This window comes from Latilactobacillus sp., from assembly GCF_033176295.1.
Lineage (GTDB): Bacteria > Bacillota > Bacilli > Lactobacillales > Lactobacillaceae > Latilactobacillus > Latilactobacillus sakei.
Map to the genome: position 1 here is coordinate 1 of NZ_JAMQEX010000007.1, position 56,643 is coordinate 56,643.

63 protein-coding genes (1 of these 63 only partly in view) are annotated in these 56,643 nt (G+C 41.7%); 17 read left to right on the forward strand and 46 right to left on the reverse strand.

The features are described 5' to 3' along the window. Positions 1–24: 24 nt before the first annotated feature. Positions 25–576: a hypothetical protein gene (locus tag NDN60_RS04720; protein ID WP_147658294.1), complete on the reverse strand. Its 552-nt coding sequence runs from the start codon at positions 574–576 to the stop codon at positions 25–27. 208 nt (positions 577–784) lie between these two features. On the opposite strand from NDN60_RS04720, the gene NDN60_RS04725 reads away from it, so the two are divergent. Beyond that, complete coding sequence (locus tag NDN60_RS04725) at positions 785–1,024, forward strand: cytochrome b5 domain-containing protein (RefSeq protein ID WP_011375006.1); 240 nt, start codon at positions 785–787, stop codon at positions 1,022–1,024. Between the two features lie 65 nt (positions 1,025–1,089). Here NDN60_RS04725 and NDN60_RS04730 read toward each other — a convergent pair whose 3' ends face one another. Then, positions 1,090–2,103, reverse strand: a complete 1,014-nt coding sequence (locus NDN60_RS04730) for a YeiH family protein (protein ID WP_025016377.1) — start codon at positions 2,101–2,103, stop codon at positions 1,090–1,092. Between the two features lie 106 nt (positions 2,104–2,209). On the opposite strand from NDN60_RS04730, the gene NDN60_RS04735 reads away from it, so the two are divergent. Beyond that, positions 2,210–3,040 carry a LysR family transcriptional regulator gene (locus NDN60_RS04735; protein ID WP_231952368.1) on the forward strand — a complete coding sequence of 277 codons (831 nt, stop codon included), beginning with the start codon at positions 2,210–2,212 and terminating at the stop codon, positions 3,038–3,040. A 12-nt stretch (positions 3,041–3,052) separates the two neighbouring features. Further along, positions 3,053–4,369, forward strand: coding sequence for an MATE family efflux transporter (locus tag NDN60_RS04740; RefSeq protein ID WP_099947700.1), 1,317 nt, complete (start codon positions 3,053–3,055; stop codon positions 4,367–4,369). 53 nt (positions 4,370–4,422) lie between these two features. On the opposite strand, the gene NDN60_RS04745 is transcribed toward NDN60_RS04740, so the two are convergent. Together NDN60_RS04745 and NDN60_RS04750 are read right to left on the reverse strand one after the other, a co-directional pair. Then, positions 4,423–5,265 (reverse strand): alpha/beta hydrolase, encoded by an 843-nt coding sequence (locus NDN60_RS04745; RefSeq protein WP_076981506.1) that lies wholly within the window; start codon positions 5,263–5,265, stop codon positions 4,423–4,425. Between the two features lie 15 nt (positions 5,266–5,280). Beyond that, positions 5,281–6,180, reverse strand: a complete 900-nt coding sequence (locus NDN60_RS04750; RefSeq protein ID WP_099947701.1) for an RluA family pseudouridine synthase — start codon at positions 6,178–6,180, stop codon at positions 5,281–5,283. 148 nt (positions 6,181–6,328) lie between these two features. Here NDN60_RS04750 and NDN60_RS04755 point away from each other — a divergent pair, with 148 nt between their 5' ends. Continuing rightward, positions 6,329–6,886, forward strand: a complete 558-nt coding sequence (locus NDN60_RS04755; RefSeq protein WP_011375012.1) for an NADPH-dependent FMN reductase — start codon at positions 6,329–6,331, stop codon at positions 6,884–6,886. Positions 6,887–7,079: 193 nt separating this feature from the next. Then, positions 7,080–7,382, forward strand: coding sequence for a hypothetical protein (locus tag NDN60_RS04760; protein ID WP_099947404.1), 303 nt, complete (start codon positions 7,080–7,082; stop codon positions 7,380–7,382). 62 nt (positions 7,383–7,444) lie between these two features. Here the strand turns inward: NDN60_RS04760 and NDN60_RS04765 are convergent, their stop codons facing one another. The 8 genes from NDN60_RS04765 to miaA form a co-directional block, all read right to left on the reverse strand. Next, entirely contained in the window at positions 7,445–7,621 is a 177-nt protein-coding gene (locus NDN60_RS04765) for a hypothetical protein (RefSeq protein ID WP_011375014.1), read from the reverse strand. Then, the gene (locus NDN60_RS04770) at positions 7,621–8,319 is read right to left on the reverse strand and encodes an NAD(P)H-dependent oxidoreductase (protein ID WP_099947702.1); all 699 of its coding nucleotides are present in this window, start codon (positions 8,317–8,319) and stop codon (positions 7,621–7,623) included. Before NDN60_RS04770 ends, NDN60_RS04765 begins: the two co-directional genes overlap by 1 nt. Before the next feature lie 59 nt (positions 8,320–8,378). After that, on the reverse strand, positions 8,379–9,722 hold the full coding sequence (gene glnA, locus NDN60_RS04775; protein WP_016265390.1) for a type I glutamate--ammonia ligase: 1,344 nt from the start codon (positions 9,720–9,722) through the stop codon (positions 8,379–8,381). A gap of 15 nt (positions 9,723–9,737) precedes the next feature. After that, a complete protein-coding gene (locus NDN60_RS04780; RefSeq protein ID WP_011375017.1) occupies positions 9,738–10,109 on the reverse strand; it encodes a MerR family transcriptional regulator in 372 nt (123 codons plus the stop codon). A 123-nt stretch (positions 10,110–10,232) separates the two neighbouring features. Continuing rightward, positions 10,233–10,778 (reverse strand): DNA-3-methyladenine glycosylase I, encoded by a 546-nt coding sequence (locus tag NDN60_RS04785; RefSeq protein WP_056947164.1) that lies wholly within the window; start codon positions 10,776–10,778, stop codon positions 10,233–10,235. After that, entirely contained in the window at positions 10,772–11,635 is an 864-nt protein-coding gene (locus tag NDN60_RS04790) for a helix-turn-helix domain-containing protein (protein ID WP_056947167.1), read from the reverse strand. Before NDN60_RS04790 ends, NDN60_RS04785 begins: the two co-directional genes overlap by 7 nt. A 168-nt stretch (positions 11,636–11,803) precedes the next feature. After that, on the reverse strand, positions 11,804–13,060 hold the full coding sequence (locus NDN60_RS04795; protein WP_016265392.1) for a methionine gamma-lyase family protein: 1,257 nt from the start codon (positions 13,058–13,060) through the stop codon (positions 11,804–11,806). 19 nt (positions 13,061–13,079) lie between these two features. Beyond that, entirely contained in the window at positions 13,080–14,012 is a 933-nt protein-coding gene (gene miaA / locus NDN60_RS04800; protein WP_016265393.1) for a tRNA (adenosine(37)-N6)-dimethylallyltransferase MiaA, read from the reverse strand. A gap of 98 nt (positions 14,013–14,110) precedes the next feature. Between miaA and NDN60_RS04805 the strand changes: the two genes are divergently transcribed. After that, on the forward strand, positions 14,111–14,290 hold the full coding sequence (locus tag NDN60_RS04805; protein ID WP_016265394.1) for a DUF3042 family protein: 180 nt from the start codon (positions 14,111–14,113) through the stop codon (positions 14,288–14,290). A gap of 244 nt (positions 14,291–14,534) precedes the next feature. Here NDN60_RS04805 and NDN60_RS04810 read toward each other — a convergent pair whose 3' ends face one another. The 7 genes from NDN60_RS04810 to NDN60_RS04840 form a co-directional block, all read right to left on the reverse strand. After that, the gene (locus NDN60_RS04810) at positions 14,535–14,948 is read right to left on the reverse strand and encodes a rhodanese-like domain-containing protein (protein ID WP_011375023.1); all 414 of its coding nucleotides are present in this window, start codon (positions 14,946–14,948) and stop codon (positions 14,535–14,537) included. Between the two features lie 24 nt (positions 14,949–14,972). After that, on the reverse strand, positions 14,973–15,944 hold the full coding sequence (locus NDN60_RS04815; RefSeq protein ID WP_016265395.1) for an ROK family glucokinase: 972 nt from the start codon (positions 15,942–15,944) through the stop codon (positions 14,973–14,975). Next, positions 15,941–16,174: a YqgQ family protein gene (locus tag NDN60_RS04820; protein WP_011375025.1), complete on the reverse strand. Its 234-nt coding sequence runs from the start codon at positions 16,172–16,174 to the stop codon at positions 15,941–15,943. The genes NDN60_RS04815 and NDN60_RS04820 overlap by 4 nt, the downstream gene beginning before the upstream one ends. 32 nt (positions 16,175–16,206) lie before the next feature. Next, positions 16,207–16,872, reverse strand: coding sequence for a rhomboid family intramembrane serine protease (locus NDN60_RS04825; RefSeq protein ID WP_016265396.1), 666 nt, complete (start codon positions 16,870–16,872; stop codon positions 16,207–16,209). 12 nt (positions 16,873–16,884) lie between these two features. After that, the gene (locus tag NDN60_RS04830) at positions 16,885–17,427 is read right to left on the reverse strand and encodes a 5-formyltetrahydrofolate cyclo-ligase (RefSeq protein ID WP_025016005.1); all 543 of its coding nucleotides are present in this window, start codon (positions 17,425–17,427) and stop codon (positions 16,885–16,887) included. Between the two features lie 58 nt (positions 17,428–17,485). Continuing rightward, positions 17,486–17,635: a 50S ribosomal protein L33 gene (gene rpmG, locus NDN60_RS04835; RefSeq protein ID WP_011375028.1), complete on the reverse strand. Its 150-nt coding sequence runs from the start codon at positions 17,633–17,635 to the stop codon at positions 17,486–17,488. A 108-nt stretch (positions 17,636–17,743) separates the two neighbouring features. Continuing rightward, complete coding sequence (locus NDN60_RS04840) at positions 17,744–19,843, reverse strand: peptidoglycan D,D-transpeptidase FtsI family protein (protein WP_025016006.1); 2,100 nt, start codon at positions 19,841–19,843, stop codon at positions 17,744–17,746. 284 nt (positions 19,844–20,127) lie between these two features. On the opposite strand from NDN60_RS04840, the gene NDN60_RS04845 reads away from it, so the two are divergent. After that, complete coding sequence (locus NDN60_RS04845; protein ID WP_099947703.1) at positions 20,128–22,743, forward strand: YfhO family protein; 2,616 nt, start codon at positions 20,128–20,130, stop codon at positions 22,741–22,743. A 189-nt stretch (positions 22,744–22,932) separates the two neighbouring features. Here NDN60_RS04845 and NDN60_RS04850 read toward each other — a convergent pair whose 3' ends face one another. Beyond that, positions 22,933–25,047 (reverse strand): cation:proton antiporter, encoded by a 2,115-nt coding sequence (locus NDN60_RS04850; protein ID WP_025016007.1) that lies wholly within the window; start codon positions 25,045–25,047, stop codon positions 22,933–22,935. A gap of 59 nt (positions 25,048–25,106) precedes the next feature. Then, positions 25,107–26,018, reverse strand: a complete 912-nt coding sequence (murB, locus tag NDN60_RS04855; protein WP_056947176.1) for a UDP-N-acetylmuramate dehydrogenase — start codon at positions 26,016–26,018, stop codon at positions 25,107–25,109. 128 nt (positions 26,019–26,146) lie between these two features. On the opposite strand from murB, the gene NDN60_RS04860 reads away from it, so the two are divergent. Both NDN60_RS04860 and NDN60_RS04865 read left to right on the forward strand, forming a co-directional pair. Continuing rightward, a complete protein-coding gene (locus tag NDN60_RS04860; protein ID WP_056947178.1) occupies positions 26,147–26,911 on the forward strand; it encodes an exodeoxyribonuclease III in 765 nt (254 codons plus the stop codon). A 35-nt stretch (positions 26,912–26,946) separates the two neighbouring features. Beyond that, positions 26,947–27,483 carry a 3'-5' exonuclease gene (locus NDN60_RS04865; protein ID WP_099947411.1) on the forward strand — a complete coding sequence of 179 codons (537 nt, stop codon included), beginning with the start codon at positions 26,947–26,949 and terminating at the stop codon, positions 27,481–27,483. Between the two features lie 211 nt (positions 27,484–27,694). Here the strand turns inward: NDN60_RS04865 and NDN60_RS04870 are convergent, their stop codons facing one another. From NDN60_RS04870 to NDN60_RS04890, 5 genes are all read right to left on the reverse strand, one after another. Continuing rightward, complete coding sequence (locus tag NDN60_RS04870; protein ID WP_056947184.1) at positions 27,695–28,603, reverse strand: DMT family transporter; 909 nt, start codon at positions 28,601–28,603, stop codon at positions 27,695–27,697. 11 nt (positions 28,604–28,614) lie between these two features. Continuing rightward, a complete protein-coding gene (locus tag NDN60_RS04875; protein WP_056947187.1) occupies positions 28,615–29,142 on the reverse strand; it encodes a GNAT family N-acetyltransferase in 528 nt (175 codons plus the stop codon). Next, the gene (gene tsaE, locus NDN60_RS04880; RefSeq protein ID WP_056947190.1) at positions 29,132–29,596 is read right to left on the reverse strand and encodes a tRNA (adenosine(37)-N6)-threonylcarbamoyltransferase complex ATPase subunit type 1 TsaE; all 465 of its coding nucleotides are present in this window, start codon (positions 29,594–29,596) and stop codon (positions 29,132–29,134) included. Before tsaE ends, NDN60_RS04875 begins: the two co-directional genes overlap by 11 nt. Positions 29,597–29,753: 157 nt before the next feature. Further along, positions 29,754–30,740: a phosphate acetyltransferase gene (pta, locus tag NDN60_RS04885; protein WP_099947704.1), complete on the reverse strand. Its 987-nt coding sequence runs from the start codon at positions 30,738–30,740 to the stop codon at positions 29,754–29,756. Between the two features lie 90 nt (positions 30,741–30,830). Further along, a complete protein-coding gene (locus NDN60_RS04890; RefSeq protein ID WP_016265406.1) occupies positions 30,831–31,520 on the reverse strand; it encodes a uracil-DNA glycosylase in 690 nt (229 codons plus the stop codon). Between the two features lie 115 nt (positions 31,521–31,635). Here NDN60_RS04890 and NDN60_RS04895 point away from each other — a divergent pair, with 115 nt between their 5' ends. From NDN60_RS04895 to NDN60_RS04905, 3 genes are all read left to right on the forward strand, one after another. Next, the gene (locus NDN60_RS04895) at positions 31,636–32,523 is read left to right on the forward strand and encodes a Cof-type HAD-IIB family hydrolase (protein ID WP_056947195.1); all 888 of its coding nucleotides are present in this window, start codon (positions 31,636–31,638) and stop codon (positions 32,521–32,523) included. 6 nt (positions 32,524–32,529) lie between these two features. Continuing rightward, positions 32,530–33,048 (forward strand): LURP-one-related/scramblase family protein, encoded by a 519-nt coding sequence (locus NDN60_RS04900; protein ID WP_056947198.1) that lies wholly within the window; start codon positions 32,530–32,532, stop codon positions 33,046–33,048. A 128-nt stretch (positions 33,049–33,176) separates the two neighbouring features. After that, positions 33,177–33,908, forward strand: a complete 732-nt coding sequence (locus NDN60_RS04905; protein WP_099947705.1) for a DUF554 domain-containing protein — start codon at positions 33,177–33,179, stop codon at positions 33,906–33,908. A gap of 424 nt (positions 33,909–34,332) precedes the next feature. Here NDN60_RS04905 and NDN60_RS04910 read toward each other — a convergent pair whose 3' ends face one another. From NDN60_RS04910 to NDN60_RS04925, 4 genes are all read right to left on the reverse strand, one after another. Further along, positions 34,333–34,824, reverse strand: coding sequence for a hypothetical protein (locus NDN60_RS04910; protein ID WP_142501002.1), 492 nt, complete (start codon positions 34,822–34,824; stop codon positions 34,333–34,335). A gap of 152 nt (positions 34,825–34,976) precedes the next feature. Continuing rightward, entirely contained in the window at positions 34,977–35,540 is a 564-nt protein-coding gene (locus NDN60_RS04915; RefSeq protein ID WP_096584608.1) for a GNAT family N-acetyltransferase, read from the reverse strand. A 62-nt stretch (positions 35,541–35,602) separates the two neighbouring features. Then, positions 35,603–36,274, reverse strand: coding sequence for a hydrolase (locus NDN60_RS04920; RefSeq protein ID WP_011375045.1), 672 nt, complete (start codon positions 36,272–36,274; stop codon positions 35,603–35,605). Between the two features lie 3 nt (positions 36,275–36,277). After that, on the reverse strand, positions 36,278–37,705 hold the full coding sequence (locus tag NDN60_RS04925; protein ID WP_056947212.1) for an aminotransferase-like domain-containing protein: 1,428 nt from the start codon (positions 37,703–37,705) through the stop codon (positions 36,278–36,280). Positions 37,706–37,817: 112 nt separating this feature from the next. Here NDN60_RS04925 and thiD point away from each other — a divergent pair, with 112 nt between their 5' ends. The 3 genes from thiD to NDN60_RS04940 are packed head-to-tail and all read left to right on the forward strand — an operon-like array spanning position 37,818 to position 39,665. After that, positions 37,818–38,612 (forward strand): bifunctional hydroxymethylpyrimidine kinase/phosphomethylpyrimidine kinase, encoded by a 795-nt coding sequence (gene thiD / locus NDN60_RS04930; protein WP_056947215.1) that lies wholly within the window; start codon positions 37,818–37,820, stop codon positions 38,610–38,612. Beyond that, complete coding sequence (locus tag NDN60_RS04935; RefSeq protein ID WP_056947219.1) at positions 38,602–39,102, forward strand: ECF transporter S component; 501 nt, start codon at positions 38,602–38,604, stop codon at positions 39,100–39,102. Before thiD ends, NDN60_RS04935 begins: the two co-directional genes overlap by 11 nt. A gap of 11 nt (positions 39,103–39,113) precedes the next feature. Further along, the gene (locus tag NDN60_RS04940) at positions 39,114–39,665 is read left to right on the forward strand and encodes a TIGR01440 family protein (protein WP_011375049.1); all 552 of its coding nucleotides are present in this window, start codon (positions 39,114–39,116) and stop codon (positions 39,663–39,665) included. A 476-nt stretch (positions 39,666–40,141) separates the two neighbouring features. Here the strand turns inward: NDN60_RS04940 and glmS are convergent, their stop codons facing one another. Further along, the gene (glmS, locus tag NDN60_RS04945; protein ID WP_035145947.1) at positions 40,142–41,956 is read right to left on the reverse strand and encodes a glutamine--fructose-6-phosphate transaminase (isomerizing); all 1,815 of its coding nucleotides are present in this window, start codon (positions 41,954–41,956) and stop codon (positions 40,142–40,144) included. A 196-nt stretch (positions 41,957–42,152) separates the two neighbouring features. Here glmS and NDN60_RS04950 point away from each other — a divergent pair, with 196 nt between their 5' ends. After that, positions 42,153–42,488 (forward strand): hypothetical protein, encoded by a 336-nt coding sequence (locus NDN60_RS04950; RefSeq protein ID WP_035145944.1) that lies wholly within the window; start codon positions 42,153–42,155, stop codon positions 42,486–42,488. A gap of 332 nt (positions 42,489–42,820) precedes the next feature. Here the strand turns inward: NDN60_RS04950 and glmM are convergent, their stop codons facing one another. The 7 genes from glmM to NDN60_RS04985 all read right to left on the reverse strand — a co-directional run bounded on the left by glmM (position 42,821) and on the right by NDN60_RS04985 (position 50,068). Then, positions 42,821–44,173, reverse strand: a complete 1,353-nt coding sequence (gene glmM / locus NDN60_RS04955) for a phosphoglucosamine mutase (protein WP_016265419.1) — start codon at positions 44,171–44,173, stop codon at positions 42,821–42,823. Between the two features lie 34 nt (positions 44,174–44,207). Continuing rightward, positions 44,208–45,356: a CdaR family protein gene (locus NDN60_RS04960; protein ID WP_231953038.1), complete on the reverse strand. Its 1,149-nt coding sequence runs from the start codon at positions 45,354–45,356 to the stop codon at positions 44,208–44,210. Then, positions 45,356–46,195: a diadenylate cyclase CdaA gene (gene cdaA / locus NDN60_RS04965; RefSeq protein ID WP_016265421.1), complete on the reverse strand. Its 840-nt coding sequence runs from the start codon at positions 46,193–46,195 to the stop codon at positions 45,356–45,358. Before cdaA ends, NDN60_RS04960 begins: the two co-directional genes overlap by 1 nt. Before the next feature lie 72 nt (positions 46,196–46,267). Next, positions 46,268–47,335, reverse strand: coding sequence for an ABC transporter substrate-binding protein (locus NDN60_RS04970; RefSeq protein WP_056947222.1), 1,068 nt, complete (start codon positions 47,333–47,335; stop codon positions 46,268–46,270). Further along, positions 47,332–48,156 (reverse strand): ABC transporter permease, encoded by an 825-nt coding sequence (locus tag NDN60_RS04975; RefSeq protein WP_011375056.1) that lies wholly within the window; start codon positions 48,154–48,156, stop codon positions 47,332–47,334. The genes NDN60_RS04970 and NDN60_RS04975 overlap by 4 nt, the downstream gene beginning before the upstream one ends. Beyond that, entirely contained in the window at positions 48,153–48,968 is an 816-nt protein-coding gene (locus NDN60_RS04980) for an ABC transporter permease (protein ID WP_016265423.1), read from the reverse strand. The genes NDN60_RS04975 and NDN60_RS04980 overlap by 4 nt, the downstream gene beginning before the upstream one ends. An 8-nt stretch (positions 48,969–48,976) precedes the next feature. Beyond that, the gene (locus NDN60_RS04985) at positions 48,977–50,068 is read right to left on the reverse strand and encodes an ABC transporter ATP-binding protein (protein ID WP_011375058.1); all 1,092 of its coding nucleotides are present in this window, start codon (positions 50,066–50,068) and stop codon (positions 48,977–48,979) included. 155 nt (positions 50,069–50,223) lie between these two features. Between NDN60_RS04985 and NDN60_RS04990 the strand changes: the two genes are divergently transcribed. After that, on the forward strand, positions 50,224–51,219 hold the full coding sequence (locus NDN60_RS04990; protein ID WP_056947225.1) for a YhdH/YhfP family quinone oxidoreductase: 996 nt from the start codon (positions 50,224–50,226) through the stop codon (positions 51,217–51,219). Between the two features lie 54 nt (positions 51,220–51,273). On the opposite strand, the gene NDN60_RS04995 is transcribed toward NDN60_RS04990, so the two are convergent. The 8 genes from NDN60_RS04995 to greA form a co-directional block, all read right to left on the reverse strand. Then, entirely contained in the window at positions 51,274–51,492 is a 219-nt protein-coding gene (locus tag NDN60_RS04995; RefSeq protein ID WP_056947228.1) for a CsbD family protein, read from the reverse strand. Positions 51,493–51,566: 74 nt separating this feature from the next. After that, positions 51,567–52,232: an ABC transporter ATP-binding protein gene (locus tag NDN60_RS05000; protein WP_056947232.1), complete on the reverse strand. Its 666-nt coding sequence runs from the start codon at positions 52,230–52,232 to the stop codon at positions 51,567–51,569. A gap of 1 nt (position 52,233) precedes the next feature. After that, complete coding sequence (locus tag NDN60_RS05005; protein WP_056947235.1) at positions 52,234–53,292, reverse strand: ABC transporter permease; 1,059 nt, start codon at positions 53,290–53,292, stop codon at positions 52,234–52,236. 134 nt (positions 53,293–53,426) lie between these two features. Continuing rightward, complete coding sequence (locus NDN60_RS05010; RefSeq protein WP_056947238.1) at positions 53,427–53,720, reverse strand: HesB/YadR/YfhF family protein; 294 nt, start codon at positions 53,718–53,720, stop codon at positions 53,427–53,429. A gap of 25 nt (positions 53,721–53,745) precedes the next feature. Beyond that, a complete protein-coding gene (locus NDN60_RS05015) occupies positions 53,746–54,378 on the reverse strand; it encodes a response regulator (protein WP_016265428.1) in 633 nt (210 codons plus the stop codon). Between the two features lies 1 nt (position 54,379). Next, positions 54,380–55,444, reverse strand: a complete 1,065-nt coding sequence (locus NDN60_RS05020; protein ID WP_056947241.1) for a sensor histidine kinase — start codon at positions 55,442–55,444, stop codon at positions 54,380–54,382. After that, entirely contained in the window at positions 55,441–56,199 is a 759-nt protein-coding gene (liaF, locus tag NDN60_RS05025) for a cell wall-active antibiotics response protein LiaF (RefSeq protein ID WP_016265430.1), read from the reverse strand. Before liaF ends, NDN60_RS05020 begins: the two co-directional genes overlap by 4 nt. 430 nt (positions 56,200–56,629) lie before the next feature. Next, positions 56,630–56,643 carry the end of a transcription elongation factor GreA gene (greA, locus tag NDN60_RS05030; RefSeq protein ID WP_011375067.1) on the reverse strand. 460 nt of this gene lie beyond the right edge of the window, so the window shows 14 of its 474 coding nt (coding positions 461–474); the start codon falls outside the window, past its right edge; it ends in the stop codon at positions 56,630–56,632.

Sequence of the window (56,643 nt, forward strand, 5' to 3'; positions counted from 1 at the left end):
CTTGAACTAATTAATCAACGACCATTAAAAATACATCATCAACAGACTGCCATTGAAAGATTCCGGGCTTGTTCGGATTAAACTTGTAATTTGCCACTTAATTAGAATATTAATCGGTTTATCCTCTGCTGCTGTCAGAGCCTTGCCTCCTTGTTGTTTACGATAATCATAACTAATTGGTGGCTGTTGATGGGATAAATCATATTCAGTCGCGTAAGTGACTTCCACAACTTGCTGAATGTTAATCACAATTTTAGCTGTCTGCTTATCAATTGTGTAGGTCCCTTGCTCTACAAACTTGGCATAATAACCATCTGTTGCAGTAATATCTTGTCTGAACGTCCCATCTGCTTTAAACGCCATTAAATACTCGTAGCTTGGGTCCGTCTTCGTACCAGCCCCTTGATAACTACCCGCAAAGTTCTGTCCAATAATCTTAATCCGACCATTTTTAGTAGTAGGTGACACGACATGTTGCTCTATTTTTTTTGCATGCTTAGTGTTGTCCTGACACCCTACTAGTCCCACCGTTAGTAGTAAGAAAGCACCCATTAGTACCTTGTTTTTAACTCTCACCTTTATTCCCCCAATAAAGTATTTTTACATTTTACTAATCATGTGATTAGTTTAACGCATTAATTTTCTTAATATTAACATGGTCCGCCTAACGATGAAAACTATTTCTTAGTGGACTGTCAGATTTAACTATGCCGCGCACAACTTAATTGTTGCCAAATCTTCGCGAAAACGTTATAGTTATGCTAATATTTAGGGGGTTTTTATAATGACTGATAAAATTTTTACAAAAGAAACACTCGCACAATATAACGGTCAAGATGGCCAACCAAGTTACGTTGCTGTTGAAGGTATCGTCTATGACCTATCCGCAATGGGACCTTGGGAAGGTGGCAAACATTTTAAAGGCTTGAGAGCTGGACAAGACTTAACAGAAGCCTTCGCAAACTCACACCACACACCTAAACGACTTCAAAATCTCCCTCAAATGGGCCGCTATGAAGGTTAACAATGACTTTCATCAAAAAAACACCATCAATTCTGGGCAATTGCGTCCACATTGATGGTGTTTTTTTAGAATAAGATCGTAATTAATAAAATAGCAGCAGCAACTTGGAAAACGACTAACCCGCCGGCATAAAATAACAATTGTTTGCCTTGATTAAATAGTGTTTTTAAGTTTAACCGTAAGCCGATTGCGGCTAAGGCGGTCATTTCACACCACGTACTCAAGAAATGGCAGATTGTTCCGAATTGACCTGGGAAAAGATGTAGGCTGTTGATCACACAAAAGATTAAAAAGCCTAAAACGTACCAAGGTACTAAGCTACTCTTTTTAGCTAATAGTTGTTGGCTTAACTTCGTATCGGTTGCTTGGCTTTGTTTCTTCTGATGTAAATAACCAAAACCCGTCACTACAAAGACTAAACAGATAATTCGCAAGATTTTAAATAAGGTTGCTGTGACGACAGTGCCTTGATTAATCATGGTGGCACTGGCGACCACTTGACCCACAGATTGCACCGTACCACCAATTAAAATCCCTCGAGCAAGATTATCATGGCCCCATAACAGTGTCCCTAAAACTGGCAGTGCCAACATCAAGATTGTCCCCATGAGATTGACCATTGTGATGGCAATCCCAGTATCTTCATTATCCGCATCAATCACGGGCGCAATCGCCCCGATTGCTGAAGAACCGCAGACCGCATTCCCACCGGCCATCAATAAGTACGTGCCTTCGCTAAAGCGCAAGCGCCGGCCCAACCAGATGGCAAAGCCAATTGTTAAGCTCATCTGCAAGACCGTTAGAACAACCCCTTGCCAGCCAATTTTTTGAATACTTTGGAATGTGATTGTCGCGCCTAATAACATCACCGAATATTCCAAGAGTCTTTTTTCAGAAAATTTTGTGCCCGCGGCTAAGCCCGGTTGTTTTAACCAGGTATTGCCTAAAATAATGCCAACAAATAACGCGATGGTTGCACCACCTAACATTGGTAACCATAATTGTGCAATATAGTAGCTTCCAATCGCGATGACCAATGATACAATAAAGCCAGGTAATTTCTTAATCAATGATTGCATTTTACTCGCTCCCTCTCAAATCAATAAGTTAACTATACCGAAACTCTTTCAATTAATAAAATAAATCTTTATAATAGTTGTTATTAATAATTTTAATGGAAGTGGTATGATGTTTAAAACGCTCGAAATTTTCAAGACGGTTTATGAAACTAAAAATTTTACGACTGCGGCCCAACTCCTTTTCCTGTCGCAACCAACCGTTTCAGTGCAAATCAAACAACTTGAAGAGTCGCTCGATGTTGTTTTATTCGAACGCAATGGTCGCCAGCAAATCGTGCCCACCAAACAGGCGGATTTATTCTACGAGCAATGCCAGCAATTACTGGATTTATGGCACCAAGATCTCCATCAACTACAACATCAAGAAAGGCAGGCTAAAATCCCCTGCCGGATTGCTGCTTCACACACCACGGCGGCCTACTTCTTACCGGCATTACTTAGTCGCCACCGTGATGCTTTAGATGCTTTAGAGATTGAAATCTGCACGTTAAATTCCTCGCAGATTATCGAACAGTTATCGCAACACAAATTGGACTTTGGCTTTATCGAAAAACCATTAACGGAAAAAGATATCGTTCGCACGCCGCTACAAACGGATCAATTAGTTTTAGCCGGTCAACCAACCGAACCGTGGCTCTTACGTGAAAATGGTTCCGGCGTCTATCATTACACGATGAATTATTTGAAGGAAAATAATTTAACGCTCGATAACGTGATGACGGTTAAAAGTAATGCCATTATCGTCCAATTATTACGACAAGGATTAGGTCAATCATTGATTTCAAGTGCCGCATTACTTGATTATCCAGAGATTCCCTACCGACCGCTTTCCAAACAGTACCAACGCCAATTTTACCTGGTTAATCGCAAGGGTTTACCCCAACCAATCCAGGATTTCGTCGCGACATTACTGGCGACCCCACTACCAATTGAATAGGAGTGTTCCACTTTGACAAACTCACCACAGATTAAAAAAGAACTGACTGGTTACATCATTCGTGATGTTTTCAGTTCACTCGGCCTTTCCATCTATATTCTGGCCGATACCTACTTCATCGCTTATGCGGTCGGCCCAATTGGCTTGGCCGCGCTCAATATCGATTTACCCCTTTTCAACCTTTTTAATGGCTTAGGATTGATGCTCGGTATTGGTGGCGCAACAATTTTCTCAATTAACAAGGTTAACCATCCCGAAAAGAGTCAGGCGATTTTCACTGAAGTCCTCTCCTTCGGCATTTTATTGGGACTAATCATCATGAGTCTCGGTTTGATTTTTATCCATCCACTCCTCCATCTACTCGGTGCCAATCATGAAACGCTCGGGCCTAGCTTGGCTTACCTACGCGTTATTTTAATTGGGAGCCCACTCTTTATTCTCAATAACTTAGTCCTCAGTTTCGTACGAAATGATAGCAATCCACATCTAACCATGATTGCGACCCTTTCTCAAAGTTTATTCGTGATTATTTTTGACTACTTATTGATGTTCCCACTACACATGGGCATGATGGGGGCGGCTCTTGCAACGATTTGTTCACCGCTCGTCAGCCTTTTGATTTTAACGCGACACCGTCATCACCCAGACCGTTTACTCACCCTCAAAAAACTGACATTAAACTTCAAACCAACGTTTAAAGCTGTTCAACTGGGCTTTCCTTCTTTCTTAACCGAAATGAGTACCGGCGTTAGCATTTTCGTCTTCAACATCGTTATTTTGCATTTAGCCGATAACTACACCGTCGCAGCTTACGGCATTATTGCTAATATCTTACTTGTCGGTTTATCGTTATTTAACGGTGTTGCCGTTGGGGTCCAACCAATCGTCAGCCGTGAATTTGGTAAACGAAACTGGCATAACGTTAAAACTAGTTTAAGAATCGGTTTGTTATCAGCACTCGGGATCGCAACTGGTCTGTATCTAGTCCTGCTTGGATTTAAAGAACCGATCATCGCCATTTTCAACCATGATCACAATCAATTACTCGTTCATTACGCGGCCGCCGGTATTCCGTTGATTTTCATCAGCTTTTTCTTCTCAAGTATGAATATCGTCAACAACCTATTTATGACGGCCATTGCCCAACCACGACTATCATTTTTCGTCGCGATTATGCGCGGGTATGTCCTCTTGATTGGGAGCGTCTTATTATTATCAGCCTTGTTTGGCCTAACGGGTGTCTGGCTCAGTGTGCCGCTCACCGAATTAGTGGTCTTAATCGGCGGCTTCTTCATCACACACAGCTTATTGAACACGCTTGGTGAATAATCTAAAAAGGGTAAGGACAAAAGTTATTTTTGTCCCTACCCTTTTTCAATATTCTATTTTAATTTTGCACTCAGTGGTTTCTGCGGATCGACCGGTTGTTGCACAATTAGTTCCTCAATCAAATAAACAATCGTTTCATTTTCCGGTAAACTTGTGTGTTTGGCATCATTACCACTCACAAACATCGACATGTAATGGGCAATTTGATTTTGGAAGACTTCCCGACCTGCCGCAACGCTAGAAGCTGGGACAATGCCATCATCCCCACCAGTCGTTGTGCCACCAACGGAATAGACAACCATTTTTTTAGAAAGGTGTTCTTTTTGAGATTTTAAATCCGTTAACATTGGGCTTTCATCTTTGATGCTGGCATTTAACCCATTATAGGGTGTGCCAATCGTTAATAAACGGCTTAATTGCGCCTCTTTAGGATAGCGTTCTGCATACCGCGTTAATACTAACCCGCCGTTAGAATAGCCGACACCGTTAAATTTCTTAAAATGGTATTGCTTAGTTAGCTGTTGCATTGCCTTTTCAAACCATTCAGTTTGCTTAAAGACATTCTCGTCTCCGTCATTATTGTTTTCAAAACTGACCACAATTAAAGGGACTTTATCGCGCCAAACAATCTGGCCCTTCGTTTTGACTTGACCATCCGCCATCACTTCCACTTTAAGAATACTATGTTGGCGATAATGTTGGTTAACTGTTTTAAAAAGTTGATCGAACCGATCATTAGTGCCACCACTGCCGGGTACAAAAACAATCGGTTGGCGATCCGCTTTTTGCGGGCTAACCAGGCCTTGAACCGCAACTCTAGTGGTACCCAGTGTCCCAATTACCCCACCAAGGACTAAACAAAAAACACAAATCAATACTATTCTTAATTTTCGCATCCTGAAACTTCTTTCTTACAGCTTGTCATTAATTTTAGTTGGTAAAATCATTTGAATATCCGCTGGAATCGGCGCTGTAAACTGTCTTTTCTGTTGACTGAACGGATCATTAAAGGTTAATTGGTACGCATGTAATGCTTGGCGGTCAATCCCCCAATCAAGTGGGCCTTCATAAAGCTGATCGCCGACTAACGGATGATCTAAATCACTCAAGTGAACACGAATTTGATGTGTTCGGCCGGTGTGAATCTGAACTTTTAAAACGGTTAAACGTTCATCTTGCGCTAAGCGCCAATAATCGGTCCAAGCACTTTGTCCGTCAGTAATGACCCGTCGACGTGGTTCATCCCCAACACGGCCAATCGGTGCTTTAATCGTCCCCAATTCAGGGAGCCCAGTCCCCGCAACAACCGCTAGATAAAACTTTTGTAGTTGATGTTGTTCAATCTGCGGTTGAAGTAAACTTTGGGCCACTTGGTGTTTAGCCGCTAACACAATCCCACTTGTATCAAAATCAAGGCGCGTAATAATATGGGGTACTAAATCGGTCGCCCCATTTTGTTGCCAGTAACCTTTAATCCGGTTCAACAACGTATCTGTCGTATTAGTTGGTCCAGGGATTGTTGCCAGGCCAGCCGGTTTGTTCACGACTAACCAGTAGTCATCCTCATAGAGCACTTCAATCGGTACTCCACTGACCGCGACCGTTTCGTCGGCTGGTTCTGCAGGTAATGTCAGACTGACCTGATCGCCATTTTGAACTTGGTCAGCGGGACTGCTTAACCGATTATTTAAGCGAACCGGTAGACCCTGCGCCTTAATTTTGGCATATAGGCGCTGACTAATCCCATTTTTTAGAAGGAACTGTTTCATTGTTTGTGATTGTTGTGTGGCGACTTGCCATTTAATTTCCATCACTTGTTAACCTGCTTTCGAAAACTCTTACGTTTATTATACTTGTAATACCCATTTAAATTCAATCCGCTAACCCTTTTAGTTGCCAAAATGTGGCGGAATTCGCTATGCTAGAAGTGTAGTCAATTCAATATTGGAGGTTACATCTATGACAAAAAATGTAGCAGTTTTAATTGGTAGTTTACGTAAGGATTCATTTAGTAAGGCAATTGCCAAACAATTGATGCCGTTATTCCCAGAAGACATGCACTTAGAGGTAATTGAAATTGGTGATCTCCCACTTTACAATCAAGACTATGATGATCTTGATCAAGTACCCGAAGCCTACACGACTTTCAGAAATAAAATGCAACAAATGGACGCCGTATTATTCGTCACACCTGAATATAACCGCTCCGTACCAGCCGTCTTAAAAAATGCTTTAGACGTTGGTTCACGGCCTTATGGTGCGAGTGTCTGGGATAACAAGCCTGCTGAAATCGTCAGCGTTTCACCAGGTGCCATTAGCGGTTTTGGCGCTAACCATCATTTACGCCAATCACTCGTTTTCCTAAACATGCCAACAGTTCAACAACCCGAAGCTTACATCGGTAATGTAATGAATCTATTAGACGACAATGGCCAAGTTGCTAATCCAGATACAATCGCCTTCTTCCAAGTGATTGTTGATGCATTTGTTACATTGATTAACCGTTATATTGACTAAAATCATAATTAATTCAACCGTCGATCAGTTTTCGACGGTTTTTTTGTTCGTTTAAAATAAATTTAGTTTTAATTCAAACGATTCGTATGCTATACTAACTAATGAATTTATGTCATTTTAGATACATTTTATTCATTTTTGTATCTATTAAGATATAAAAACTAATATACTTATTTTGGGGGAAATTTTTATCATGGCAAAGAAACAATATTCATTAACATTAATCGGCCTGGGCCTAGCGGTATTAGGTTTCGTTTTTTCGTTTCTAGCAGATTCTGAATTGGGACTCATCATACCATCACTACTTGAAATTGCAGGATTCGTTTTATCAATTATTGGAACGGTTAAGAAGGATCACAAAAAATTAGCGATTACCGGCATTGTAGTAACTAGTTTATTACTTTTGATTTTCATACTAGAATCTGTTGCTAATAACGAAATTGAAAAGGACCAATATCAACAAGAACATCCCATTTCATCTTTAATGCAACAATAAATAGCCAATCAAAAAGCCCTTCTAAAATCAGATTTCGATTTTAGAGGGGCTTTTTCTAATCATTACCACTTAGTCGCATTCCAGATACGGCCGTCCAGTTCACCCTGACGTTGTTCAATCCGAGTTGCTAATGCTTGATTGAGTTCTGCGAGCGCTTCATAGAAAGCTTGATCCTCATACGTGGTTGCTTGTTGTTTGAGCATTTGAATTTGTTGGTTTAACCATTCTTCATTTGTCATTAACCTTCGCCTTCTTCCTGGCGAATCAGTTGCACTTGCCAACCTAAATCAGTTAACAATTCACCTTGTTCTGTCAACTGATCAGCCAATAACGCAAGCTGCTGCTGCTGCTCTGAATCAGTCGCAGCCGATTGGCGTTGTCGCAACTGCTGTTCAAACCACGCCACCTTTTGTTCAAAGTTAAAAGTGGTTTGCGTTAAATACCGCTGATAATCAACTAATAATAATTGGCGGGCTGTTTCAGTTAAATAACTAAATTGATGAATCGCAAATGGTGGTAAGTAGGTCATTCCTAATTTTCGTGCAACCAATTCATATGGCCGTAGAATTTCAGAAAGCGTTGCTTGCTCGCTGCCACCAGCTTGAAAATGTTTACCAGCAATCCCTGTCGAGACAACAACCCCCAACGATTTCCCTTGTAGAGGCATCCGCCCGCTAAATGCAAATTCACCAGTTAAAACAGTATCTAACCACGTTTTGAGACTAGCCGGTGCAGCATACCAATAGAGCGGAAATTGGAAAATGATCCGCTCATGGTCACGTAATAAAGCTTGCTCTGCGGCGACATCCAGCTGTTGAATGGTTGCTAAATCGTGCAAAGTCACTTCATCTTGAAACGGCATCGCACTCGCCTTCAGAAAATTCTGAACAAGCGAATTAGCCATCTCAGGATGACTGACAATCACTAATGTTTTCATACACTGCCAACTTTCTATTTCTAAAAGTTCATTGTACAAAAATTAGCTTCAAATTGCGACTAATAGAGTTCCAAATATTGCTCACGTTCCCATTCAGAAACTTGTTGACGATAAGCTGCCCATTCTAATGACTTAGAATCCATGAAACTTTGATAGAGATAAGTACCCATTGAATCCTTAATAATATCATCTTTAGCTAGTTCTTTAAGTGCATTGTGCAAGGTTGATGGTAAATCAGTAATATGATTTTCCTTCCGTTCTGTTTCATCCATGCTGTAAATGTTACGATCAACACCGGCTTCTGGTGAAAGGCCTTGTTCTAACCCTGATAAACCAGCTGCTAAGATTGAACTGATTGCAAGATATGGGTTTGCACTGGGGTCAACACTCCGCAATTCAAGACGCGTTGATAAACCACGTGATTGTGGTACTCGGATTAATGGTGAACGGTTATGGCCTGACCAAGCCACATAAACGGGTGCTTCAAAGCCAGGTACCAAGCGTTTGTATGAATTAACAGTTGGATTGTTGATGGCCGTAATCGCACGAGCATGGCGTAATAAGCCTGCTAAGAAGTGATAGGCTGTTTCTGATAATTGTTCTTTGCCATTTTCATCGAAGAAGGCGTTTGTCCCATCTTGGTTGAATAATGACATGTTGATGTGCATCCCTGAGCCATTGACACCGTGTAATGGTTTTGGCATAAAGGTTGCGTGAAGCCCATGTTTACGGGCAATTGTTTTAACGACTAATTTGAAGGTTTGAATATTATCGGCTGCATCGACTGCATCGGCATACTTGAAATCAATTTCATGTTGGCCAGGTGCAACTTCATGATGACTGGCTTCAACTTCAAAGCCCATCTTTTCAAGTTCCAAAACGATATCCCGACGACAGTTTTCGCCCAAATCAACAGGGGCAAAATCGAAATAGCCACCTTGATCGTTTAATTTTAAGGTTGGTTTGCCAATTTCATCTAATTTAAAGAGGAAGAATTCTGGTTCAGGCCCGATGTTAAAATCTTTGAAGCCTTTATCTTGCATTTCGCGAACCATTTTTTTCAAGTTATTGCGAGGATCACCTAAGAATGGTTCCCCATCAGCAGTGTAAACGGAACAGATTAAACGGGCTACTTTGCCATGTTCAGCTTCCCATGGGAAAATCAACCAAGTACTTAAATCAGGACGCAAATACATATCACTTTCTTCAATTCGAACAAAACCGTCGATTGAAGAACCATCAAACATCATTTTGTTACTTAAAACTTTGTCTAATTGACTGATTGGGACTTCCACATTCTTGATAATCCCATTAATATCCGTAAACATTAATCTTAAGAACTTAACGTTTTCTTGATCCACTAATTGCTTGATTGCTTCTGCTGTCAACATTTTTCGTGCCATTAATCTAGTCGCCCCTTAATATAATTTAGATGATTGTGAAATAGATGGTCGTTGTCCTACTAATCCGCCGACCGAAAGCATTTCTTCCGCTAACAATTGACGGGCCTTGGTATCGGTCAGATGCCGCTGTTGCATTTTTTGTGCTTGCTTGCGGTAGATCTGGCGAATTTGAACCATCGTGGCGCCTTCTGCTAAGTAATCCTTAATCTCTAATAAGCGATCAACATCATTCAGCGAAAATAACCGTTGGTGCCCCGGCGTACGTTCAGGCAAAACAAGTTCTTGACTCTCATAGTAACGGATTTGACGCGCCGTTTGACCGGTTAACTTCATCACCGTTCCAATCGGTAAAACCGCTAAATTTCGTCTTAATTGCTTTTCAGCCATCTATTTCACCTCACTTGCGTTTTATCTTACCAGTCGACTTCTTACCGGTCAACATTTCATGTTAGGTTTTCTGACATGAATGCCATAAAAAAAGGTAAACCGTTTTGGTTTACCTTTTAAAAGCTATTTTTCATCAATCAACTGGATTAAACCGCCCGCAAGCATAAATAAATGCGTAACGACGGGTCCCACAAATTTAAAGCCCCGTTTCTTTAAGTCTTTGGCAAGTCGGGCACTAATTGGCGCTGATTTATCGGAGACCCCAGCCATTTGTGAATCAAGTAATTGAGGTTGATTGTCAACAAACGCCCACAAGTACGCTGAGAAACTACTGAACTCATCCTGCACTTTTTGAATCGCCCGCGCATTCTGGATGGTGGCGCGAATCTTTCTTGTATTGTGAATCATATCCGGTGCTTCTTGAAGTCGTTCAACATCAAATTCATCAAATTGTGCAACCCGATCAATCACCATTCCCGCCATTTGTTGCCGTAAAATTGGAATTTTACTAGCGGCTACTTTCCAACTTAAACCCACCTGGAAAACACCAACCGTTAAGAGTTCAAACCAAATTTGATCATCATCAGTTGGCGTCCCAAAATAGCAATGATAAGCTTGAACGCCATCTGTCGCTATTTTAAAATCATTTTTCGTTGTCTCATCTACCATCGATAAACCGCCTGTCCTGCACTTTCTGTTGGAAAGCCCACTTTCTTCGCTAATTCGCTGTAATGCGTTTCTAAATAATCGTAACACGCTGTCGTGTCATGGGCCATGAAAAACGGTAGTACCCCCATCGAATCATCAAATTGAATGTGTTCCTCTTGCGCATAGGCCTTCAAGACTTTTGCCAACTGATAAAAGTCTTGATTGGTTACATAATATGGCACTAAGGATTGTTTTGTATCAATAGTGACAATGGCGCGATAAGCGTGACCGATACCTGGTAGTCCCCCAACCCCCGCTGTTGGTCCAGCAGTTTGGAAGACTGCATAATGAACAGCACGAATTGCCGTTGTTGCCAATTGCTTAACCATCTTCGTGGCCATCACTTTTAAATAATCCGTCTGTTTCAAACTGATTTGATGTGGTGCTAACGTTATTAAATAAGGCGTCCGTGTTTGCCGCCAATGTGTCGGCATCGTTTGCCCGTCCCTGATAACAGCGACATCTGTCAACGTTTCACTAAACTGTTGCCTTAAGTCAACATAGTACCGCTCTGGTTTTTGGATAAGCTGTCCCAAAGCGGATAACGGCACTGTTTCTTCCGTTTCAGATAAATGCCAATGCTGTCGTAATCGCGTTAACAGCGAACCTGATTTGGTAACTGTTTCAACGTCTAACAGCTCGTTCAAGCTCACGTTATAAAGTTGTGCAAGTCCGACTAATAAGTTCAAATCCGGTACACTTTTGTCGGTTTCCCACTTAGAAATAACTTGGCGTGAAACATTAAGTTTATCCGCAAGCGTCTGTTGTGAATACCCCGCACCTAATCGAAATTGTTTTAAGCGCTGACCAATTAACATCTAACCACCTCCAAGACCTACCGTAGCGAAAACCGCCTTTTTTCACCAGCAACAATCTGAAGCAATGGTTAAATCAGACCGCTACGATTCGTTGCACCCTTATCATACCACGCTTTACATACAAAAAAAGCGGTGAATCAAACGTCAATTTGATTCACCGCTACCTGTTTATTTTTCAAAGAATGTTGTTTGCACTGCCCGACTAATGGCGAGTTTAACGTGCGCATAAGTTAAACCACCTTGTAAATAAAGCGTGTAAGGTGCCCGCAATGGTCCGTCAGCTGAAAATTCGATGCTGGCGCCTTGAATAAAGGTGCCGGCAGCCATCACGATTTGATCTTCGTATCCGGCAAAGTCACTTGGAATTGGCGTGACGAAAGAATCGATTGGTGATTGTGCTTGTACACAACCCGCAAACTTAACCATGTCATCAGGGTTACCAAAGTTAACTGTTTGAATTAAATCGGTTCTAGGGGCATCCCATTTTGGCGAAACGTTCAAGCCCATTTGTTCCAAAAGCGCTGCTTCAAAAACAGCCCCTTTGATGGCATTTCCTGTAACACTTGGCGCTAAGAAAAAGCCTTCGAACATTAATTGTAAGTTACCTTGTGTGGCCCCTTCACTGGCACCAACACCTGGCACCGTTAAGCGATAACCAATCATTTCAATCAAGCGTTCTGGCCCAACAATGTAACCACCTGTTTGGGCAATCCCACCACCAGCATTTTTAATCAATGAACCGGCCATGACATCCGCGCCGACTTCCGTTGGTTCGATTGTTTCTGAGAATTCGCCGTAAGCATTATCAACGAAGACAATCAATTCGGGATTAATCCCCTTGATAAAACGCACCATCTCTTCAATTTTAGCAACCGTAAAACTATCGCGATCGGCATAACCACGTGAACGTTGAATCGCAACGACTTTCGTTTTAGCCGTGATCTTCGTCTTAGCTGTTTCAAAATCGACCAAGCCATCTGCCAATAATGGCACGTAATCAAAGCCAATTTGATATTCCTTCATCGAACCAATACCGTTACCGGCCATCCCGACAACTTCTTGGAGCGTATCGTAAGGTTCTCCGGTCAGATAGAGCAAATCATCTCCAGGGCGTAACATGCCCAATAAAGCTGTTCCAATCGCATGTGTGCCAGAAACCAGTTGTGGCCGAACAAGGGCGTCTTCGGTCTTAAAAAAGCGACTATAGACCGCTTCTAACTTATCACGTCCTTGGTCATCGTTCCCATAACCCGTTGTTCCATTTAAATGTGATTCTGAAATATTTTCTTCTTGAAAGGCTTGCAGAACCTTTGCTTGATTATTAATGATTTGTTCATCTAAGGCTTGAAGCCGTGGCGCAATTTGAGCGTTAACAGCTTCAATTTTGGCCCGTAATTCTGGTGCTAACGAATCTTGCCAATTCATATTATTCACTCCGTTTCCACTATTTCTGTAACCAGGTTTGGATATCTGCTTGGATGCGTGCTAAGTCTGCTTCTTGATGCTCGACTAGATTATACCAGTTAACAGGAATTTGGTTTCTAAACCACGTTAATTGCCGTTTTGCATAATGGCGCGAGTTTTGCTTCACTTGCTCGATTGCTGCTTCTAGTGAACACTCACCATCAAAGTACGGGAAGAATTCCTTATAACCAATGCCGCGAACTGCTTGCGGACTTGTTGCACGGCGTTCATAAGCCCATCTTGCTTCTTCAATTAATCCGGCGTCCACCATTTGGTCAACACGCTGGTTAATCCGCTCGTACAAGACAGGACGCTCGCAATTCAAGCCAATAATAAAGGTATCATAGCGCAACTCCTTAGGCTTTTGTTGCGAGAATAAAACACCCGTTGTTTCATAAACTTCTAACGCCCGAATAACGCGACGCGTATTGGCCGCTGGAATTTTTGCCGCAGCATCTGGATCAATCTTAGCCAGCGCCTGCCATAAATCAGTTTCTGAATGCTGTTCTAAGTATGCTTGCCATTTATTGCGAATACTGAAATCCTGTTCAGCATCCGTTGCACTTCCCAGCGTCATATCATACAACAAAGCTTGCAAATAAAGACCTGTCCCACCAACAATCAACGGTAGATGTTGACGGTCAGTAATTTTTGTAATCAACTGTTGGCCTTGTTGTTGAAAGTCAAAAGCCGTGAAACGTTCATCAATATCAGCGACATCGATTAAATGATGCGGCGCAATGGCTTGTTCTGCCGGCGTTACTTTGGCCGTACCGATATCAAGATGACGGTAAACTTGCATCGCGTCTCCAGAAATAATTTCGCCCTTCAACTGTTGTGCCACTTGTAGGCTAAGTGCCGTCTTACCAACACCCGTAGGCCCTACAATGACAATTATCTTTTCTTTTTTCATTATTTCACCACACTAATTAACGTATTTTACTAGCTATTCGCGCCTAAATACGCGATAATGAACATATAGTTTGAATGAATGATTGAGGAGGTTTTACGATGAAACATAAATTTTTTAAAGGTTTCGTAATCGGGACTGTTTCTACTGTTGGTGCGATTGCCGGTTCACTCTTTGCATTTAAGAAAACCGTGTTAGATCCTATCGAAGAAGAAGAAAATAAAATCGAAGAAAATCGTCGTCGCGCTAACCGTAAGAGCCATTCAGCTCACCAAGGCTAAGCGATTAAAGATGATCACAAGACGCTGCCCTACTTTTGTAGATGGCGTCTTTTTTTGTGCTGAAACGTGCTTTTCAAAGCTGCCTCCTGTGCTTTGCTACGTACCGCAAACAATCGACTAGCGTCGTTTATTCACGATACTAGGCAAATGCTCAGAGTCAAATCGCTTTGAAAAGCACTCTTTTTCATATAAAAACCCAAAAGTCTGCTGTTTTTCACTGGCGACTTTTGGGTCTTTTTTTAATCTACTTTTTACGTTTTGTTTTTCCTGTCCAGTTGTTAAAACCTTTTTGGAGCCATTTAACGTTCGTAAAACCTGCTTTGCGAAGTTTTAATGCTGCACGAACGCTTAATGTAATGCCTGTATCATAGAGGTAGACCGGCAAATCCATTCGTAATTCACCCATGTTTTGTTTCAACATTGGGTAAGGAATGCTCCGAGCACCTAAGATATGGCCAGCATCGAAATCCTTGCGTTCACGCAAATCAACGATTTGGGCTTTACGCATGTTTTCTTCAAATGCCTTTTCAGTCAGTTCGCCGCCTAGACGCTTACGTTGGATTTTATAGTAAACCCACACGCCAATTATCCATAACAAAATAGCGATCAAGATAATATTAACAACAAACATTGGATTAATTGTCCCGATTACAAACATCTACAAAACTTCCTTTTTAACAGATTATTGTTGGTCAAATTGTAAAGCTAATGAAGCAGCACCGATAACACCGGCAACGTTACCTAAGTTAGCTAAACGAACCTTCGTTGTTTGCTTAACATTTGGGAATGTAAATTCTTCAAAGTAAGCTTCAACTTGTTTACGTAAGAATTCACCAGCAGCTGAAACACCACCACCGATAACGATGTAGGCTGGGTTCAACATGTTACCAACGTTAGCTAAAGCTAAACCAAGGTAGTATGACACGCGGTCAACCACTTTGACAGCCAAAGGATCTGATTCCTTAGCCAAGTCGAAAACAAGTTTTGAACTGATTTGTTCGCCATCATCTAACATTGTCTTCAATTTTGAATTACCAGCATATTCTTCAGCCATGTCACGCGCAACACGCACAACACCTGTTGCTGAAGCATAAGTTTCTAAACAACCTTTTTTACCACAAGTACATTCGTAACCGCGTGGTTCAACAGTCACGTGACCTAATTCACCGGCAGAACCAGCAACACCGTGTAGTAAATGACCATCAGCAACGATCCCGCCACCGACACCAGTACCAAGTGTCACGAAAGCAACGTCAGGTTGGTTTTCACCAGCACCCTTCCAACGTTCGCCTAAAGCGGCTACATTGGCATCATTATCAACTGCTAGTTTCATATGTGTGCCAGCTTCAATATCGCGACGTAAGTATTGCGTTACTTTCCAGTTTAAGTTGAAGGCACCAATAACAGTACCTTCTTCACTGTTAACACTACCAGGTGTTCCCATACCGATTCCGATGAAATCTTCTGGTGTCATGTTGTATAAATCTAAATGATGATTAATCGATTCAACGATATCGGGCACAATGTGGCTACCTTCATCTAAAATATCTGTATCGATACTCCAACGTTGTTGAATGTCGCCATCCACTGTCATAATTGCAAATTTAGCCGTTGTACCACCTAAGTCAACGCCGATTAACTTCTTGTCTGTCATTTAAACTTTTCCTCCAATAATTCATGATTGAATGTTTGTTTTTCTTCCAACCGATGTTCATGTACTAGCACCATCTTAGCGTCGCGATACACTTTACCATCGATTAAACCAGCATCGTAGACATGACGTAACTCGATACTCGTTAGCTCAATATCCCAAAGTCGCTTACCAACATGGACATAAACACCAAATTGTTTTAAAAGTTGTTGTACATCATAAAGTGTTCTCATCAACTTCACCTATCATATTATACCTAAATTTATTAACGATTCATACCCAAGTAGACAAATAAAATGAGGGTAATGACGTAAATTAACCCACTAACCACACGGTTTAGCGGGTTAATTTTCCCGATACGTGGTGCGCCAAGTGCCATACTACTTAAAAAGCCACCTAAAATACCGCCAACCATCCCGTACATCGCATTGCGATTAACGACAAATTGTAATCCGGCTGTTAAAAATAGGAATAACCAATACTGGCGCGCAATCTGACCAAAAACTGGATTATCTTTGAACGCATCACCAAGCATTAAAAAACCACCAAAAATCCCAAGAACGGCTAAGCCCGCTGTAATCGTTTGCGAACCTGTTCCTAAGAAAAGGCCTTGTGTGATTAAACTTGCTAAACTACTGAGTATATAGATTGCTAATAAGCGCCAATGACCAATTAATGATTCTAATTGGCTCCCGACAAAATATAAAATAACACAATCCATTAAGAGACTTAAAAAACTAATATGGTTAATTGAAGCCATTAAAAATGGGACAACCCCACCTGCCAGCAAGCCTTGCACCGACGTAATTCCCTGCGCCCAAATCATTGGTGCAACAAACATTAACCCAAAATAAAGGACGTTCATGATAATCAAAGCATAAGCGACAAATGGTATTTCTCGCCAATCTTTGGTAGTATGATTTACTTTCATCTCTTCTCCTTCTTAAGCCGTAATAATGTGCTTTAGTTTAACATCAAATTGATCAACTGACCAATCAGGCACCTTCACTTGTTGTGGCTTTAAAGCGAGTGCAACATTGTTCATCTGATGCGCTGCCAGATAGCGATCATAATACCCACCACCAAAACCAACACGCCAACCGTCTAGACTAAAGACAACCCCTGGCACAATCATTAAGTCCGGCACAATTGGCTCACCAGTTATCTGCGGCTCTAAGACGTCAAAATGACTTCTCTCAAGGACCGTTGTTGGTGTCAACTCATAAAAGGCCATCTGACGCTTAGGCAAGGTTCTGGGCACTACAATCCGTTTACCAGCCGCTTGTGCAGCCTCAATAATCGGTTGCGTTGCGACTTCAATCGGTTGATTAAGCGTCATTCCAATCACGGTTGCGGATTGAAAAGCCGCACTGTCAATTAATTTTTGTAACAAGATTGCTTCTTGTTGTTGCTTGTTAGCGGGTTGTTGGGCTAAACGCTGTAACGCTGCCAAACCCTGTTGTCGGACTTGTTGCTTAGTTTGCACGAAGACCCCTCCTAACAAAAAAAGCCCGGGCAAGCGCCCCGGCTTTTTTTATGCGTCACTATTTAGTTTCGCGGTGTAAAGTTACTTTGCGTTCGCGTGGGCAATATTTCTTTAATTCCAAGCGATCTGGATTGTTACGTTTATTTTTGTTTGATAAGTAACTACGTTCGTGACATTCTGTACATTCCATTGTAATGTGAACACGCATTGATATAGCCTCCAAGCTGTAAGTAAATTTCTAAAAAACTGTTTAATTCTTAGACTCTTAGTATCATACCATTTTTTCTAGTATCTGAAAAGGTTAATTCGCAATATTTCATTTTGAAATATTATTTAATTTGTAGTAATCGGTAATCATTTCACGCGCCAACAAGGTATTGTAGTGCCCTTCATCGGATGTCAAGTTAGGGAAAACAATCGCGATGGCGACTTGTGGATCATTATATGGGGCGAACCCAACAAGACTTGATGTGACGGTTTCCACTTGCTTGCTGTTTGAATCATTAGGATCTTCACGTGCAAATGATTGCGCCGTCCCTGTTTTAGCGCCAAAGGTTGGTTTGATATCTTTCAAGGTGTGCGCTGTCCCCCAAGCATTAGTCCCGTTGACAACGTTGTACATCCCTTCTTTAACAACATTAAAGTACGATTTTGGTGCGTTAATCGTGTTCAAGACCGTTGGACTAGTCTTAGATTCGAGTTTACCTAGATTTCCATCCGTCCCTGTTTGTTGAATGGAATCCACCAAATAAGGTTTCATCCGGTTACCACCGTTGGCAATTGCTGAAATATATTGTGCCAATTGAATCAAGGTATAGGCATCGTAGTTCCCGTAGGATAAATCCAGTGCGGAACCCACGGCTGTACTCCCATCATCCGTTAAAGTTGGTCCTTCAATCCCTTTTGCTTCACCTGGTAAATCGATACCTGTTTTTTGACCTAAACCAAATTGATTGAAGTAACCCCGCATTTTTGTAAAGATATCCGGTGAAATCTTGATGCTCTTATTGGGAATGTACTCAGCTTTCCCTTCGCGCAATGCTAATTGCATCATGTAAATATTGGAAGAAACTTCCAAAGCCGATTGTGCTGATAATGACCCGAAAGTCCCCACTGGGTAAACAGATTTCTTAACTGGGGTACTTGGTAAATAAATTGGCGTATCCGGCAAGGTATTATTACTTGGTGAAATAACACCGTCCATCATCCCACCCATCACTGTGGCCCCTTTGACAGCAGAACCCATGACGAAGGTGCGATTGATAACCCCTAGCGCGTCATCGCTGGCTTGCTTAGTAGTACGGTCGTTTTGTTCACCAGCCATCGCTAAAATCGCACCGGTTTTTGGATTCATCGCAACCGCGTAAGCACCGTCAGAGTAAGTCGTTGCGCCAGCAGCGACTGCTTTGGCATAGATTTTCTTCAAGGCTGCTTCCACTTTTGTTTGGTAGGCTTGATCGATGGTTAAGTTTAAATTACTTCCTTTTTGGCCCTTGAAGAGCACTTTGCTTGAGAGAATTTGGTTGTTATTACCAACTTCCACTTGGGTTTGTGATTTAGAGCCATGCAAAATACTTTCGTATTGCTTTTCTAAATAACTGGTCCCAACCCGGTCGTTTCGTGAATAGCCTTGGGCTAATAACGAATTGATACCGTCTTCTGGTAATCCTTGTTCTTCTGTTGAAACATGCCCGATAATACTGCGCATTGAATCACCGTTAGGATATGAGCGTTCCCAATCGGTCCCGACATTGATCCCAGGTAAACTGGTTAAATGTTCACTAATTTCAGCAATTTCTTTATCCGTTACATTGTCATTCTTGATGTAAACTGTTGAGAGTTGATAAGCACCACTCATGATTTTAAAAATCGCTGCGGCTTGTTTTTGTTTATCTGATAAGCCAGTAAATGACTTTTCAACAAGATCAATTGTTGATTGATAAACCGTCTTATCCGGAATTTTAGAACCATCAGCCGCTACTTTTTTAGATTTTGGTAGGCGAGCATTCCATTTTTTAAGATTCTTCGGATTGCTGAGGTAATAATCAATCTGATCACGTTCCGTCAACGTATCCAACTTATCGATGGTTAGATATTTCGTTAACTGATTAGCCTCCGCATACATTTTATCCGCCAAGACGTTCATATTCTTCGTATACGTAATTGCTGATTTAGCACTATTGCCGACCAACACACGCCCCTTGGCATCTAAAACCATCCCCCGAGGGACATTGCCTGTCACGATTTTTTTATCGGTACTATTGACCATCGCCTGATAACTCGCACCATTTAAAACTTGCAAGCGCCCCAATTGAATAATCAAGGCTGCAAATAATGCAAAAACGATAAAAAATAGGAAGTTAAGTCTGAATGGAATATGGGATCTCTCCCGGTTTCTCTTGGTTTTTTTCTTCATAATTTTCACGGACAATCAGTTACTCCTTATTATTAGGCTTTTTGAAAAAGCCTTGCGATTCTTTATTTAAATCTTAATAAAATAAGATTGTTGTACATAGCATATGCTTCATTGGTTAAGTTTAGCAAAATTATCCATAACAAGCTATGCCCAATCTCTAAATTCAAGTGAGATTATGGTATCCTAAAGAGGATTAACATTACTGTTATATTTTACAGCTTTTCATCATTAAAAGCTGTTCATCAAACTAATTTTTAGATTTTTTTATTAATTGGAGGTTTCTCGTGACTCGATTATACACTTTTTTACGACGCCACTACGCATTAGGCCTTAGCTTCTTACTTCCTTTTGCCATTATTTTTATTTATGGCTTAAGTCGCCACGTCTTTCCGTTTGGCGGACAAACAATTATGACGGTTGATTTAGGGCAACAATACATCGATTTTTTTGCCTATTTTAGAACGGCCTTACTTCAGCATCCCGATACCTTCTTTTATTCATTTGCCAAGGGACTTGGCGGTGATATGCTCGGCGTTTGGGCCTACTATTTAATGAGCCCGTTTAACCTACTCGTCTTATTGACGCCCGGTAAATGGTTGAGCTTTGGCGTTTGGCTCATGGTATTGCTCAAATACGGTTTTAGTGGGCTGAGTTTTGCCTATTATCTCAAGAAAAGTCGTCTACTAAGTGGTTGGTGGCTGCCAACACTCAGTCTAGCCTATGCATTATCTGGCTTTGCAATTGCCAACCAATTTAACGTGATGTGGTTAGACGCCATGATTTGGTTGCCACTAGTCGTTTTAGGCATCGAACAACTCTTTGAGCGCCATCGTTTTTGGTTATACCCACTTAGCTTAGCGGCCTTATTGATTATTAACTATTATATGGGCTACATGGTTTGTTTATTTGTGATTGCTTATTTTTTCTGGGCAAGTGTCCATCATTTTAAAACTTGGCGCCAAACTTGCCTCGCCTATCTCAAATTTGCCGGTGGTTCAATCCTAGCTGGCTTGTTAGCGGCTTGGCTGTTATTACCGACTTTCTTCCAATTAACACAAAGTAAGGGCCAATATACGATTCAAAAGATTCATTGGAAAATTGAATATAATCCCCTCAAAATCCTCTCTAAATTAGTGGTTGGGAATTTCAATTTCGATCAGATGCCAAAAGGCGAACCCAACATTTTCGTTGGCAGTCTCGTTTTAATTGGTTTTATCGCCTATTTCCTAACCCGTAGCATTCCGATTAAAGAACGACTGGCCGCATTACTAGTGACTGCTTTTCTCGGCTTATCACTGTGCTTTGAACCACTCGATTTACTCTGGCACGGCATGCAATTCCCAGTTTGGTACCCTTATCGCTTCTCTTACGTGATTAGTTTCTGGCTAATTGTCTTAGCTGTTCAGCGATTGCATTATCAGCCACAGTTTAAGTGGTACAGTTTGCTAGCACCACTTTTACTACTAGCGGCATCACTTGCTTATACTTTCAAACACGTCAAAACATTTTCGGCGTTATCTGAACGACAAGTACTCCTTAGCGTTGGTTTTTTAATCGCGGTCAGCTTAATTTTAATGTTGCCAGCACGCTTCAAACGCTATACTACCGTCTTTTTATTACTGGTTACCGGCGGCGAAATGACCGCCAATGCAGTTCTCAGCTTAAATCAAATTAGCTACGTTTCACAAAAGGATTACGCTGATTATACTGAACAACTCCAATCAGCTATCGCCGCCGTCCCTAACAAGGTCCCATTCCAACGGATTGGTAAAACGTTCATGCGGACTAAAAATGATCCGATGCAAGCCAATTATTTCGGCGGTTCTCACTTTAATTCGATGTTGGAACCGAGCTATCCTAAATTCATGGGTAGTATCGGTGAACCTGCTGGTGATGGTTCCGTTGCCGATACCAACCAAACGATGTTCACTGATGCATTATTAAGTTATCGGTATTATTTAAACAGCACCAGCGTCCAAGCAACCGTGCCGCGCAGTACCAACAAACCCGATTTAAGTGACTATCGCCAAATCAAGCAAAACGGTCAGATTGCTATTTATCAAAATGATAATGCGTTACCACTCGGTTTTGCGGCTTCTGATAAAGTGCTTAAGCATAAAGTCACGGCGGACTATCCGATTCTTGAACAGGGGAACATTGCAACCAAGCTAACGGATAATCCAACACTTGGCAATCAATTATTTACCCTTCAATATTTCAAGACCGTTTCTTATCAAAATACTAAACAAAAACCGAAGTTAAACGAAACCTTCCTCCGCATTAATTCTAAAAAAGATGCGCACGTGACCTACACCTTCACGCCGACGACGAATGACCCTTACTATTTAACACTGGGCTCAAGTCTCGAGAAGAATGCTGTGCGCTTGACGTTAAACGGTCAACCGATTACGCAATACGATACCTTTAGAGATACGGTTGCACTTAACTTGACTAACAAGGCACTCGGGAAACCACAGACGTTAGACATCGCCTTTTCAAAGGATGAAATTTGGCTTCAAAACATCAATCTCTACAGTCTTAACTTGGAAACATTAAGCAAGATTACAACGCAATTAAAACAATCACCGTTACACATCAAACACTTTTCAAATACCCATATCAGCGGTGATATCACGATCAAGCACAAGGATCAGGTCTTAATGACGACGATTCCTTATACCCCTGGCTGGCAAGTAACGGTCGATAACCACCCCGTAAAAGCAGTCAAAGGGCTCAAGAACTTCATCGCAGTTCCATTAAAAGCGGGTCATCACCAAATTGAACTGACTTACCGGCCACCTTATTTCAAACTAGGGCTTCTAATCTCAGTGGTATCAGGACTAATGGCAATCTTAATTGCGATTATAACGCGCTATTTTAGAAGAAGACGATTATTTTAAAAAAGAAGAGTGTGGTATAAGTCGGGTATATTCTGAGGATTAACAGAGAGCGGCGGATAATTGCGTTAGCAATTATTCGTCGTTCGGCGTTAACCACAGGAATATGACTTATAGAACACGTTTAGACAAATCATATTTAAACAGAATAAAAAGACGTTCGGGCAAAATTAATTTTGCCTGAACGTCTTTTTATTCCGTATCCGTGTCCGCCAAGATCAACGCGTTTTCAGCGTAGTTAATATCTTTGCGTAACTCATCCGCCAATCCCCATGAAATCTTATGCTGTTCCAATAATTCTTGAATCGCAAGTCGTTCACTCGTTAGCGCCTTGATTCGTAATTTTTGTAGTTGTTGTTCGTAAATATCCGTCTTCGTATGGCCGATATTTTTCATATTTTCAATTTGATTCCGGTAACGAATAATAATTTGATAAATAACTTGCCGGTTATAATGATGCTGCCGGTTCTCAGGTTGTTTCAAGAAATACGACAGTTGTTTGATGCCCGCTTTAGCCATTTCCTTTTCGGTCGTTCGCCATTCAGTGAGCGCCGCTGTCGATTTCTGCGATGTCTTTAATCTCGCTATCAATCGCTTCAACATCGTCAAACCTCTATAAAACATCAATTGGACATGACGCCAACTGAAATTACTGCCAATCACCGACAAAGCAATTTGTTTTTGCCGTAATTTCCGTTTACCACGACGGTAAGTTTTGGCCGTAATTTCACCATCAGACCGCAATGTTTCTAATTTTTGCCGTTCCCCTTCAAAGGCAACCTGCCGCAAAATTAATTCTTCTGCAATCAACGGTGGTAATTCATCGCCTTCTGTCTGCTCATTTTGTTGATTTTCAAAACGGCGCATCATCAGTTGATATTCAGCAATTAAATCTAGTGCCGCCCGATTATTTTCAATATGACGCAGCGATTCAACCGTCCCAACTGCCACACGATACATATAGATTTTGGCATCAAATTCACTCAGCAGTTGATCATCAACTGGTACGAGTCCTGTCTCATCATTTGTATCTTCGTGGGCAGTCCCTCGTAATTCAATCGGCGTTCTCACCTTAGTTAATATTGGGATAAAGATAATCGCCATCACCAAGCTAACGATAATGACGCCGGCTGCAATAAATAGCATTAAACCGCGTTCTGGAAATGGTGACCCATCGGCAAGCACAGTCGGTACAGAAAGTACCCCAGCCATCGTAATGGCTCCTCGCACACCTGAAAGCCCTGAAAGGACTGAAATTTTAAGGTTATCTTTTAATTGCTTCGGATTCGATTTGTTGGTGTACAACAAGTAACTTAATGTCCAACAGGTTCGAATTAAAATTAGAATTCCCCAAACCGCTAATACCAAGAGAATTTCTTCTCCCGTATTAATCAGTGGACTATGCACCGTCCCCCTCATCGCAACTGGTAATTCAATCCCTAAGATTAAAAAGACAAGGCCATTCAATAAATAAACACCAATCGACCAAGTTTGTTCCGTCACTAATTTTAGTTCTGGTAAATAATCCAAGTAAATATTTCGACTTGCGTGACTAATAATCCCAGCCACAACCACGGCAATCACACCTGAGGCATGGAGTAAATCTTCAACCACTAGATAAATCACAAAGGGGGTAATCAACTGCAAGACGGTGTGGAAAACAACATCTTCAATCCCCTGTTGCAACATAAACAGTCGAATAAAATGAATTGCATACATCAACAACATCCCAGCAATTGCGCCAACGATACTGATGTATAAGAAATCACCGGCAGCTTGTTGAATCGAGAAGTAGCCAGTTACCGCAGCGGCAATCCCGTATTTAAAACTAATCAAGCCACTGGCATCGTTAATTAAACTTTCGCCACTAACCAAATGTAAAACACGTGGCGGCAAGTCAGCTTGTTCTGAAATCGACTGGACCGCCATCGGATCCGTTGGTGATAAAATAGCGGCTAACGCAAAACTCGCCGCCAATGGCAACTTAGGCACTAGCAAATGAATCGCTAAGCCCCCAATCAATGTGGTGACAAATACTAAGAAAATCGCGTTTCCAATAATCGGTCCTCGCAGTGCCCATAATTCCCGTTTAGGAAACCGGCGGCCGTCGTTAAACAACAACGGCGCAACAAACACTAACATAAACCAATCTGTTTTTAATGGAATCTCAACTGAAAAAAGTAGTGCCACCAGCAAGCCCAACCCAATTTCAATCAGGCTGACCGGTAGTCGTGGTACATAGTGACCGATGATATTAGCGACAATCAACAGCATCACTAACAAAATAACAGCTTCAATGATAGCCATCTAAATCCCTCACTTTCATGCAAAAATAGGGGTCGTACAATGACTGGCCCCCATTTTCACTATTCTGATTTTTTACCGATAATTCGCACTTCTGGTTCAAGGCGAACTTCGAATTTGTGCCAAATTGTTTCTTGAATATACGCAATTAACGTTAAATAATCAGTGGCAGTTGCGCCGCCACGATTAACAATAAAACCAGCGTGTTTTTCTGAAACTTGTGCGCCGCCAATTTGATGTCCTTGAAGGCCTGCTTTTTGAATTAAAGGCCCCACAAAATGGCCCACTGGTCGTTTGAAGACACTCCCACATGAAGGATATTCCAACGGTTGTTTAGCAGCGCGTAATGCGTTTAACTCATCCATTTTCTCGCGGATGGTTGGTGCAACACCTTTAGCCATTTCAAAACGGGCTGACAATACAATACTCCCATTTTCTTGGATTAAACTATGCCGGTAGCTGAAATTTAATTCGGCGTTCGTTAACGTTTCAACTTCATTATCCTGCGTTAAAATTTCGGCAGATGTTAAGACATCACTAATCTCACCACCGTATGCCCCAGCATTCATGAATACCGCGCCCCCAACGCTTCCAGGAATCCCAGCCGCAAATTCTAATCCCGTCAAACTACCACTATAGGCAGCCTCAGAGGTTTGGATAATCCCAGCTCCGGCTTGTGCAACCACAGTTGTGCCCTGCACATCGATTTGATCCATGGCAGTCAAGATAATCACTAAGCCACTAATCCCATCATCACGGACGATTAAATTACTAGCATTCCCGATCACAGTAATTGGTAATTGATTCTGCTTAGCTGCTACTAATAATTGGCGCACTTCAGGAACTGACGTTGGTAAGGCTAATAAATCAGCCGGACCACCGGTTTTGGTGAAGGTATATTTACTTAAAGGTTCATTGGTTTTAACATTAATTGTTTGATTTGCTTCTAAAAATGCGTTGATTTGACTTAACACGGCTGTCGTTCCTCTCAAATAATCTTATTCTAGTTTAACAAAGTAGACCGTAATTGAACAGTCAACACTTCTTTTGCGTAATTACTCATAGACCGTTAAAATATAGGATAGAAACGAGGCGAAGCGCTATGAAATTTATCTCTTGGAATGTTAATGGCTTACGAGCCGTTTTAAAAAAGGATTTTATGACTACCTTTGAACAATTAGATGCCGATTTTTTCTGTCTACAAGAAACAAAAATGCAAGCTGGTCAAGTTGAAATTGATCTACCTGGCTACCATCAATACTTTAATTATGCCGAGAAAAAAGGTTATTCTGGTACGGCTATTTTCACGAAACATGAACCACTCAACGCCACTTACGGTATTCAACAACCTGAACATGACCATGAGGGCCGTGTAATTACATTAGAATACCCTCAATTTTTCTTGATCACTTGCTACACCCCTAATTCGCAAAATCAATTAAAACGGTTAGATTACCGCATGACTTGGGAAAACGCGTTTAGAACTTACGTGCAACAACTAGGTACGCAAAAGCCGGTTATTTTCTGTGGTGATTTAAACGTGGCCCATGAAGCAATTGATTTGAAAAACGATCGTACCAACCACAAGAGTGCTGGTTTTTCTGATGAAGAACGGGCCCAAATGACAACCCTTCTTCAATCAGGATTCACTGATACTTTCCGTTATTTCTATCCCGACCAAACCGATATTTATTCATGGTGGAGTTATCGATTCCATGCGCGTGATAACAACGCCGGTTGGCGGATTGACTATTTCATCACTTCTGACGAGCTCCAACCAAAATTAATGGATGCCAAAATCCATACGGAAATCTATGGTTCAGATCATTGTCCTGTAGAACTTGACACACAAGATTTATTCGCTTAGAATAAGCAAACTTCAAATAAAGCGAGGTAGAAACAGTGAATTTCGTTGCAATGGATTTTGAAACCGCCAATGGTCAACGCGACAGTGCTTGTTCAATTGCACTAGTCGTTGTTCGTGACGACCAAATTGTCGATCAATTTTACACCCTTATTAAACCCGAAACTTATTTTAGTAGCCGTAATAGCCAGATTCACGGTATTTATGAAGAAGATGTGGCCCAAGCCCCTGAGTTTGATCAAGTTTGGCCACACATCGCACCTTTTTTCACACCGCAAAAATTAGTTGTGGCGCACAATGCGACCTTTGATATCGGTGTCCTTCGTAGCACACTCCAACACTACGACATCCCAGAACCCCACTATTTGGCCCTCGACACCTTAACAACTAGTCGCCGGCTTTATCCCCAATTTGAAAACCATAAGTTAAATACGTTATGTGCCAACTTAGAAATTCCACTCGAAAATCACCACAATGCACTAGCTGACAGTATCGCATGTGCCAAAATCCTGATTAAAGAAGCACAAGAGTTTGGTACAGACCCACTAAAACAGGTCACGAAAATAATCGGCTAGAGTGCCCTTCAAAGCGATTTAATCCTACCAACAAAAGAGGCTATCAGTAACTGAAATGGTTACTGATAGCCTCTTTATTAGCAATGGTGGATTAAAGCTAAATCAACATTAAGGTGTGTCATTAATACATTTAACCATTAGCGATCGCACTAATGATTAAATAGCTTTTTATCCACTAATAATTGTACCACATTTACTTTATTACGTTAACTTATTTTTTGCTGATTCCCCGGCGATTTCCAAAACTAAGAATGAAAACTGTACTGATAACCAACAAGCCCCCGATGACTTCCCAATGATTGAAACTCGTTTTTAAAAATAACACTGTCCCAATTGTCGCAGCTAACGGTTCAAAAGTATTCAATAAACCGGCTGTTGTGGGGGTAATGTAATTCAAACTCCCTAAAAAGCAAAGGTTAGCCAAAGCTGTCCCAAAAATGGCAATAAATAACACACTGATGATTGTGGGCATGTTCATTGGTAGTGCATCCACCCAAAATGGATGAATCACATTAAATAACACGCCTCCAATTAGCATTGCCCAGGCCACAATCACCAACGTATCATACTTCTGAAATAATTCACCTGGGATTAACGTATTTAATGCACCTGAGAAACCAAGACACAAGCCCAAGCCTAACGCTGCGCCTGAAATCGATAACTGAGTGAGTTGCCCCTTAGTGACCAATAACCAAGTCCCCAATAAAGCGACAATAACAGCGATTAATTCGGTTCGGCTAGGTGTCTTATGATAGATCACAAGACTGATAATGATAATCATGACGGTCCCTAATTGTTGTAAAATCGTCGTAGTCGGTGCGTTGCTAGCTTGAATTGTTAAAAAATAAGCGTACTGGACAGCCGATAATCCTAAAATAGCAAAAGCCAATAGTCGCCCAGCATCTCGCGGTTGCCGCCAAACTGCTGTGACAGTTTTCGGTTGCTTACTGAATGCATAACCTAATAAGAAGAGCCCTGATAACCCCATTTTGACGCCCATCAACCACTCTGGTGCAATTGGTGTATCTGTAAATAGCCATTGTGATACTGGCCCCTGAATACCCCAAAAAATTGAGCCTAAAATTGCTAAATAAATCCCTTTTCTCCGTTGTTGTATCACGTTTAAATCTCCTACTCTATATTAATCAAGCGCACCATTTGCAATACTGGCAGCATGCCAACTGCCGGATCATAATAGCCCGCTTCTAGTTTGGCCTCAATTTGAAAACCAAATTGCTGGTAAAGCTGAATCGCACCTTGGTTACGTGCTTGAACTGTTAATACGATTCGGCGCGGTTGTCCACTAGCGCTGATTGCTTGTAATAGTGCGTCTAACAATTGTGTGCCAATTTTTTGTCGCCAGTATGCTTTTAAAACGGCAACACTTATTTCGCCAATGTGTTGCAAGCCTGGTTCGGGTTCACTCACAAGCCGAGCAGCCCCGACAATCTTAGCCCCATCAACTGTCACCCATAAAGCATCAGTTGAACTATCAAGCACGGCTCGTAACGTCAGTTCGCAAAACGCCTCAGACATCGCCAAGTTTTCTGCTGCAATCGGTAAAAATGGCGTTTCCTGTACCACTTGGTTTAAAAAACATAAATAAGCCCGTGCATCCGTTACCTGCACAGGCCGAATTACTAAAGATTTAGTTGTCAAAAATAGCCTCAACCAAGGCTGTGTAACGCGCACCGTGCGGTTCAAAAACAAGTGTCCGCATTTGATCGTCGTCATCATTTTTATTGAAATGAATCGTCAAGTAGTCACTTGGTAATTCATCAGCAATAAATTGACTCCATTCAATGACTGAAACGCCATCCCCATCAAAATATTCCTCTAAACCAAGATCACTGGCGCCGGTTTCTTCTAACCGATAAACATCCATATGATAAAGTGGAATCCGGCCATCTGGGTATTCTCGAATCAAAGTAAACGTGGGACTTTTGATATACCGTTTAATATCCAAACCTTCCGCTAATCCCTTAGTGAAAGTTGTTTTACCGGCACCCAAATCACCATCGAGTAGTAAAACATCGCCTGCTTGCAATTGGCGGCCTAATTTTTTAGCAATCGTAATCGTTTCTTCTGGTTGCGTTGTTTGCAATTCTAACATAATTCGCCTCATTCTATTGACTCTTTGTCTGCATTATACCGAAAAATAACAAGTGAGGAAAGCATTGCTATCCGAAGATTCTAAAAAAGCAAACATAAAGAGGCTTAAGATAACGTCCCCATTATCCTAAGCCTCTTTGATTAAATGCTAATATACTCTAGTTTTGTAATGCTTGGGCAGCTGTGATGATGGCTAACTTATAGACATCTTCTTCATTGCTCCCGCGTGATAAATCTGAGATTGGTTTGTTCAAGCCTTGTAGGATTGGACCGATTGCTTCGAAGTTACCGAAACGTTGGGCAATCTTGTAGCCAATGTTCCCTGATTGCAATTCTGGGAATACGAAGACGTTGGCTTGCCCAGCGACTTTTGAATCTGGTGCTTTTTGGTTAGCAACTACTGGGACATAAGCGGCATCGAATTGTAATTCACCGTCGATGTCTAAGTCAGGTGCTAATTCTTGGGCAATCTTGGTTGCTTCTTGGACTTTTGTCACTTCTTCACCACGGGCAGAACCCATTGTTGAGAAGCTCAAAAGTGCCACTTTAGGATCAATATCAAATAATTCAGCAGTGCGTGCTGAAGCCACTGCAATTTCTGCTAATTCTTGTGCATTTGGATTGATGTTGATCGCACAGTCTGAGAATAAATAATGTTCATTGTCGCGACCGCGTTGCATGATGAAGGCCCCACTTGTCCGTTGGATGCCGGGTTTTGTTTTAATAATTTGAAGAGCTGGACGGACTGTATCACCGGTTGAGTGAACAGCACCTGAGACCATCCCGTCGGCCAAATCAAGATAAACCATCATTGTGCCAAAGTAATTAGGATCTTGTAAAATAGTTTGGGCTTGTTCCGCCGTTGCTTTACCTTTACGACGTTCAACAAAAGCTGCTACCATTGTGTCAAAATCTGCTTGAGGATACGCTTGAGGATCAATAATTGTAATCCCTGTGAGGTTAAACCCTTTGGCAGATGCAATGCTTTGAATATCAGCTGCATCCCCGATTAAAATTGGTTTTAAAATTCGATCAGCATTTAAACGGGCTGCTGCACCAATAATTCTAGGTTCTGTTCCTTCAGGAAAAACAATCTTAAAATCATGACTCGTAATTTTTGCTTTCAAACTTTCAAATAAATCCAAAATAGTAACCTCCATAAAAGCGTTTTATTTATAATCTGATACAATCATACAACGTTTCTTATCGTCCGACAAGTCAATAATGAGAGCGTTTTACTTTTGTTCAGAAACGTCTTGTGGTAATTGCCAATTAATGGGCGTCATTGCCCACTGTTTTAACTGTTGATTTGTTTGTGAAAACGGTTTGGAACCAAAGAAGCCATGATAGGCTGCTAGCGGACTTGGATGAACAGCCGTTAACACCGCATTTTGACTTTCATCGATTAAGGCCCGTTTGGCTTTAGCCGCATTGCCCCATAAAATGAAGACCACGTGCCCGCGCTGTGACAAGGCCGCAATCGCCGCATCAGTTAGTTGTTCCCAACCTTGCTGGCGATGGGAATTAGCCTCACCGGCTCGCACAGTCAAGACAGTATTCAATAGGAACACCCCTTGATCTGCCCAGGCCTTCAAATAGCCATGATTAACGGGATTAAAACCGACATCCGTTTGTAGTTCCTTATAGATATTCTTTAATGATGGCGGCACTTTAACCCCTGGCAATACTGAGAAACTACAGCCATGCGCTTGATGTGGACCGTGATAAGGATCTTGACCCAGTATCACAACTTTGACTTGTTCGAATGGCGTCCACTCGAAAGCTTGGAAAATATGGTGCATTTCCGGATAGACCGTAGTCGTCGCATATTCTTGCTTCAAAAATTGATGCAACTGACCATAATAAGGTTTGGCAAACTCTGGTTCTAAGACGGTTTGCCAATCATTATGAATAATTGTTTTCATTTTTTCACCTCATCGATTAGTTTATCCTGTTTTAACACAAGTTGCTAGAAGAAAGTGCCCTCCCATGCTAAGATATAACTAAGTCTTTAAAAATACGTTTTCAGGAGGAATTGAATTGATTTCACTTATCGCATCTGACATGGACGGTACCCTTTTAAATGATAAAATGCAGGTTTCTGACGGTAACATCAATGCCATCAAAGCGGCTCAAGACGCTGGTATTGAATTCATCGTCGCTACCGGGCGCAGTCGCAACGAAGCACTTCCGCTAATGGCTGAAGGTGGTATCAAACCAGCCCTAATTACCATGAATGGCGCCCAAGTCTTCGATCAATTGGGCAACGAAGTCATCAACATTCCAATTGAACCCGCTACTGTCGTGGCAGTTACGGATGAATTACGCGCTAGTGGTTACTATTTTGAATTGATGACCACTGCCGGGAACTATTCTGACAGCCAGGTCAATCGCATTCAAAACGTGGCCGATCTATTAGTCGACCTCAATCCTGATACTAGTTATAAAATTGCCGTTGCCTTAGCTGCAGCGCGTCTAGAATTAATGAATATCAACTATGTCGATGATCATTATGCCGGCATTATTGCTGATCCAACCATCAAAATTGTTAAAATTATTGCTTTCAGTACGAAAGGTCTTGCGGATTTAGAACCCGTGAAGGTTTTCTGTGAAGAACGTGGCGATTTAATTGTTACCTCCTCTTCTAGCAACAATATCGAAATCAACCACATCAACGCGCAAAAAGGGATTGCGCTCGCAGCCTATGCCAAGGAAAAAGGAATTCCAATGTCTGAAACAATGGCGATTGGTGATAATCTCAATGATTATTCCATGATCGAAGCAGCAGGCATTGGCGTTGCGATGGCTAACGCAGTGCCCACAATTACCGACTTAGCTAATTACCATACCGCTAAAAACACACAAGACGGCGTTGCTCAAGCCATTTATCACGCCATTGACATTAACCAAGCAGCCGAAAAGAAGTGATGGGTTATGCCTGATTTATACATTAAGCATCAAGCAAGTGCCTTAAAAGGGGTCTCAACGATTATGGATGACCACCAACGGCCCTTGTTCCTCTTAGTCGGCAGTCGCGGCTTACGCCAAGATGGGTTTTCGCTCTACCGGCTTTCGGGTGAATTACTCGGTGAAATCAAACAGAAATCACTCGGGTTTTCACCCAGTTTTGAACTATTTCAAAACGGCCAATCAATCGGCAGCCTCCAGAAGATTTGGGGTGTTTGGCATGAATTCGTCTACGTTAAAAATCTCAACTGGCTAATCATGGGCGACCTAATTCAGAATCAATACCGCATTATCTACCATACCCAAACCATCATGCAAACCAATCTTATCCTGACAAGTGCCGGCCCTACTTTTAAATTAACGATTGCTAATGAGGCTGATCAGGTCTCGTGTATCCTGATTGCGGCCGTTTTAAATCATTGGGTTTATACACAACCGAAGGCTTTTATCCGTAAGTTAGCACCTAATACACTTCGCTTTAGTTAAACAAATGAGTCACCGTCAAAAGCGGTGACTTTTTTGTTGCCCAACGTTAAATTCATAAAAATTTGCGTCCCCTTTTTTTAATTGGTATAGTTGAATATGTTATTTTTAAAATTAAAGGGGTCTTTACAATGCCAACTGGCGTCATTATTAATTCATTATCCGTCTTATTCGGCGGTATTATCGGTGGTTTATTGGGTGATAAACTATCCGCTAGATTCAAAACAGAGATCACTTTAATCTTCGGCGTTTGTTCAATGGGAATGGGCATCAACGCAATTGTCGTCATGCGAAATATGCCGGCCGTTATCCTCGCAATTGTCTTAGGGACTGGCATTGGACTAGCCGTTCATTTCGGTCACTGGATTGATCGTGGCGCCATCTTAATGGAAAAGCCCATTTCAAAACTATTTCCAGTTCGTAAAACAACTTTGACCGATGCTGAATTTATTTCAGCCCTCGTAACCGTCATCGTTTTATTTTGTGCAGGCGGCACCGGTATCTATGGTACGCTCGATACCGGTATGACTGGTAATAGCACCATCCTTATTTCCAAATCAGTGCTCGATTTCTTCACCGCAGCGATTTTTGCTTGCAACTTAGGGTATGTCGTTTCAGCCATTGCCATTCCGCAATTTATCATCTTCTATATTATTTTCTTACTCGCTAAATTAATTTTCCCATTAACCACACCTACCATGATTGCCGATTTCAAAGCCTGTAGTGGCTTTTTAATGCTCGCAACTGGTTTCCGAATGGTTAAAATTAAAGAGTTTCCCATTGCGGATATGATTCCGGCAATGATCCTCGTCATGCCACTTAGCTGGCTATGGACCACGGTGATCATGCCGCTGTTATCGTAAAATTAAGATTCAGTCACCAAACTAAAAAACGTTATTAGCATTCGTGCTAATAACGTTTTTTAGGTTAGTAATCAATACGATACCGGATACTCATACCGACTTTTAATCAATTCGTGTGCTTCATTTGACTCATATAAATTGCGAGACTGCTGATTCTCAAGTTCAATTTCATAAAGACTACCCACTGGAAAATTCCGAATTATTTCTATGGGTAAATATTGCTTCATCATTGGTTCAGATAGTCCCTCATCGTCGGATTCAATCAAATTAGCGAGCATCCCCGTTGACATTTCTTTTGTCGAAACATATCTTCTAATGTAAAAATAGGTTCTACTGTTTGTCTGTCGACTTAGCCACTGGATTCTCTCTTTGAAGGATTTAGTCTTTAGCCACGGATAATGCGCTAAAAAACGACGCCAAAAAGTTAATTCGGTTGAGTAAAAGCAAATCCCCCGCCATTGGTCAAATCATTTATTTCTGTTCTATCGGCACTTCCTTCTAATAAACCACTCAGCAATTCAGAAACTGGTTGATTGAATTCTGAATATTCGTTGGACTTCTCCAAAAGCATCGTTTCATGTTTTGATAAGTCAACAATATTAGGGATTGTCGAAGTGCCCCGAAATGAATACTCACTATTTCCCGACATCGATTTCATATATAGTCTGGTCAAAGCCTTTTTACGTTGCGCTTTCGTAAATTTAACGGTTACGTCAAAACCACCCGCTTCATCAGCCAACATTCGATCATGCGTTATCTTGGGTGCTATCCCCAGCACCGTTCGATAATAACGATCACCTGCTGCCATATATGGTCCGTATTTTGCTTTTGGCACATGACACATCGTTAAAATCAGTACACCAAATAACAGCATGACGGTTAGACAGCCAATTGAACAACCCGTTGCACAGCTCATCGTTTTTCGCTTCATTTCTAAATGATACCCCAATTCTACCGTTCTATAGTTAACGCATTAAACCACTTTTTCATTAGTATACCATCGCCATGATTAAAGTAAAAGACTCGGACAAACGTAAATTTGTCCGAGCCTTTTTCTAAAATTTTAATTTAAATTGCTTTGACCATATGTTCATAACGGTGATCACCAATCATTAGCTCACCTTTTTTAACAAAACCCATGCGCTCGTATAATTTCTTAGCACCGGGATTTTGTAAATCGACGCTGAGGCTGATTATCTTCTCGCCGCGTTGTTTCAAGTAATCAGGCAAAGCCTTCAAAAGAGCGGTCCCAACGCCACGTCCTTGTGCGTGTTCAGCCACAGCTAGTGTGTCTAAATACCATTCACCTGGTTGGGCTTCTTTATCCGTGAAAAAACGCGTTTCTTCAGGTAAACCGATTTGTGGGAAAAGTGGTGCTAATACATCATCGATGTGGGCTTCCTTTTCTTCTGGGAAACCAACGACAATCCCTAATATTTCACCGTCTTCTTCATAAACAAGCGTATTAGCATAGCTATACCGGTATTCTGGCATCTCAAATGCTTGTTTTAAGATCTTAAATAGATTTTCGAGCGGTATCTCCTGAAAAAGTGGCATCTCCATTTCTTCAAAAACAATATTAATAATGGGTAAGACACTTTGTGCATCTTCAATTGTTGCTTGACGAATCATTCAAAAACCTCCTTCAATATCCTTTAAGCATACGGGGGAATTCACAAATCGTCAACTTTCAACTAATCTAAATCTGCACGATAATCCGCCATTTTCTTAGCGAATAACTCTCCGTTAGTCGGCGGCGTGTAGGTCAACGCATTGGCGCCAGCCTCAATCGTACTTAGAATAGTCTCTTCATCATGCCCACCCGTCGCGATGATTGGAATCTGAGGGTATTTTTGCCGAATCGCTTTAATAATCGCTGGTGTCTTCGCCGCACCACTTACATTGAGAATTGAAACCCCGGCTTCAATCTGGGCCGCATAGTTCTGACGTTCGGAGACAACCGTACCGACGATTGGCACATCCACTACCTTATTAATCATTTTAATGGTCTCAACAGAAGTTGGCGCATTGACCACCACACCCATTGAACCAGCCGCTTCCGCCAATAAGCCCATGTACGCTGAGCGACTACCCGCTGTCAGCCCACCACCAATCCCGTTTAAAACTGGAATGGTCGCCACGTTACTGATGGCATTCATTACCGCGGGATGCGGTGTAAACGGATAAACAGCTAATACAGCATCCGCATTCGTATTATTAACAATCGCCACATCAGTCGTGAAAATCAACGTTTTAATTTTCTGACCTAAAATCTTAATACCACCAACTTGGCGCGCAATTGCGGGTGGTCCAACAACACTCGTTTTAAGTGGTGTATAAATTTCTGGTATAAATTTTTCTGTCATTAATCAGTCCTCCTCATTTAAAAGTTGTTGTAATCGCTGCGCCAATGCCGTTAGTTGAGACGTATTGAGACGCGCAAAATTAATTCGAAAAGCAGCCTGGTGTGCACCGAATAATGTGCCTGGTGCTAGTGCCACATGCGCCGCAACAAATGGTGCTAGTGCATACGGTTTAACTGCTCGTGTCCCCCAAATATAAAAACCGCCTTGCGCTACACTGAACTGCCAGTCAGGCAACGCTTGCGCCAAAAGCTGTTGCGTCTGCCGTGCCCTTGTCTGTAGTTGTTGACGCAATGTGACCAATTGCGTTTGAAAATGCGGCTCCTGAATTGCCAAGGCCGCCATCACTTGCGACATAATACTCGGAACCAAATCCATTTCCCGCTGAACACGCACCAATTGGTCAATCACTTGCGGCGTTGCGGCGACCCACCCAATTCGGGTGCTGGCACCCATGATCTTGGACAAAGAACTCATATAAATCACATTTTCAGGATCAAGTTGCTTGAGCGTTGGCAAGGCTGGTGTCGTTTCAAAGCGTAACCAACCAAAAACATCATCTTCAACAATCGGCACTTGATAAGTCTGGCAAAGCCGAATAACCGCCTGTCGTCGTTCTAAGCTCATGACTTGACCCGTCGGATTTTGATAATTTGGATTGAGAATGACTAATTTAATGCGATGCTTTACAATCAGCTGCTCCAGCGCAGCCAATTGAATGCCTTCTGCATCGAGCGGTGCACCAAACGAGCGAATCCCCGTTGCCTCAAATAAGGTTGCTTCATGGAAAAACGATGGCGATTCAACCGCCACTGCATCCCCCGGTACCAATAAACCCTGTAATACTAGAAAGAGCGATTGTTGCGCACCCGCCGTCAGTAAAAGTTGCCCTTCAGGTAACACTAATTTTTGATTCTCCTGATTCAAACGGTTAATCGCCGTTAACAATGGTGCATAACCAAGTCGCGTTTCTGCTTCTTGAGCCTGGTTAAAATCTTGCCACGTTAGCGGTGGAAATTGGAATTGTGGCATCAAATCAGCCGGTAAGTCACTCGAATAAACATCGATTAAATCGGCGGGTTGCTGTGCAATTAATTGTTGCAGTGCCTGGCGCTTTACTTGCCCGACTTGAAAAGGTTGCGACGTTAAATACGTATGCCAATTAACGCGCCGCTGCGCTTGTTGTTCACCAGCCTGTTGACTGACGAAAGTCCCACTACCAACACGCCGCACCAATATACCATCTGTCGTCAGCTCATCAAACGCTCGCGTCACAGTCGAGCGATTCACTGTTAATTGTGTTGCTAACCACCGTTCTGCCGGTAATTGTTCGCCTGGCGATAATAACCCCTGCTCTAACAGATTAATCACCATTTTTTTAATCGCTAAATATTTTGGTTTCTGTGTTGGTAAATAACGTGCCCACTCTATCAAGTCCTCACCTCTCTTTAAGTGTATAAATTGGCTGGTAAAAAAACAAGCCAATTGGCTCTTTTGTCACCGCACACTATCCGTTAAGGTTAATATAACCAAAAGGAGGCGGCTTATGTCAAACATTCTAACTATTGCTGGTTCTGATACATTGGGTGGCGGTGGCTTACAGGCGGATTTGAAAACCTTCGAAGCCTTTGGTCACTTCGGTGTCAGTGCTGTGACCTGCCTCGCAACGGTCATGCCGGATCAAACTTTTCAAATTCAGAATATCGAAACCGAAACGGTATTAGCCCAGATTGAAGCCATTTTGCATTACGTGCCACTAACGACTATCAAAATTGGCTTAATCAACGATGCCACGACACTTGAAAAAATTGGTCATCTTTTACAAAAACAACCACATTTGCAAATCATCACGGATCCGGTCTTGGCCTTCAAAGAAACCACTGATAAGCTGCAACAACACTATCTAGATAGTCTGAAGGAATTCTTATTGCCGCAATCCCTAGTCGTAACCCCTAATCTAGTTGAAGCCCAAATACTAAGTGGCTTGCCCCAGATTCAGACACGGGCAGAACTGGAACAAGCCGCAACCATTATCCAATCTCTCGGACCACAACACGTCGTTATCAAGGGTGGACAACGATTCCCTGATGATGACGCCATCGATTTGTTGCATAGTGGCACAACTAACCACTACCTCAGCGCACCACGCTTAACTAGCGCAACCCGCAACGGTGCTGGTTGTACCCTATCAGCCGCCATTACGGCTGAAATTGCAAGCGGTCATGCCGTTTATCCCGCAGTTAAAGCGGCTAAACAATTCGTCTATCACGGGATTCAAAATGGGATTCAACTGCGCCACGGCTTCGGTAATGTGCGCCAAGGAGGCTCATATGAATTTTAAGCAGCGTCAAATACCCGTTATTGCGATTCTAACGGCCCTCACCGTTTCTTTATCTATGTTATTCATCATTCCCGTCCCAGCGACTAAAGGTTTTGTCACGCTCTGTGAAGTGGGTATTTACACCACGGCAATTATTTTAAAGAATCCGGGCGGTCTAGCAGTTGGTGCGTTGAGCGGTTTACTAATCGATTTATTGTCAGGTTATCCGGAATGGTGCTTGTTCTCCCTTTTAATTCATGGGACCCAAGGCTTTGTAGTCGCGTACCTCACCCGCAATAATGAGCAGCCCAGACGCTTACTCATGCCACTGCTATGCGGGAGCGTCATCATGGTCGTTGGTTATTGTTTAGCCACAAGCTGGCTTTTCGGTTGGACCGCAGGAATCGCCTCTATTTTTAGTAATATCGTCCAAAATGGCTTTGGTATTTTAGTCACAGTTCCCTTGGTCAAACAACTTTACCGGGTTCGTCCCCAACTTTTTAGTGAATAGGAGTTTTTTATATGTCAATTAATCTCAATCAAATTAAACAGGATTTAACTCAAATTACCAACGACGTCTTAACAGCCGCCAATTTACGCCGTGGCGATATCTTCGTGCTCGGTTGTTCAACGAGTGAAGTGGTTGGCGGCCATATTGGCAAAGCCTCTAGCCGCGAAGTCGGTGCAACGATTATCGAAACCCTTTTAGAAATTCTCAAGCCACTCGATATCCAATTAGCTGTTCAAGGTTGCGAACACATCAATCGTAGTTTAGTAATGGAACGTTCCGTCGCTGAGGCACACGATTTTGAAATTGTCTCAGTCGTTCCTGCAATGCACGCTGGTGGGGCTTGTTCCGTCGCTGCTTTTGAACAATATAGCGACCCCGTTGAGGTGGAACATACCGTCGCCCATGCCGGCCTTGATATTGGGGATACGGCCATTGGCATGCACGTGAAGTTTGTGCAAGTTCCCGTTCGCCCTAGTCTCGATACATTAGGTGCTGCACACGTGACAGCACTCCGATCACGACCAAAATACGTCGGTGGACCACGCGCTACTTATGACATTTAAGCAAATCTAAAAAAGGCATTCAGAAATTAATCTGAATGCCTTTTTATATTCGTCACTCTAAGTTAATGCTCAAAATCTGATTGAGCTTTAAAACCACTCTTATTTGAAACGTGCTTTTGAAGCTAGATTTCTGCGCTTAACGACGATTGTCAAATCAGCGATTTCATCGCTAATTCACCACTCTATGTTAATGCTCAAAATCTGATCAAGCTTTAAAACCACTCTTACTTTTGAAACGTGCTTTGAATACCAACTTTCTGTGCTTTGCTACACTTGTCAAACCGGCGAATCCTTCGCCAATTCGCCAAGTTAGGCAAATGCTCAAAAGTTACCCGGTATCAAAACCACTCTTATTTTTGAAACGTGCTTTTAAAACTAGCTTCTTCCGTTTAGCCACGTTAGACAAATAATCGGTTCCATCGCTTATTTGTCTCCCTGAGCTAATCCTCAGAAGCTAACCAGTTTTAAAACCACTCTTATTCTACTGTAACACTTTTTGCTAGGTTTCTTGGTTGGTCAACGTCGTAGCCCCTTTGAAGACTTGCATAATAAGCAATCAGTTGTCCTGGGATGATACCTAATAATGGTGCTAATAATGGATTAACATTTGGTAAGACGACTTGGTCGCCAGCTTGTGCGTGATCTTCGCTGACAATCGTTAACGTCTTAGCACCACGTGCGCGAACTTCTTGCAAGTTGCCCCGCGTATGATCGATCGTCTTAGCATCCGTTAAGAAGGCCATTACTGGTGTGCCATCTTCAATCAAGGCAATCGTCCCATGTTTCAATTCACCGGCAGCAAAGCCTTCTGCTTGAATATATGATATTTCCTTCAACTTCAAGGCAGCTTCTAAACTCAAGGCATAATCTTCGCCACGGCCGATGTAAAAGGCATTGCGCGTTGTCTTCAAGTACATCGTTGTAAAATCTTCAATCGCTTGTTTTTCACTCAATAAAGTTTCCATCCCCGTTGCGACTAAAGCCAACTCATGGTTAACGTCGAAATCTTGGGCGGCCTTGATAGCGGTATGGCGACCAAGTGCTACTGCCAAGAATAATTCAACTGCGATTTGAGCAGTGTAAGCCTTCGTTGAAGCGACCGCAATTTCAGGACCCGCATGAAGCAACAATGTATAATTGGCTTCTCGTGAAAGGGTTGACCCTTGGCTATTAGTGATTGTTAAACTTGGATAACCTAATCTATTCGTTTGGACCAATACTTGGCGACTATCAGCTGTTTCCCCACTTTGTGTTAGGAAGATAAAGAATGGTTTCTTCGATAGAATTGGCATGTGATAACCAAATTCACTGGCCACATGGACTTCCACTGGTTTTTCCGCTAATTTTTCAAATAATGATTGGCCAATTAAACCGGCGTGGTAACTTGTCCCGGCTGCCACAATATAAATCCGGTCTGCGTCATCAATTGCCTTAAGAATTGCTGGATCGATTTTCATTTGACCAGCGTCATCCACATATTCGGTTAACAAACGGCGCATTACTGCGGGTTGTTCGTCAACTTCTTTTAACATGTAATGGGGGTAAGTCCCCTTGCCGGCTGCACTGGCATCCATGTCAACATGGTAGCTATCACGGTGAATGAAAGTCCCGTCTAAATCTTCAATTTCAACCTTGTCCTTTTTAAGAGTGACCATTTCGCGGTCGTGAATTTCAATAAAGTCTTTGGTTTCGTTTAACATTGCTAAAGCATCTGAACAAACAACGTTGAAATCAGTGCCGACACCAATTAATAATGGTGACTTATTCTTAGCCACGTATAACGTCTCCGGATCGTTCCGATCAATCATGACAAAGGCGTATGAGCCTTCAATCAACGTTAGGGCCTTGCGGAAAGCTTCCTTAGCTGATAGTTGTTCTGTCTTAGCTAAATAAGCGATTAATTGAACTGCGACTTCAGTATCTGTTTCACTTGCAAAGTTGACTTGGCTTAAATAAGTTGCACGTAATTCAGCGTAGTTTGTTAAAACGCCGTTGTGGACCAAGTAAAAACGGCCATCTTCTGAAACGTGTGGGTGAGCATTGGCTTGACTTGCAACACCATGCGTTGCCCAACGTGTATGACCAACACCAATTGTACCCTGTACTTCAGGACCAACTGCGGCTTTTAAAACACTAATTTTACCTGGTTCTTTAACCAAATAATCGCGACCACTTTGACTATTAACATAAATCCCAGCTGAATCATAACCCCGATAAGCTAATTTTTCTAAACCATTTAATAAAATTTCAGTCGTATCTTCTTTACCAATCACACCGACAATTCCACACATATCAAATTCCTCTTTTTCTCTTTGGTTTTATTTTTAAATTTAATTGGTATAACACTTAAATATAATAACACCAACGTTTTTATTGTCAACATTTTTATTGGTATATATCAATATAAAACATTGGTATAGTCCTGAATGAATCCTGTTAAATTATGCTATACTAGACCTATTCGAAACTTAATCGGGAGTCTTGATCATGAAAAAAGCTATTCTAACGCTTCGCCTCATTTCGCTAATCGGGTTACTAGTCGGGGTGGGTTTCATCTTGGTTGCCCCTCAGACCGTCGCCTTACATATCACCGCTGATAACGTCGTTGATTCATCTGGTAGTCGCTTCATGTTGCTCCTCGAACCACTCTTATTGATAATCGTCAATGAAGTCAGTATCTTCAGCATCAAACGCTATCGCCGCAACTTCTCGTTAACCGAGGCGCCGATGATTCTTGTTAAAGAGTGGTATTACATCTCCGCTGCGATTGTCTTGTTGATTACTTTCATTTTTGTGATGTATCAACAAATCACTTGGCATTAAAATCATAGGCACAAAAAAAGAGCGTAAGACAAAATTACTTTTGTCTTACGCTCTTTTTGAATCGTCGAAATTTTATCGTTTAAACGTGCTTTTCGAAACTGCCTTCTGCGCTTAACGACATCTGCCAAATCAGCGATTTTATCGCTAATTCGTCAAATTAGGTTAATGCTCAAAGTCAAACCGTTTCAAACGCACTCTTGGTTTAAACGTGCTTTTTGGTTGCAACAACTTCCGCTTAATCTAAAATTGCCAGTAATCCTAAAACCCTGAATTACTGGCAATTTTGTCTTAATGCTCAGTTGCTACCCGCAACTAAAAGCACTCCTTTTTAATTATTCACCAATTTCAGATTGAACGACTGCGGCAATTTGGTCCGCATATTGGTTAACCTTTTCTTCAGTAGCGGCTTCACACATGACACGTAATAGTGGTTCTGTCCCACTAGGACGGACCAAGACGCGGCCATCACCGTTCATTTCTTTTTCAACAGTATCAATAGCGGCTTGGATCTTATCGTTTGTTAACCAAGCATCCTTGTCCTTAACTGTTAAGTTAACTAATTTTTGTGGGTAAGTTTGAACTGGAGCTGCCAATTCTGATAATTTCTTACCGGTTTGTTTCATGACATTCATTAATTGAATCCCAGTTAACATCCCGTCACCAGTGTTATGGTAATCAAAAATAATAATATGGCCAGATTGTTCGCCACCTAAGTTAAAGCCTTTTTCGCGCATTTCTTCAACGACGTGGCGATCACCAACGTCTGTTTGGGCAGATTTCATTCCATTAGCTTCAATTGCTTTATACAAGCCAATGTTACTCATCACTGTTGTGACAATTGTATCTTGTTTCAGGCGACCTTTTTCAGAAAGATAGTGACCCAAAATAAACATGATCTTATCGCCATCAATAATGTTCCCTAATTCATCGACTGCGATACAACGATCGCCATCGCCATCAAAAGCTAAGCCCATATCAGCGCCTGATTCCAAAACCTTTTTAACAAGGTTTTCAGGATGAGTTGAACCCACACCATCATTGATATTTAAACCGTTAGGATGAGTAGCAGTTGTTGTGAAGTCAGTTTCTAAATCAGCAAAGACTCGGCTAATCAAACCACTTGTTGAACCGTTAGCGCCATCAACAGCCACTTTTAAGCCTTCTAAATCATCAGGAATTGTATGTTCCAAGAATTGTGTATATTTCAAAGCACCTTCTGGATATTCTTCAACAGTCCCAAGGCCTTCACCTTCTGGACGTGGTAATGTATCTTCTGGTGCATCTAAAATAGCTTCAATTTCTTCTTCAGTGGCATCAGGTAATTTATAACCATCAGCTCCGAAGAATTTAATCCCATTATAAATAGCGGGGTTATGTGATGCAGAAATCATGATACCGGCACTTGCTTCTTGAACCTTAATTAAATAAGCAACCGCTGGCGTTGTGATGACGCCTAATGATAGGACTTCAATCCCGACTGACAATAAGCCAGAAATTAAAGATTGTTCTAACATTTGTCCTGAAATCCGTGTATCGCGAGCAACTAACACTTTAGGCCGTTGGTTTTTATCAGCATGTTTTGTTAAAACGTAGCCGCCAGCGCGACCTAATTTAAATGCCATTTCTGGGCTTAATTCTAGATTAGCAACGCCACGTACACCGTCAGTTCCAAAATATTTTGTCATGTCTAATTATCTCCATTCCATCTTCTTAAACGTTTTATGATTCGTTCGTATTTGCTGTACTGCTTGAGTTGTCACTACTACTACTTGACTCACTGGTTTGATTATTATCAGTCGTCTGACTCTCACTTGTCGTACTACTACTGCTACTTTGCACTTGGCTTTGACTCATTGAAGTCGTTGACTCTGATGAAGACTGCGTTGTTGTTTCCGTACGACTAGTCGTCATCCCAGTTGGTGCTGTAACCTTAATATTGACCTTTACCTGTTTAGGATGACTGTCATAGACCCCACTTGGAAGCGTCAAAGTCACCGTGCGTGTCGTATCTTTAGTGATATCCGTCATATCGACCGTTAGTGGTAAGTCCGTTAAGGTTGCCAAAGTTTGCTTCTTCCCGTACACCGTTACCTGTTCCGTTTCTGAACTCAACGTGTACTGGTAGCCGCTCTTTTCACCCGTTTTTTGTAAACTGAGTGGGACCGTCTTTTTATTCATCTGAACGGCAATCTTAATATTAACAGTTTGGGGTGAAATTAAAACATTCACCGTCTTACCATTACGATCAACCGCTTGTAGAAGCGTTTCTTCGTTAATATCATTTTTGGTCCCTTTATCAGGATCAATTGTCGCTACCACTCGCGCAACTGAATTAACAGCTGCCTTGGCTCCACTAACTTGTACGACATCTTGACTAATCTTAGGATTGCCAATACTATAACCAGTCGCCAAATTTTCTTCCTTGACGTTAACTTGTACTGGGAACTCCTTAGTCAATTTATGTTCAATTTTAACCTTAATGGTAGCTGGTTCAATCTTCACTTTGATGTCTTTGTTAATCCCGGTTTGTGTTAATTTAACCGTATGCGTCCCAGCACCTAGCTTCGTTAAATCGCCAATCACCCGGAAATTCAACGTATTGACAGCAGATGTGATCAACGCATTAGGACCTGACAAGGTTACTTTAACTTTTTGAGGATAGCCGGTAATAAAATATTTATCGGTATCCGCATTAATTTGCAACGGCACCTTCACAGTTTCACTGCGGGTCGCTAACATTTGTGTGTTGTTATTATTAATTTGGCGCGTGGTATTAATTTTATCAATATTAACGTAGCTAAAAAGGAGTAACGATAAGAAAAGCGCTAATATCCGGTACAACCAAGGCCCTTCTATAAAGTTTTTCATTATTTATGGCCTCCTTTTTTGAAGCCGTCAACGAATTCTTGCAATAGGCTCACCTTATCTTCTTCTTGCGTAATTAAGTGTGAGTTTAAGTATTTCAAGTAATCTTCCCGCGTTAAGTCGCGCATCAATTCGTTATTCTTGGTTAACGTGACACCACCGGTTTCTTCAGAAACAACGATCGTCAACGCGTCCGTTACTTCACTAATCCCGACAGCCGCACGATGCCGCGTCCCCAGTTCCTTAGGAATTAGATTACTTTCTGACAGTGGCAAGTAAGCCGCCGCAACGGCAATCTTATCCTCGCGAATAATAACGGCCCCATCATGCAGTGGCGTGTTGGGAATAAAGATATTAATCAATAATTCCCCTGTGACATCGGCGTCTAGATCAATCCCGGTTTCAATATAGTCTTCTAACCCGGTATTCATCTGAATGGTAATCAATGCCCCAATTCGCCGCTTTGACATGTACTGAATCGCCTTATCTAAGGCCTTAATCAAGTTGTTTTCTTTTTCAAGTTTAGGATTATTACCCCGCATCAATAGTGAACCGCGCCCGATATGTTCCAAGCCACGACGAATTTCTGGTTGGAAGATGACGATTAAAGCAATCACAATCCAACTGATAAATTGATCCATGATGTACGAAACGGTCCTTAGGCCAAGGTACCAACTGACAATCTTGATGATGGCGATGACCATGATGCCTTTGAAAAGCTGCACGGCTTTCGTGCCCCGAATCAACATGATTAATTTATAAATAAAATACCAGACCACAATGATATCCAAAATATTGGCTAACATGCGCCAGGTTAACAATTGTGCCCAATCAACTGACATGGTGACCTCCATTCAAAAAATTTCTTTTTCCATTATACCATGAAGCCTTTTTGTTTGCTGATAGCTTCACAATTAATGTTGCATCTTAAATTCTAGGAATAAATCGTTGTATAGACCAACCATCTCAGGTGATAAATCACTATAAACTTGTAGTTTATTCAGCACTTTTTGACTTGGGTAATAGGCTGGATTATTCCGGATTGCTGCCGGCAATAACGCTTTAGCCGGCATATTCGGTGTTGAATAGCCAATGTATTCCGCGTTTTGCGCCGCATTCTTAGGTTCTAACATGAAGTTTAAAAAGGCATAAGCTGCTTTGGTATGTTTAGCCGTCTTGGGAATCACGAGATTATCAAACCAAACGTTGCTCCCTTCTTCCGGAATCACATAGTGCAGATGTTTATTGTTGGCTAACATTTCAGCCGCTTCACCGGACCAGGTCACGGCGACGCTCGCTTCATTTTGAACCATGTACATCTTAATTTCATCGGCAACAATCGCCTTAACATTGGGTGCCATCTGATCAAGACGTGCTTTAGCAGCTTTTAACGCCACTGGGTTGGTACTATTGACAGATTGGCCGTTTTCAATTAAGCCCACCGCCATCATGTCCCGCGCACTATCGACGACCATAATTTTACCGCGATATTTTGCTTGCCATAAATCGGACCAATGCGTTAAGGGCCGATCGACTAATTGATCATTATAGATAATGCCTAACGTCCCCCAGAAATAAGGGAGCGAGTATTTATTACCCGGGTCAAATGGTTGGTTCAAATAAGGTTTACCGATGTTTTGAAAACCAGTTAGTCGTGAATGATCGATTGGTTTCAAGAGATTGGCCTTCCGCATTTTTTCAATCATATATTCACTGGGAACTGCCAAATCGTAAGCCGTGCCACCTTGTTTAATCTTAGTGTACATCGCTTCATTACTATCAAAAGTTTCAACCGAAACGTGATAGCCGGTTTGCTTTTCAAATTTCTTAATCAATGATGGGTCGATATAATCACCCCAATTATAGAGGGTTAGTGTATTATTTTTCGTATAACCTTGCGATTTTTGTAGCTGAACCGTCCCGAACCAAAGGGCTGCACAGACGACGAGGATTGCTAACGTTAATCGTCCTAATTTATTCATTTAACTGGCGCCCCCATTTTCTGCTTCCGTTTTGCTTTGTGTGCTTGATTGCGTTGATTTAATAAGTAATAGCCACCCACTAATAATAGTGAGAAGACAAACATCAAGGCTGATAGCGCGTTAATTTCTAAACTAATCCCTTGTCGAGCCCGTGAATAGATTTCAACGGATAACGTTTCAAAACCGTTGCCGGTAACGAAAAAGGTCACTGCAAAATCATCAAGTGAGTAGGTAAAAGCCATGAAAAAGCCGGCAAAAATACCTGAACTAATATAGGGCAAAATCACCTTGCTGAGCACTTGCCAATCAGTCGCACCTAAATCACGCGCCGCATCAACTAATGCAGGTCGCATTTCGTTTAATTTAGGCAGCACCATCAAGACCACGATTGGAATTGAGAAGGCAATATGACTCAGTAAAACTGACCCAAACCCTAGCCCAAGGCCCAAGAACGTGAAGAAAATCAAGAAGCTGGCCCCAATGATAACATCGGGTGAGACCATCAAGATATTATTCAAAGATAAAATAATATTTCTTAACCGCCGTTGCTTGGTGGAATAAATTCCTAGCGCGCCAAAGGTCCCAATGATCGTGGCACATAGTGATGATAAAATCGCAATTAATAGTGTTTCTAAGACAATCTCAATCATCCGTGTATCTGCAAATAAATCTTGGTAATTTTGCCAAGTGAACGATTTAAAGCCGTTCATATTGTCGCCGCTACTGAAAGAATAGAAAATCAGATAAAAAATCGGTGCGTACAACAAAATGAAGACGACAATTAACCAAACATGTTGCCATTTAATCTTAGCTTGTTTCATTTCATCGTCACCTTCTTCTTCGTCTTCTTTTCACCGGTTAACATCATGATAAGGCCCATTGCGACAATCAAGACAACCCCGATTGTCGAACCCATGCCCCAATTCATCGTCGTTAGGAAATGTTCTTCAATCGCGGTCCCTAAAGTAATCACCCGGTTACCCCCGATTAAACGCGTTAACATGAATAGTGATAATGATGGGATGAAGATGGCTTGCACACCCGCTTTAACACCGGCCATCGTCAAAGGTAACACGACTTTTGAAAAGGTCTGCCAATTACTGGCCCCTAAATCGCGACTCGCATTCACTAAAGAAGGATTTAATTCTTCCAAACTATTGAAAATCGGTAAAATCATAAATGGAATTTCAATATAGGTCGCCACCACCAAGAAACTAAAGTTGGTGAATAAAATCTGTTGTGGCCCGATACCAAACCACCCTAAGAAGTGATTGATGGCGCCATCTTGACTGAAAATCCCGATAAAGGCGTATGCTTTTAACAAGAGATTAATCCAAGTTGGTAAAATAATGAGTAACAGCCATAATTGCTTATGCTTGGTTTGATGGAGCCAATAAGCGGTTGGATAACTGATTAATAACGTAATTAACGTAATCAAAAAAGCATACCACAGTGAATTAAGCGTCATCTTCAAATAAGTGCCGGATTCAAAATAAGTGACATAATTTTGGAGCGTCACATGGTTATTAATATCAAAGAAGGATTGATAAACGATTAAAGCGACCGGTGCTAGCACGAATAACAAAAGCCACAGCGCGTAAGGTAAATAATAAATTAATTGTTTTTTTCGCATAAGCCGCCTTAATCCTCCTCTTCATAACTTTCAAGACGCGCGTCAAAATCTTCTTCAGATTCGCCAAAACGCATGACGTGGACGTCCTCTGGTTCGAAGAATAAGCCAACTTGTTGGCCATCTTTAGCTGGGTTAGTCGAATGAATTAACCACCGGTTACGATCGTCATCATAGGCGGTAATTTCATAATAATCTCCTCGGAATAATTGCGTATCAACGGTCACGACTAACTGTCCTTGGTTGACGGCTACGATATCCAAATCTTCTGGACGTAACACAATTTCAACGGCTTCATTAGGTTTCATCCCTGCATCAGCGCATTCAAAAACTTTACCGACAATTTCTACTTGATAATCAGCAACCATTTTCCCGGGCAATATATTACTTTCCCCAATGAAATCTGCGACAAAGTGATTAATTGGTTCATCGTAAATATCAACGGGGGTCCCGCTTTGAAGGACATTCCCCTCGTTCATAACAAAGATTTCATCACTCATTGCAAGTGCTTCTTCTTGATCATGCGTCACAAACAAGAAGGTAATCCCTAATCGTTGTTGGAGATCACGTAATTCATATTGCATTGCTTTTCTTAATTTCATATCTAACGCTGATAACGGTTCGTCTAATAAGAGAACTTTAGGTTCATTGGCCAACGCACGGGCAATTGCCACCCGTTGTTGCTGCCCACCTGATAATTCACTAATTTCGCGGTGTTCATAGCCACCCAAACGCACAAGTTTCAGTGCTTCAATCACCTTTTTTTCAACGTCACTTTTCTTAACTTTACGTAAATTCAACCCAAAGGCAACATTATCAAAAACGTTCAGATGGGGAAATAAGGCGTAATCTTGAAAAACGGTATTAACCTGACGCTTATTAGCCGGCAAATCATTCATCCGTTTTCCTTCAAATAACACATCCCCAGAAGAGGCATTTGTAAAACCAGCAATAATTCTCAGAATTGTTGTCTTACCACAGCCTGAGGGCCCCAATAAGGTATAAAACTTACCTTTTTCTAGTGCCATATCAATTCCCTTTAGGATTTGATTATCGTCATACTTCTTGATGACGTTTTTAAATTCCACCATTGGTTGCTGCATTTTCGTAATCCCCTCTACATACTATTATAAATAATGGCTCGATAAGTTAATAAATATCCCTTCAATTATACCGTTTCCAGCTTAGTATGCCAATTCAAACCTTGTTTTGTTGTATAATGAAGCTAACTAAACTATCGGAAATGAGGTTTTATATTATGGTCGCTTATCAAGCTTTGGTTTTAACGCACGACAATGAAACTGTTACTGCTCAGTACGCAACAAAATTGACACCCGATTTACCAAAAGAAGGCGTCTTAATCAAGGTTGCCTACTCAGATATCAATTACAAAGACCGCCTCACTATGAATGCTAAAAGTGGCGTTCTTAAAAACTATCCCGCAACACCCGGCGTTGATTTTGTCGGCACCGTGGTCACTTCAGACAATCCTTTTTTTGAAGCAGGTGAATGCGTCTTATGTACAGGCTACGGTACCGGCATTAGCATCGACGGCGGTTATGCACAATACGTCAAAGTCCCTAGCGAATGGCTCTTGAAATGTCCAATTGAACTAACACCCCAAGAAACAATGCAACTGGGAACTGCTGGGTTCACCGCGGCTATCGCCCTTACTAAAATTCTTAGACAGCCTTTTACACGGGATCACGATACACCACTACTAATCACAGGTGCGACTGGTGGTGTTGGTAGCTATGCGCTCACAATGTTAGCACAACTTGGTTTCACCAACATCACAGCGACGACACGCGATCTCAGTCAAACGGATTACTTAACTCAACTGGGTGCCAAACATGTCATTGCAACCGATGATCTCTTAACCGCCCCACTCAAACCCTTGGCCCACCAATCCTATACTGGTGTCATCGACACACTTGGTGGTGATGTCTTAGCACACATTCTCCCTTACATGGCCCAAGATGGTTTAGTCGCAGCTTGTGGTAACGCTGCAGGCTTTAAGCTCGCAACAACGGTCTTTCCCTTCATTTTACGCGGTGTAACGCTCGTCGGGATCGATTCGGTCAATTACCCCCGTAAGGATCGCAAAGAAATCTGGCAGTTGTTAGCCACTAACTTCAAACCGCAAACCTGGCCATTAATTCGCAACATCGCATTTTCAGAACTCGCAACTGAACTGAGCACCCCCACTAAACAAGCTGGTCGCGTGGTCGTTAAAATCGATACTGAACATTAAAAAAGTGATTCTACTCGTCCATAACGGATGCGTAGAATCACTTTTTAGTTAGACTTATTTATCCATTTTTTCTTTGACATCGTCGATGGCTTCATTTGTCTTTTCAGCGACTTTATCCTTAGCTTCCGCTAATTTTTCTTTGGCCTTGCCCATCATACCCTTGGCATTACCTTTTGCTTCTGTTTCTTTGTCGCCTGTTACTTTACCGGCTGTTTCTTGAACCTTACCAGTAACTTGATCTTTCATGCCATCTAACTTCTCTTTATTTGTCATTTAAAACACTCCTTACTGATTAGTATATCTTCATGGTAACGAATTACTCAACCATTCGTCAAAGTTTATGATTATCATTTATCAGTCAATTGACCATCACGCATGATGTAAACTTGATCCGTATAAGCTAAAACGCGTTCATCGTGCGAAACCATCACAATCGTCTGACCCGTTTTTTTAGTAATTGCCGATAACTGCTCGGCAACCTGAATGGCACGTTTGCTATCCAAACTGGCAGTCGGTTCATCAGCAAAGATTAACGCTGGCTGCCCATAAAGCGCGCGGGCAATTGCAACACGTTGGCGCTGCCCACCTGACAAGCTAGCCGGGTATTGACGGCGTTGATCCAATACCCCTAGTTCCTTCAAAAGGTCGTCTGCCTTATTCGGACTAGCTGTTTTCCGGAGTCGATCAACTAGTTCAAATTGTTCACTGACCGTTAAAAAGGAAACGAGGTTTGAACTTTGCAAGATAAAACCAAAATCGTTAAATCGCAAGGCCGACCGTTCCTTTTCCGTTAGGTGTCCTATTTCTTGATCCTTAAAATAGAGCTGACCATCACTAGGACTTTGCAAGCTGCCCATAATCGTTAGCAAGGTGGTTTTCCCTGAACCAGAAGGCCCTGTCAAACCAATAAATTGCCCTTTTTCAATCATTAAATCGATTTGCTTGAGGGCGGTCGTCTGCTGATCACCACTGCCAAATCGTTTAGTAATTTGTTCTAAGCGCATTAAACTCATATTAAGCCCCTCCAATCGCATCTAGCGGATCAATTTTTAGAATCCGCCAAATTGAAAATAGTGCACCGACCACCGTCATCAGCAATAGCACCGCTGAAAAGGCCCCAATTAATAAACTATTATTAGCATACGGCACACTGACTGGTAATACCAAGGTTGTTAGCAAGTTGCCAATGAAACCAGCACCCACGCCAATTAAGCCTAGGAAGAGTGATTGCCACATCAAACTGGATACTAATTGACCACCTGATATCCCTTGAGTTCGCATGACACCATAAACCGTCGTCTTTTCAATGGTGATAATATACATAAAAATCCCCACAATGAAGGCGACAATGATTAGTAAAGCACCAATCATTAGCGCGAAGGTTTTCACTTGTGGCCCGTAACCCGGAATATTATCGATTAACTGTTTAATCGTTAGGTTCGTTAATTGATCATCCTTTTTAATAGAGGCACCATCTCTTAAAACGACGGCATTAATCTGATCGTTAGCCGCTGGGCCATAGCGCATCTGACGGAAATCCTTTAAGCTCAAATACGTGACCGGTTGCGTGTTATAACGGTGATCGTTCGTTAACCCAACTACCTTATATTTTTCAGAACGGCCGTTTAATTTAATCTCCTGATTCAATTTAATCCCTTGGAGACTATCATCAACAGCCACTTCACGGGCCGCTTTTGGTAAGCGGCCCTTCGTTAACGTCGGTTTTAGAAAATCATCAAAATCAATGCCAAAAACACTCGTATTTTGTTTTTCGATTTGCGAACCACTAACAACCCCCATCATCTGACCTAGATAAGCGTGATCTTGTTGGTCCCCTTTAATCGTTGGCAGTGACTTTGTTTGTAACTCAGAGGCCGCCAAATTTTTATTCGCATACTGACTGATCACGATTCGATTGGCATCCCAATGATCAATTGCTGACCGGTTGTTGTTGGCCAACCCATACGCTAAGCCTGTTAAAAAATAAATTAAATAGGCAATCAAAAAAAGTGTAAAAATAATTAATGAATAGCGCAATTTAGCATGCTTCATTTCCTTAATTGCTAGATACAATGTCCTCATCCTCTCATAAAGCCTACTTCCAACTTAACATATCCAGCGTCATCATAATATTTATCTGCTCTAAGTATTAAAAAAGGCCCGGGACAAAAGTAATTTTTGTCTCGGGCCTTTTTTAACATCAATTGTCAATGTTTTGGGAAAGTATATTTCGGTTCGTCTAATTGCGCATCATAATCAATTGCTAGGTCATAGTCAGCAAAAAACCAAGCATCCGAATCACTGGCGAAATAAGTAATCCCGTCTTTTTCAACTTGGCCAATCGGTTGACTGACTTCAGCCCGTTCCATCCCTAATGAAAAGCCGTCATGAACAGCCGTTTGACCGTAAACCTTACCGAAAAAGCGCACTGCTTCTCCTGGTTTTAAAGCGAGTTCCTCTTGAAACCAATGACTTGCTGCATCTGTAACTGTAATTTGCATCTTCATAACCTCCCAAATTTTTAAATTAATCCGCTAATTGGTGCTTGATGGCATAAATTGCGGCCTGCGTCCGATCGTCAACTTGTAACTTCGCTAAAATATTGGAAACATGCGTCTTAACCGTTTTAAGCGTGATGAATAATTCATCCGCAATTTCTTGATTACTGCGGCCCTTGGCAATCAAGCCTAGAACTTCTCGTTCACGGTTCGTTAAATCTTCGTATAACTTTGTTTCTGCCTGGTGCGTCATACGATTCATCATCTTATTAGTGACTTCAGGTTCTAAAACTGATTGCCCCGCAGTTGTCTTCCGAATCGTGTTGGCAATCTCTTCAGCCGTCGACGTTTTTAATATGTAACTTGCTGCACCAGCTTCGATTGCTGGGTAGACTTTTTCATCATCAATAAAGCTGGTTAGAATAATAATCTTGGCTTGAGGCCAAGCCTTTAGAATCGTCTTAGTGGCTTCAATCCCATCCATTTCTGGCATAACGAGATCCATTAAAATCGCATCTGGCCGTAGTGCCAATGCCTTTTCGACACCTTCGCGACCATTAACCGCTTGATCGACCACTTCTAAATCGTCTTGCACCCCTAAATAAGTTGAAATCCCCAATCGAACCATCTCGTGGTCATCTACAATCAATACTTTTATCACTTTAATTTCGCTCCTTCAAAAGTGGTACTCTAATTTCAACGCTTGTGCCTTGGTTGGGTAAACTAATAATCTTAGCCGTTCCGCCAACCGATTGTGCTCGCTCTGTAATGTTATTTAAACCGTAACTGCCAGCCTTTTGCGCAACCTTTGGATCAAAGCCCTGGCCATCGTCCATTACTTTCAATAAAACGGTCTGGCCGATTTTTTTCAAATAGACTTCAATTTCTTGGGCTTTCGCATGCCGCAAAGTATTGGATAATAATTCTTGGACGATTCTAAACAGATTATCCTCAATCCCACTTGGTAGAATAACATTATCAATATCCCAAGTAATTTCCACCGCAATTTTAGTCTTCAATTCATTCAACAACTGAATAATCCCATCGCGTAAACTCTTACCCTCCAACGTCACTGGCCGTAAATGTAACAACAATGCCCGCATCTCTGACTGCGCATCATTCAAGACCCGCTCAACCGTCGTTAGCGATTGTAACAGCTGCGGATTATCCGCTTGTTTTTGGGCCACTTCGCTTAATGCCGACAACATCATCGTCGCCGCAAATAACTGCTGACTAACAGAATCATGCAACTCGCGAGCTAGACGGTGCCGCTCTTGGGCCAAAATTTCTTCCTTCGTCTCCCCCGCAATGACTGGTGGCCGATCACTATAACTTTGAATGTCACGTTGTAAGCGTATCATTTTTTGTCGTAATTGTTCAACTGTTTGTTCGATTGTCATCGAAAAATTACCATTATCGGCATTAATTTGTTTAAAAACGGGTGATTCATACTGTCCGGAAACTAAATATTGTAATTGGCTCTCCGTATGTGAGACCTGTTGACGCAAAACGAGATAAAAAATACTCGTTACAACCGTCGCCACAATTAACGCTGCCACAATAATATAGGCAATTAACGGTACATAGAAAAAGCGAACCGTTGCCAGACTTAATAACCACTGATCTTGTTGAATGCTATAGAAATACGCAAAAAATAACGCCACTGAAAACAGAAGCGTCAACAATCCGGTACTAATAAACACAAAACTGCGCGCGAGTTTACTCATACTAGAATCACCTCAAGATCGCCAATCACGACATTCGTGATAATTTTCAGATGGCGACTTTCTTCATCATAATTGGTACTATACAACTGAAGTGACTCATTTTTCAAGTGATATTGTTGCTCGTCAATCGTGACAGTCCCTAACATCGCCGAGTGGTCTAAATAAATCCCGGTGCCAACTGGTACTAAAATCCGCGTTTTACCAAACCCTTTACGAATGACAATATGGTTATCATCCTTAGGCAAAATCGTACTGCCTAAATCAATAATCGTATCACCAGCTAAGACGGCAAAGTTAATATCGTCCCATTCAAAAATATTCGTCCCAATCGTCTGATGACCAAACCAATTATGCCGTGTAACAGTTGCTTGTTTTGGCTTGGGAGCAGTTGTATTAATCGGTATGAAATTCTTTTTGCGCCATGGTGCATTTTCAAATAAATTGTTTAAATTACGGTTATTAAAATGACTCGCATGACTATGGTTGATCGCCATGAAAACAACCGCGACAATCAACATCAGCCATAATGAAAAATTAATCAACAATGGCACTGCGACCGCCACACTACTCATCATCGTTAGAAACGTCGTCCAAAAGCCCCGCTTATTAGCCATTCGGCGTTTATTAGCCCAGACTAATCCGAGAATCCCGATAATAATATAGACTAAATAAGGCGGATAGGTAATAATCTGCCAAATAAAGGTCCCAAAGATGATTGCTTCTACGATTAAAAAAATCCGCCAGAAAAACGGCATAATTTGGTCTCCTCTCAACTCTTTAAAATCATTATACAAGCTTAATCATTAAACGCCAATCAGTCTAGGGGCTGATTAACTCAAAAAGAGTGCGTTTGAAACGGTTTGACTATAAAAGTTCAACTAAAAAAAGAGCCGGGACAAATTAACTTTGTCCCGACCCTTTTAGTTAGCAGGTTATTTTTGAAACGTGCTTCTCAAACTGTCTTTTCCGGTTAACTACAAACCGGGAACCATGGCCAAGTGTGCCATAATCCCCGGTTTTAGGTTAATCCTCAAAGCCAACCCGTTTGAGTCAGCACTCTATTTTTGAAACGTGCTTTCATTAAGCACAACCTTCCGGTTAGCTACATAGGTCAAATAATCGACTATCGTCGCTTATTCACCCTATTAGGCTAATCCTCAGGTTGCACCCGCTTAATGACGCACTCTATTTAACTTCCG

What these genes read in the sequence shown, in the direction of transcription:
- NDN60_RS04725 (WP_011375006.1), top strand. Translation starts at nt 785, where the DNA reads ATGACTGATAAAATTTTTACAAAAGAAACACTCGCACAATATAACGGT.
- NDN60_RS04730 (WP_025016377.1), bottom strand. Translation starts at nt 2,103, where the DNA reads ATGCAATCATTGATTAAGAAATTACCTGGCTTTATTGTATCATTGGTC.
- NDN60_RS04735 (WP_231952368.1), top strand. Translation starts at nt 2,210, where the DNA reads ATGATGTTTAAAACGCTCGAAATTTTCAAGACGGTTTATGAAACTAAA.
- NDN60_RS04745 (WP_076981506.1), bottom strand. Translation starts at nt 5,265, where the DNA reads ATGCGAAAATTAAGAATAGTATTGATTTGTGTTTTTTGTTTAGTCCTT.
- NDN60_RS04750 (WP_099947701.1), bottom strand. Translation starts at nt 6,180, where the DNA reads ATGGAAATTAAATGGCAAGTCGCCACACAACAATCACAAACAATGAAA.
- NDN60_RS04755 (WP_011375012.1), top strand. Translation starts at nt 6,329, where the DNA reads ATGACAAAAAATGTAGCAGTTTTAATTGGTAGTTTACGTAAGGATTCA.
- NDN60_RS04760 (WP_099947404.1), top strand. Translation starts at nt 7,080, where the DNA reads ATGGCAAAGAAACAATATTCATTAACATTAATCGGCCTGGGCCTAGCG.
- NDN60_RS04765 (WP_011375014.1), bottom strand. Translation starts at nt 7,621, where the DNA reads ATGACAAATGAAGAATGGTTAAACCAACAAATTCAAATGCTCAAACAA.
- NDN60_RS04770 (WP_099947702.1), bottom strand. Translation starts at nt 8,319, where the DNA reads ATGAAAACATTAGTGATTGTCAGTCATCCTGAGATGGCTAATTCGCTT.
- glnA (WP_016265390.1), bottom strand. Translation starts at nt 9,722, where the DNA reads ATGGCACGAAAAATGTTGACAGCAGAAGCAATCAAGCAATTAGTGGAT.
- NDN60_RS04780 (WP_011375017.1), bottom strand. Translation starts at nt 10,109, where the DNA reads ATGGCTGAAAAGCAATTAAGACGAAATTTAGCGGTTTTACCGATTGGA.
- NDN60_RS04785 (WP_056947164.1), bottom strand. Translation starts at nt 10,778, where the DNA reads ATGGTAGATGAGACAACGAAAAATGATTTTAAAATAGCGACAGATGGC.
- NDN60_RS04790 (WP_056947167.1), bottom strand. Translation starts at nt 11,635, where the DNA reads ATGTTAATTGGTCAGCGCTTAAAACAATTTCGATTAGGTGCGGGGTAT.
- NDN60_RS04795 (WP_016265392.1), bottom strand. Translation starts at nt 13,060, where the DNA reads ATGAATTGGCAAGATTCGTTAGCACCAGAATTACGGGCCAAAATTGAA.
- miaA (WP_016265393.1), bottom strand. Translation starts at nt 14,012, where the DNA reads ATGAAAAAAGAAAAGATAATTGTCATTGTAGGGCCTACGGGTGTTGGT.
- NDN60_RS04805 (WP_016265394.1), top strand. Translation starts at nt 14,111, where the DNA reads ATGAAACATAAATTTTTTAAAGGTTTCGTAATCGGGACTGTTTCTACT.
- NDN60_RS04810 (WP_011375023.1), bottom strand. Translation starts at nt 14,948, where the DNA reads ATGTTTGTAATCGGGACAATTAATCCAATGTTTGTTGTTAATATTATC.
- NDN60_RS04815 (WP_016265395.1), bottom strand. Translation starts at nt 15,944, where the DNA reads ATGACAGACAAGAAGTTAATCGGCGTTGACTTAGGTGGTACAACGGCT.
- NDN60_RS04820 (WP_011375025.1), bottom strand. Translation starts at nt 16,174, where the DNA reads ATGAGAACACTTTATGATGTACAACAACTTTTAAAACAATTTGGTGTT.
- NDN60_RS04825 (WP_016265396.1), bottom strand. Translation starts at nt 16,872, where the DNA reads ATGAAAGTAAATCATACTACCAAAGATTGGCGAGAAATACCATTTGTC.
- rpmG (WP_011375028.1), bottom strand. Translation starts at nt 17,635, where the DNA reads ATGCGTGTTCACATTACAATGGAATGTACAGAATGTCACGAACGTAGT.
- NDN60_RS04840 (WP_025016006.1), bottom strand. Translation starts at nt 19,843, where the DNA reads ATGAAGAAAAAAACCAAGAGAAACCGGGAGAGATCCCATATTCCATTC.
- NDN60_RS04850 (WP_025016007.1), bottom strand. Translation starts at nt 25,047, where the DNA reads ATGGCTATCATTGAAGCTGTTATTTTGTTAGTGATGCTGTTGATTGTC.
- NDN60_RS04860 (WP_056947178.1), top strand. Translation starts at nt 26,147, where the DNA reads ATGAAATTTATCTCTTGGAATGTTAATGGCTTACGAGCCGTTTTAAAA.
- tsaE (WP_056947190.1), bottom strand. Translation starts at nt 29,596, where the DNA reads ATGTTAGAATTGCAAACAACGCAACCAGAAGAAACGATTACGATTGCT.
- NDN60_RS04890 (WP_016265406.1), bottom strand. Translation starts at nt 31,520, where the DNA reads ATGAAAACAATTATTCATAATGATTGGCAAACCGTCTTAGAACCAGAG.
- NDN60_RS04900 (WP_056947198.1), top strand. Translation starts at nt 32,530, where the DNA reads ATGCCTGATTTATACATTAAGCATCAAGCAAGTGCCTTAAAAGGGGTC.
- NDN60_RS04905 (WP_099947705.1), top strand. Translation starts at nt 33,177, where the DNA reads ATGCCAACTGGCGTCATTATTAATTCATTATCCGTCTTATTCGGCGGT.
- NDN60_RS04910 (WP_142501002.1), bottom strand. Translation starts at nt 34,824, where the DNA reads ATGAGCTGTGCAACGGGTTGTTCAATTGGCTGTCTAACCGTCATGCTG.
- NDN60_RS04915 (WP_096584608.1), bottom strand. Translation starts at nt 35,540, where the DNA reads ATGATTCGTCAAGCAACAATTGAAGATGCACAAAGTGTCTTACCCATT.
- NDN60_RS04920 (WP_011375045.1), bottom strand. Translation starts at nt 36,274, where the DNA reads ATGACAGAAAAATTTATACCAGAAATTTATACACCACTTAAAACGAGT.
- thiD (WP_056947215.1), top strand. Translation starts at nt 37,818, where the DNA reads ATGTCAAACATTCTAACTATTGCTGGTTCTGATACATTGGGTGGCGGT.
- NDN60_RS04935 (WP_056947219.1), top strand. Translation starts at nt 38,602, where the DNA reads ATGAATTTTAAGCAGCGTCAAATACCCGTTATTGCGATTCTAACGGCC.
- NDN60_RS04940 (WP_011375049.1), top strand. Translation starts at nt 39,114, where the DNA reads ATGTCAATTAATCTCAATCAAATTAAACAGGATTTAACTCAAATTACC.
- glmS (WP_035145947.1), bottom strand. Translation starts at nt 41,956, where the DNA reads ATGTGTGGAATTGTCGGTGTGATTGGTAAAGAAGATACGACTGAAATT.
- NDN60_RS04950 (WP_035145944.1), top strand. Translation starts at nt 42,153, where the DNA reads ATGAAAAAAGCTATTCTAACGCTTCGCCTCATTTCGCTAATCGGGTTA.
- glmM (WP_016265419.1), bottom strand. Translation starts at nt 44,173, where the DNA reads ATGACAAAATATTTTGGAACTGACGGTGTACGTGGCGTTGCTAATCTA.
- NDN60_RS04960 (WP_231953038.1), bottom strand. Translation starts at nt 45,356, where the DNA reads ATGAAAAACTTTATAGAAGGGCCTTGGTTGTACCGGATATTAGCGCTT.
- cdaA (WP_016265421.1), bottom strand. Translation starts at nt 46,195, where the DNA reads ATGTCAGTTGATTGGGCACAATTGTTAACCTGGCGCATGTTAGCCAAT.
- NDN60_RS04970 (WP_056947222.1), bottom strand. Translation starts at nt 47,335, where the DNA reads ATGAATAAATTAGGACGATTAACGTTAGCAATCCTCGTCGTCTGTGCA.
- NDN60_RS04975 (WP_011375056.1), bottom strand. Translation starts at nt 48,156, where the DNA reads ATGAAACAAGCTAAGATTAAATGGCAACATGTTTGGTTAATTGTCGTC.
- NDN60_RS04980 (WP_016265423.1), bottom strand. Translation starts at nt 48,968, where the DNA reads ATGCGAAAAAAACAATTAATTTATTATTTACCTTACGCGCTGTGGCTT.
- NDN60_RS04985 (WP_011375058.1), bottom strand. Translation starts at nt 50,068, where the DNA reads ATGCAGCAACCAATGGTGGAATTTAAAAACGTCATCAAGAAGTATGAC.
- NDN60_RS04990 (WP_056947225.1), top strand. Translation starts at nt 50,224, where the DNA reads ATGGTCGCTTATCAAGCTTTGGTTTTAACGCACGACAATGAAACTGTT.
- NDN60_RS04995 (WP_056947228.1), bottom strand. Translation starts at nt 51,492, where the DNA reads ATGACAAATAAAGAGAAGTTAGATGGCATGAAAGATCAAGTTACTGGT.
- NDN60_RS05000 (WP_056947232.1), bottom strand. Translation starts at nt 52,232, where the DNA reads ATGAGTTTAATGCGCTTAGAACAAATTACTAAACGATTTGGCAGTGGT.
- NDN60_RS05010 (WP_056947238.1), bottom strand. Translation starts at nt 53,720, where the DNA reads ATGCAAATTACAGTTACAGATGCAGCAAGTCATTGGTTTCAAGAGGAA.
- NDN60_RS05020 (WP_056947241.1), bottom strand. Translation starts at nt 55,444, where the DNA reads ATGAGTAAACTCGCGCGCAGTTTTGTGTTTATTAGTACCGGATTGTTG.
- liaF (WP_016265430.1), bottom strand. Translation starts at nt 56,199, where the DNA reads ATGCCGTTTTTCTGGCGGATTTTTTTAATCGTAGAAGCAATCATCTTT.